The organism is Pseudomonas sp. NKUCC02_KPG, assembly GCF_019345465.1.
In the GTDB taxonomy this organism is placed as follows: domain Bacteria; phylum Pseudomonadota; class Gammaproteobacteria; order Pseudomonadales; family Pseudomonadaceae; genus Aquipseudomonas.
Map to the genome: position 1 here is coordinate 286,638 of NZ_JAHKRC010000006.1, position 46,073 is coordinate 332,710.

Consider the following 46,073-nt stretch of genomic DNA (forward strand, 5'->3'; position numbering starts at 1 on the left):
CCCTGGGCGCGGCGCTCCTTGGGTGGTCGGTGGCCCAGACCGCATCTGGTCTGATCAACAGTTTTTCGTCTTTTATCGGACTGAGGATTTTGCTGGGTATTGGTGAGGCACCGATGTTTCCTTCGGCGGCCAAAGCACTGTCTGAGTGGTTCGAAGCCGAGAAGCGTGGCACACCTACGGGCATCGTGCTGTCGTCGACGTGTATCGGTCCGTGCATCGCGCCGCCACTGTTGACGCTGCTGATGGTCACCTGGGGTTGGCGAGGCATGTTTATCGTCACAGGTGTGTTCGGGATTGTGTTGGCCGCCTGCTGGTTCGCTTTCTACAAAAGCAAGGAACGCTACCTGGCTGAGCTGCCTGCCGAGGAGCGGGAGCGCCTGCTGGCCTTACAACCACAGTCAGCGCCTACGGTCAGGCCAACCATCAAGGAACAACTTCGCGCCTGGACCGAGCTTTTCCGTCACAAGACCACCTGGGGGGCAGTGCTGGGTTTCATGGGCGTGATTTACATGCTGTGGCTGCATCTGACCTGGCTGCCTGGCTACTTCGAACGTGAGCATGGCCTCACTCTTTATCAGACAGCATGGGTCGTTTCTCTGGCTTACGTGTTCGGTGCTCTGGGCACCATTGTGGCGGGCCGTATCTGCGACCGCCTGGTGAAGAACGGCGCCACGATTCTGGGTAGTCGCAAGATCGTCGTGGTGTGCGCGCTGCTCTCGGCAGCAGCCTTCACGGTGCCGCTTTCGTTTGGCAGCGGAATTGTCTTGAGTGTGATCTTGCTTTGCTTCGCGCTCTTTAGCGTGAACATGGCCAGTTCTACTGCCTGGATGATCGTCAATACCGTGGTGGACAGCCGGCGTGTTGCCTCCTTTGGCTCCATCCAGAACTTCGGCGGGTACCTGGCTGGCTCGGTCGCTCCAATTGTCACAGGGTTCAGCATCCAGCAGACGGGCTCATTTGCTTCTGCATTTCTGATCAGTGCCGTCGTGGCATCTGTGGCAGCAATGGCCTACGCACTGCTGTTGAAGCAGCCCATTTCTACGGACAAATAATCAGATTAGTGGAGTACATGTATGCAACTCACTGGCGAACAATTAATTGGCTACCAGATGATTCGTGGCAAAGGGCGTGAGCTTCTGGCCATTAATCCTTGTGACCAACAGGCCATCCGCACTCCGGTCTTCACTTGCGCAACCACGGCGCTTGTCGATCAGGCCTGCGAACTTGCAGAGCAAGCGTTCGATCCATTGCGCGCTACCGATCCCGAGACCCGCGCTCAGTTTCTTGAAGCGATCGCTGACGGGATCATTGAACTGGGTTCAATCCTCATTGAACGAGCGCACCTCGAGACAGGCCTGCCAGTTGCGCGTCTGGAGGGTGAGCGTGGCCGCACGGCAGGTCAACTGCGGCTGTTCGCCACGGTGCTCCGTCAAGGCCGGTGGCAAACCGCTACGTTCGATTCGCCGCTGCCTGAACGCAAGCCCTTGCCACGCCCTGACTTGCGCATGTGCAGAATCCCGCTGGGCCCGGTTGCTGTCTTTGGTGCCAGCAATTTTCCTCTGGCGTTCTCCGTGGCGGGTGGAGATACCGCTTCTGCACTGGCTGCCGGCTGCCCCGTGGTGGTGAAAGCCCACCGTGCTCACCTCGGCACCTCGGAATTGGTAGGTCGGGTGATTCAGGAGGCATCGAGACGACTTGAACTGCCGGAAGGGACATTCTCCCTGTTGGTAGGTGACGGCAGTGATGTCGGCCAGCAACTGGTCTCGCACCCGGCGATCAAGGCGGTCGGTTTCACCGGCTCTCGAGCTGGCGGCCTGGCATTAATGCGCGCTGCTGCAGCAAGGCCTGAGCCGATCCCGGTCTACGCGGAAATGAGCAGCATCAACCCGGTCTTCCTGCTGCCAGGCGCATTGGCCAAACGCGCTGATTCCATGGCTACTGCCTTCGTGGACGCCTTGGTCATGGGGGCAGGCCAGTTTTGCACAAACCCCGGTGTGGTCCTGGCCGTGGAAGGTCCCGACATGGACGCTTTCCTGGCCCGGGCCGGGGCGTACCTTTCTGAGAAAGCGGCTCAGACCATGCTCACTCCCGGCATTCACTCTGCCTATGAACAGGGGGTCAACAGGGTTTCGGGCGAAGCAGGTGTAGAAGCGGTTGCTTCGGGACAAGCTCATTCAGGAATGACTCAGGCGCAAGGGCATCTTTACCAGACCACGTTTACGAAGATATCAGCCAATGCTGGCCTGTTGGAGGAGGTGTTCGGCCCGACCGCTATTGTCATTCGCTGCCAAAACGTCGAAGAGATGCTGGCTTTTGCACAATCCATTGAGGGGCAACTGACAGCGACGCTTCATTTGGAAGACGAAGACCTGTCGATTGCTCAGGGACTGGTCAAGGCACTGGAGAAAAAAGCAGGGCGCATTCTCATCAATGGCTTCCCGACTGGCGTAGAGGTTTGCGATTCCATGGTGCATGGCGGAACCTTCCCGGCCACCTCGGACAGCCGCACGACGTCGGTAGGATCGACGGCAATTGAGCGTTTCCTGCGCCCGGTGTGCTATCAGAACTTCCCGGACGTCTTGCTCCCTGAAGCGCTCAAGCAACAAAACCCGCTGAATGTCTGGCGCCAGGTGGACGGAAAACCTGCTGCTCCCCGTAGCTAGCAGGTAGCTGCACCGGAGCCAGGGCGACAGCCTTGACTCCGGTAAACAGAGCGTCCAGAAGCAGCAACAACCCGATACAAAACCTGATCTCTCAGCACCTCTACGACTGCCCGCTGAACACAGCGGGCAACCCACCACGCAAAGTACTCAGAACCGAGGTTTTAGCGCTTGCCAGTCAGGCTTGTACCGCTGCATTTGTTTCACATCATCGCGCTGTCGAATGCCGCAAGTGAGGTACAGATCATTCAACTTTGCCAATTGCTCATAATCCAGCTCAAGCCCCAGTCCCGGCGCGCGAGTGATTCTCACGCAACCATCAACGATGGGTATCTTTCCGCCTTTGACCACCTCTTCATCAGGCTCTTGCCACGGATAGTGAGTGTCGCAGGCATAGTCCAGGTTGGGCACTGACGCGGCAACATGGGCCATGGCCATCAGGCTGATACCCAGGTGTGAGTTGGAATGCATGGATACGCCAACACCAAATGTCTGGCACATCTTGGCCAGGTGCTGAGTATCCCGCAGGCCGCCCCAGTAATGATGATCGGCCAAAACAATTTGCACGCTGTCGAGGGCAACGCTGCGCCGGAACTCGTCAAAGTCGGTGACGACCATGTTCGTTGCCAACGGCAAACCAGTGAGTCTGTGCAGCTCGGACATACCCTCCAGACCAGGGGTTGGATCTTCGTAATATTGCAGGTCGTCACCCAACAACTGCGCCATCCGGATTGAGGTTTCCAGAGACCAGTTACCATTGGGGTCAATGCGTAACGGGTAGCCCGGGAAGGCTTTCTTCAGGGCTTTGATGCATGACACTTCGTGCTCAGGGGGTAGAGTCCCGGCCTTGAGCTTGATGCTCTTGAAGCCGTAAGCCTCAATCATTCTTCGTGCCTGGGCGACGATCTGTTCCTCGTTCAGCGCCTCGCCCCAAGCGTCAGGTTGGTAAGGCGAATCCACATGCTGCGCGTACTTGAAAAACAGGTAGGCGCTGAACGGGATTTCATCGCGCACTGCGCCACCCAGCAAATCCACCAGGGGTACATTCAAGGAGCGCGCTTGCAGGTCCAGAAACGCGACTTCGAACGCCGAGTAAGCATTGCTGACGGCCTTGCTCGCGTGAGAGCCGGGCGCCAGCTCCGCGCCAGCAATACTCTGCGGTGCGTGGGCTGCCACGGTAGCCCGGACGATTGCCCGCAACTGATTCAGGTTGAACGGGTCAAGGCCTATCAATTGCGCCTGCAACTGCTGCTGGATCGCCAGCGCAGGGGCGTCGCCATAGCTTTCACCGAGGCCGATATAGCCATTGTCGCTCTCTATTTCGATGATGGAGCGCAGGGCATAGGGTTCGTGAATACCGCTGGCATTGAGCAACGGTGGATCACGGAAGGCGATGGGGGTGACGGTCACTCGTGTGATTTTCAAGAAGCGGCTCCCGCAGGGTCGATTTTCAAGGTGTTGTGAGTAGCAGTGGATTGAGCTTGGCCAGCCGGCGTCGTGCGAACAAAAAATATCACCACCGCCGCCAGGAGCGATGTGGCTGCAAGCCCGTACAGACCACCTTCGATAGAGCCCGTGGTTTGCTCCAGAAAGCCGAACGCGGTAGGAGCAACGAACCCGCCAAGATTACCGATGGAGTTGATCAACGCGATGACAGCCGCCGCAATACGTGCGTCCAGATAGCCCTGAGGAATCGGCCAGAACAGCGCTGAAGCTGCCTTGAAACCAATCGCGGCGAAACAGATGGAGATAAAGGCGAACACAGGGCCGCCAGTAGTCGACATGAACATACCGAGCGAGGCAATCACCAGCGTCAGCGCGACCCAAGCCTGCTGGTGTTTCCATTTGCTGGCCATTCCGGCAAAGCCATACATGGCAACAATGGAAATCAACCACGGAATCGAGTTGAACAGCCCAACCTGGAAATCATCAAAACTGCCCATCTTTTTGATCATGCTGGGCAGCCAGAATGTCGCGCCATAAATGGTCAGGGCAATGGAGAAGTAGATAAAGCAAAACAAGGCGATCTGCTTGTCGGCCAGCAGCCTTAACATCGAAGGCTTGACCGTCAGCACCGCCTCACGGGCTTGTTGCTCCAGAGCAATCGCGTTGATCAATGCGCCCTTCTCTTCTTCGCTCAACCATTTCGCATCACGAGGATGGGATTGCAGCCAGAACCAGACGAACGCGCAGAGAACAATCGAGGCAAAACCTTCTATCAGGAACATCCATTGCCAGCCGTGCAGGCTAAAACCACTTACGTGTAACAGGGCACCGGACACCGGGCCGGAGATCACCGAGGCAATCGCCGAGCCGCTGAGGAAGATCGCCATCGCCTTACCCCGCTCAGTCGACGGCAACCACTGAGTGAAGTAGTAGATGATCCCCGGGAAGAAGCCCGCCTCTGCCGCGCCCAGAATAAAGCGCAGCACATAGAAACTGGTTTCACCGCGCACAAAAGCCATCGCCATTGCCGCCGCGCCCCACGTGAACATGATGCGGGTCAACCAGGCTCTTGCACCGTAGCGCTGCAGCAGCATATTGGACGGCACTTCGAAGATCGCGTAACCAATGAAGAACAACCCGGCTCCCAGACCATAAGCGGCGGCGCCAATGCCCAGATCGGTTTCCAAATGACTGCGAACAAAGCCAATATTGACCCGATCGATGTAGTTGACGATGAACATCACCACAAACAAGGGCAGAACATGACGCTTTACCTTGGACGCGGCCCGGGCAAGTACCGTGGCGTCAGGCATCGGGTGAAGGGTATTCAAAGGGGCAACTCCCAATCATTGTTTTTTTAGGGACAGCCCGATGATGGACGCGCACATTGTTCCCGTCTAATCTAACTTGGCATTCGATTGATACCAGGATTAGATCAATGTTCGAACTGACCCAGCTGCGCTGCTTCACCACGGTGGCCACAGAACTCAACTTTCGGCGCGCTGCTGAACGGTTGAACATGACCCAGCCGCCCCTCAGTCGGCAGATTCAATTGCTGGAGCACCACCTGGGCGTGGAACTGTTTACCCGCACCACCCGCAGCGTGGCCCTGACCGCAGCGGGCCGGGCTTTTTTCATCGAAGCACAAAACCTGCTGGAGCGTGCCCAGCAAGCGGCGACCAACGCCCGACGCTTCGCAGAGGGTGATATCGGTTCGGTCAACATCAGTTTTGTAGGCAGCGCGGTGTATGAGTTTTTGCCAAAGGTCATTGCCGAAGCCAGGCTCAAGCAACCCCAGGTCAAAATTGACCTCTCAGAGATGAACACCTACCAACAGCATGAAGCGTTGCGCGCACGCCGAGTCGATCTGGGCATCGCCCGGGCACCGCTGCTGGAGCCCGGTTACGCCACCGAGTGCCTTGTTCGCGAACCCTTTGTGCTGGCGCTGCCCCGGCATCACCCGTTAGCCCAGGCCAGCGATATCTCAGTCAAAGACTTGGATGCCCAGCCCTTCCTGATGTATTCCCACGCAGCGTATCCACCGTTCAACGAACTGCTGACCGGCATGCTGCGATCAGCTCGCGTGGCACCGGAGTACGTGCAATGGCTCGGTTCATCGCTCACCATTCTGGCGCTGGTCAATGCCGGGATGGGCTTGGCCCTGGTGCCGCGCTGTGCAAGCAGTGTGGTGTTCAAGAACGTGATTTTTCGCGATATCGATCTGGGCGAAGGGGTGCAAAGTGAATTGCACCTGATTTGGCGAGAAAATAACGACAACCCCGCGTTTGCCATGTTGCTCGAAGCCATACGCCGGGCAGTGCGCGAAGGTTGGGGTGAGTAGCGCCTTTGGGCGCGAGGTAAATCGCCAGTGCTGCGGTTGATCGCAGCACTGGCGCTTACGTTAAGTGGCAAACGCCACCCGGGTTTGCGTCAATCAGGGCCGTGCGCCGACCTCGCAGGTTTGAGCGGTCCACGGTTTCACCTGCTCGCTCAGCGTCAGCCCCAGGCCCGGGCGGGTCGGTACCATCATCCGGCCGTCGCGGGTTTCCAGGCGTTCGTTGAACAGCGGCTCCAGCCATTCAAAATGTTCCACCCAAGGCTCGGTCGGATAGGCCGCCGCCAGGTGTACATGCAACTCCATGGCGAAGTGCGGTGCCAACATGAGTCCCGCCTGCTCGGCCATTGAAGCAACCTTCAGGTACGGCGTAATACCGCCTACCCGTGGTGCATCGGGCATCAAGAAGTCCGCACCGCGCAGTTTGATGAATTCGGCATGCTCGGCAACGCTGGTGAGCATTTCACCGGTGGCGATCGGCGTATCGAATTGTTGTGCCAACGCGGCATGACCTTCGGCGTCATAGCAGTCCAGCGGTTCTTCGATCCAGATCAGGTTGTACTCTTCAAACTGACGGCACATGCGCTGGGCCGTCGGCCGATCCCATTGCTGGTTGGCATCAACCATCAGGGGGAAATGCTCACCCAGGTGCTTGCGGACCGTACTGACGCGCTTGATGTCGAGCGCACAGTCCGGCTGCCCGACTTTTAGCTTGATCCCGCCGATGCCTTTCTCACGGGACAGGTCGGTGTTCTTCATCAATTGTTCAAGCGGAGTATGAAGAAAACCACCCGAGGTGTTGTAGCAACGCACCGAATCACGTTGGGCGCCAAGCAATCGGGCCAGTGACAGATTGGCGCGCTTGGCTTTCAAATCCCAGAGCGCCACGTCGAAGGCACCAATGGCCTGGGTCGACATGCCGCTGCGCCCGACCGACGCGCCCGCCCAGCACAGCTTGGTCCACAGTTTGGAAATGTCACTCGGGTTCTCGCCAATCAGGGCCGGTGCGATTTCCTTGGCGTGGGCAAACTGGCCTGGCCCCCCTGCCCGTTTGGAGTAACTGAAGCCAAGGCCGCTGTGACCATCGACCGTTTCGATTTCAGCAAACAGGATGGCGATCTCTGTCATCGGCTTTTGCCGACCGGTCAGCACCTTGGCATCACTGATGGGGTTGGCAAGCGGCAGAATGACCGAAGATACCCGAACCCAGGCAATGCGATCATCGTCGGAGGATTTGACTGGATGTGGTTGTGCGAGCATGGCGCTCTCCTTGAGGGTGAAAAGAGATCAGGTACGAAGGTGTGAGGAAGACGTTACTGGCGTGTCATCAACAGCAGTGGCTGGCGATTCCTGACAGTCATCCAGTTGCAGGCGCTTGAGGGGCCCGACGATAAACAGATAGGAAAACGCGCCCAGCAACCCCATGGCCGCGACATACATCAGCGCCACATCGAAAGAGCCCAGCTGGTTGATCATTACCCCGATGGCAATGGGCGTGACGATGCTGGCCAGGTTGCCGCAGAAGTTGAACATCGCGCCGCTGACCCCCATCGCCTTCGCCGGAGAGACGTCTCCAACGATGCACCAGCCCAGGTTGCCCACGCCCTTGGCAAAGAAGGCAACCGACATCACGAGGATGACCAATGTGATCGATTGGGTGTAGTTGGCGACCATGATGCTGCTGGAGAGCAACAGGCCACAGATGATCGGCGTCTTTCGTGCGGCGGTGAGGCTGAAGCCTTTGCGCAACATCCAGTCCGACCACACACCGCCAATCATGCCGCCCAGGCAGCCGGCGATCGGTGGAATGGCCGCGACCAGGCCGACCTTGAGCATGGTCATGCCTTTGGCTTCGATCAGGTAAGTGGGGAACCAGGTCAGGAAGAACCAGGTAATCGATGTCAGGCAAAACTGCCCCAGGTAGATCCCCGCCATCATTCGGTTGCCACCGATGGCCTTCATGCGCTTCCAGCTGAACGGTGTTTTCACGTCACCGATGGTTGGCAAGCCACCCCCGGCTTCGATGTAGTCGATTTCAGCCTGGTTGGCGCGCTTGTCTTTACGCGGCTCCTGAACCATGCGGAACCACAGGAAGCCAATCAGGATACCGGCGCCCCCCGTCACCCAGAACACGTGCTGCCAACCCCAGGTGCTGACCAGCCAGACCATCAATGGCGTGAACACGGCCAGGGCAAAATACTGCGCAGACTGGAACACCGCCGTCGCCAGGCCCCGCTCATTGCGCGGGAACCACATCACGGTCAGACGGTTGTTTGCCGGAAACGCCGGCGCTTCCGCCACGCCCATCATGAAGCGCAATACAAACAGCGCGAGAAACGCCGAACTGAACAGGTCAACGTAGCCTTGCAGGAAGGTGAACAGCGACCAGATGATCAGGCTCAGCCCCAGGACAAGGCGTGAGCCGAACCGGTCGAGGATGATGCCGCCAGGCAGTTGCATCGAGGTATACGCCCAGCCGAAGGCCGAAAAGGCGATACCCATGGTCATGGCATCAAAACCGAGGTCTGCGCGCATGCTTGGGGCCGCGATAGACAGCGTGGCCCGGTCAACATAGTTGAATACGGTGACGATGAAGATCATCACCAGGATGAGATAGCGGACATTTGTCTTCGCTACCGATTGCGTAGGGTTGATCACTATTATTTTCCTTATTGTGAGTACAGCGTTGAATCTGCGTTGCCCTTACAGCTCCTGATAGCGTGGTGATTGAGCAATGATTGCGCAATCATCCATAGACTGGAAAAAGGCCCTGTCCAGTAGGGCCTTGGGCGGATATTACACTGATTGCGCAATCATTCAACAGTGACCTTAATCAAAATATGCACATTCCGGGTTCAGGTGCTGGCGCGATCGATGAGGGTGAAACCGGTATCGATTCGTACGGGGTCATGGCTGCCCAGTGGGTGTTCAAAGCGCTCCAGCAGCGCTTGCGCCACCTGCAGGCCAATCTTCTTGCCATCGACGCTGACGGTCGACAATGCCGGGTAAACCTGAGCCGCACTGCTCAAATCCCCGAAGCCCATGACCGCAAGATCAGCAGGCACCTGCATCCCGCGACTGGCGGCTTCAGCCAGCACCCCTTGCGCAACAGTATCCGAGCTGCACACCACGATATCCGGCTGCACTGGGCGCCCAAGCAGGCGTCGCAGCCCTTCCCTGCCGACTTCAAGTGTGGCGGGTGGCGCCAAGACTTCCATAGGCACTTGTTCAATACCCAGGCGTTTCAGTTCGCCAATCAGACTGTTGCAACGGCGCAGGCCACGGGGGTCACTGATTGTGACCACGGAGAAACGCTTATAGCCCTTCTTGACCAAATGGCGTGCGGTCTCCTCCCCCACCTTTTCGTGGGAGAAACCGATGAGCATGTCCAGAGGATCTTCACTCAGGTCCCACGCCTCAACCAGCGGGATGCCCGCCTGCGCCAGCCGCAAACGGCTGGACTCGGTATGGAGTGTGCCGGTCAGGACAATGCCATCCGGGCGCCGCCCGAGCACCGCTTCGAGCAGCCTTTCTTCTTCTTCGGCAGAGTAGCCCGTCAAACCCAGCAAGGTCTGGTAGCCCGCTTGAGTCAAGCGATCCATCAGTGCCTGCACGGTGTCGGCAAAAATCGAGTTGGCAATGGTCGGCAGGAAAATCGCCACCAGTCGGCTTTTATTGCTCGCCAGCCCACCCGCCAGCATGTTCGAGACGTACCCGGTCTGTCGCACGGCTTCACGCACTTTGTCTCGCGTCTGTTCGGTGACCAATTCCGGTCGATGCAGTGCCCTTGAAACAGTCATGGGCGAAACGCCGGCAACCTTGGCAACATCGATCAAGGTAAGGCTGGCCCCCTTCTTGGGTGCTGTGATCGATCGCTCGGTAGCGGGTGCTGCTGGTTTTTTTGCCATGAAGATTTCCGAATCTGAAGCCCAGAAGAGGATGCTACGTGCGATGCATGCTGTTTGCTGGCCGAATTTACCAAAGGCCGGCACATAATCAATCATTTCATCCTTAAGGGATTAAATGATTGGAATAGAACCTGGATTATCTTCCATTCGAACTCTGTCTAGAGTGGCAGCAATACTGTTTGCCGGTTTGGATGACCCGGCAGGCGCAAACCATTCATTAACGACAGAGGCTTCTGATCATGGACATCTATCTCAAAGAACTGTTAGACCGCGAACAAATCCGCAGCCTTAGAACGCTCTACGCGCACTTGCTCGACGGCAATAACATTGCCGCACTCGACCAGGTCTTCTCCGCAGATGCGGTAGTGGAGGTCACTGTCGGCAAGATGGAGGGTATCGAGGCTATACAGTCAGGTCTCAATGACGCGTTCAAATTGTACGATCGAGATCATCGAGAAAATTATCCCTTCATGCATGCGATCACCAACCACTGGGTCCAGCTCACGGGGCCGGATACCGCACAAGGCCGCTGCTACTTGATCGACTTCGAAACGGCCTCAAAACCTGACCCTAACCCGTTGTTGCTGCTTGGTATCTACGCGGATGAGTACACACGTATCGACGGCGAATGGCGCATTACCCACACCCGCCTGGAAGTCGTCTGGCCGGCAGGCAGCTGACTGCGTTAGCAAAGGCATTATCTGTGTATGATCGGACGATAAAACGGGTTAAATCCCATGTATTACAGAACTGGACTCCATAATGACGGACAACACCTTTGACGGTATTCGGGAGTTCGTAGCCGCCGCACAGCTACTCAGTTTTACAGCCGCCGGGCTTGAACTTGGCGTGACCAGCTCCGCAGTGGGAAAAAGCGTGAGCCGCCTGGAAGCGCGACTGGGGGTCAAGCTGTTGCATCGTACAACCCGCCGTTTGACGCTCACTCAAGAAGGAGAAACCTACCTGGCGAGCTGCTTGCGGGTGATGGACGAACTGGCTGAAACCCAGGGCCTGCTGACTACAGGACAGCAAGAACCCATCGGTCGCCTGCGGGTTGATCTGCCTGCGACCTTTGGCCGACGTCACATCCTGCCTACCCTGATCGATATGTCTGTTCGATACCAAAAGCTCGATCTGTCGGTCAGCTTCAGTGAGCGGCTGGTGGATATCGTCAACGATGGCATCGATCTCGTGGTGAGAATCGGAACCTTGAAAGACGATGGGGACATAGTGGCTCGAAAACTGGGCAGCCAATGCTTGTTGATCTGTGCAACGCCAGACTACCTGGCCAGACACGCAGCACCTCAAAATCGAAACGACCTTCTGCAACATGACTGCATCGTAGGCTGGCGTAACGGCACCCGGAAAACCTGGATGTTGATTGATGAAAATGGCCAGACATTTGAGCAAGAGGTGCGCGTCAAACATGAGATAGGGGACGGTGAGATGATGCTGAAGATCACCCTCGCAGGCGGAGGACTCGCCCAACTCCCCACCTGGCTGGTTCAGGACTCAATCGAACAGGGTGCACTGGTTCCTGTTCTTGAACGTTACGCTGGCGCCGAGATGCCCATCCATGTGATCTGGCCACGAACACGGTACATTCAACCGAAGATCAGAATGATCGTTGATGAACTGTTGGCACTGGCCCAGCGGGATCCAATCATTTTCAGGCCCGACTAGGTGTATCCGATGGAGACACCCTGCCAGATGCGGGGCAACACTTCCCGGATGAAACCCGAGAACTGTTGTCCCGCATGCATCATGAATCGTGACTATTCGACAGATTCATACACTGGGTAATCGACATAGCCTTTTTTACCGCTGTTGCCGTAGAACGTTGATCGATCAGGTGTTGCGAGGGGCCAGCCGTTCTTCATTCGCTCCACCAGGTCGGGGTTTGCAATGAACGGGCGACCGAAAGCGATTAAATCCAGCTCCCCGGATTCAAGGGCACGTTCTGCAGACTCGCGATCAAAGCCGCCAGCAGCGATCAACGTACTCCGGAATGTTTCACGAAAACTCCTCGCAAATCCGTCAGGCATGCCCTCCGCACCAATGGTCAACTGATCGCTCAAATGGACGTAGGCGATATCCCGCTGTTGAACCTCGCGGGCGACTTCAACCCAGGTTTGGGCCTCATCGTCGAACGGAGCCATGTCGAAGAGACGGCCAAATGGAGAAATACGCACACCTACTTTGGCGCGGCCTACCTCCTGGGCAACCGCATCGATGGTTTCCAGCAGCAAACGGATTCTGTTCTGAATCGAACCGCCGTAATGGTCTGTGCGATCGTTGACCGTTGGGTTGATGAACTGTTCGAACAAATACCCGTTAGCGCCATGAATTTCGACGCCATCGAAACCGGCTTCCATCGCTTTGCGAGCAGCCTGGACAAAGTCATTCGTGATGCCCGGGATTTCCTCTGTAGACAGCGCTCGCGGAACACTGGCCTGGATCGGACCTGGCTCATATTCCTCGTTGTAGGCATAGGCCAGGGAGTTGGCCGCGTGTTTATGGCTCGATGAAACAGGCGCCCCGCCGTCTGGCTGTAACGTCGTATGGGACACACGGCCCACGTGCCAGAGTTGGGCGAAAATTTTACCGCCTTCTTCATGGACTGCCCGGGTTACGCGCTTCCATCCCTCAACCTGTTCCTGATTGTAAAGACCGGGGTTGAAGAGATAGCCCCGTCCCTGAATAGAAACAGGAACACCTTCACTGACGATAAGGCCGGCGCCAGCTCGCTGGCGGTAGTAAAGCACTGTCAAGTCATCGGGAATGTCATTTAGCGCACGCGCGCGAGTCATCGGAGCCATGACGACGCGATTTTTCAACGTAAGACCGCAAAGCGTGAAGGGCGAAAAAAGAATACTCATGGAGGCCTCTGAAGTGGAGCGCTTCGAAGCGCCGGGAGGAGCCAATATACTCAGTCTCTCCTGTTCGATAATCCACGTTGAATTCCAATCATTGTGGAATGTGGGTCTGAAATCTAATAGGCGTTACGGCAAGCCCAGCTGACGTGGAACGGTTACTCTGAGCGGGACTGATCAGATGTGAGTTTTCTTTCGTGAAAACCAGCGCTTAGGCTCGTATTGAGTGGGAACACAGCATGTGTGCAGGAAAATACTTACAAATGCGATCCATCCAACTGCATCATTATTTTGAAGGATAGGTTTTAGTGCAGGAAAAATAAGATCATATCCATATTTAACGGTACTCATATGAAATGACCCGAAGAAGATAGTCAGAGATAAGCATATAAAAAACCATCTCCATTTGAACCGTTCGCCAGAATAAAATCTCGATAGAAAATATAAGGAAGTGAGTACCGCCAAAGAGAGCACTAGATACACGACTGACGTTACAGTGCTATTTATCATTAGCCTTGTACTCCATGTACATTGATCTGCCTGTAACGCTATCACTAACCCCTTCAAATGCAAGTGCGCTACTGCCCATTGTCTTATACGCCCTTATATAATCAGTGTTGATATATCTAAACAGGCGCCAAGCATCTGGCTTTAATGCCATTCTCACGACGCCATATGCAGAAAGTCCTAAATCAACAGTGCCATAAGCCATATTTCCTTCAAATGCGCCGCCACCGAGTAGCTCGGCACCCTCCTGATAAACTTTCCTGATAGGACCTCGGGTGTCAGAACGGTTTTTTATAAGGTTACGTCCGTTCTCATAGAGGTTATTAGCGCCATGTGCGATCAAGGGGACACCTACTAATAGGCACAACGTACCGGCTGAACCGTAGCAGATGCCTGCTCCTGTTGCGATTTGAAATGCCCCGGCAATAGCTCCCACGCCTTTTTGAGCAATCTCAAATGACTGGCTCAGCAGGCTACTCTGTTCGTTTTTGAGTTCCAGTAGACCCTGCTCAGGGCTTTTTTTACCCTGTGAAACATCATCAACAATGCTTTTGGCATAATAAGCGACTTCGCGGTTGAATTGTAAACGCAGCGTGCCGTCTTTAATGTGTCTTACGCCTAATGTACTGGCTTGGCTTCCAAGTTTTCCAGCTGCGGCACTGACCATCCAATAGTCACAGCTACCAGGCATGCAACTTTCGGGTGTTGGTTTCATTCGTTATTTCCCCACGTGCTATATCCACTGGTACCAGCAACGTGGTGGATCCACGTGATGTCTCGGTAACGGATTGCTACATGTTCTTGTGGCTCGGCGTCGTGCTCCAAAATAGCGTGGGGCATTTCAAGTGTCAGGTTGGCTATAATTCCGCCTGTGATCGAAACAGAATAGAATTTTTCCTGCAGGCCAAAAGAGGACACTCGATAAAAACTGATTGTGCAGTTTATTTCCTCTCTGGATGAGAGTGCTTGAGCTAACAGTGGAGATGATTTGTCAACATTTTTGGTGATAAGAATTGGGCTGTGTGTTGGCTTATCGATATTTCCAATGTTGATCATGTTGTGGGTGTAAGACAACACCATAATTTCGTCGGCATAACCGGTCTGACATTTATTGCCAATAGATTCCTGGGTTGAACAACCTGCTGAAATAAGTCCTTGAGCCTTGCCGGTGATCGTCATGTAACCATGATTAGCCATATATACCGCTCCTTTTAGTCAGCCGAACATCTTATTGCAAGAGTTTCAGGCGCGCCGTAGGACATTTCTTAAAGTCATATCAGAAATATGCCAAATTCTTACCGGCGGCTTGGCTAAATTCCTGACTAGATAACTCTGCGGGTTCATCGCGAAACCGAGATACGCAATTGTTCTATCCAGGAAAAGTCCAGGAGCAGGGCTATCTGCGCAATTCCAAGTATTCTGAAATGTTGAATCTGAATTACAGGTATGAATCATGGATGCGCCCCGCTGGGAGGCGCATTTTTGGATTGCACTGCCTGCAGTGATCTAAGTAAAACACCCGCGCGCGCGCAAGTAAGCTTCTAGCTCAAGAACCGGCAGTGGCTTGCTGAAAAGATAGCCTTGCACCTGATCGCAGCCGTTTTTCTTCAGAAAATCCAGTTGCTCAGGGGTCTCCACACCTTCGGCAATCACTTGCAGGTTGAGGCTATGGGCCAACTCGATAATGGTCCGGGCAATGGCTGCGTCTTGGGGGTTGGTGGTCACTTCGCGGATGAAGGCGATGTCGATCTTCAGTTTGTCGATCGGGAATCGTCGCAGGTACGCGAGGCTTGAATATCCCGTACCGAAATCGTCTATGGAAACTTTGACTCCCAATTGTTGCAAAGTCTGCAAGCTGGCGATGGTGTGCGAAGTGTTCTCCATGAGCGAGCTTTCCGTCAGTTCGATCTCAAGCCAGTGGGGATCTATCTGATGGTCGATCAGCGCCTGCTGAATGCTCGCAATGAAATCGCTGTCTATGATCTGCTGGCAGGAGACGTTGACCGCCACCTGAATGCCCTCCTCACCTGCCCGTTGCCAATCGGCGATTTGCTTGCACACACGGGTGATCACCCAATTGCCGACCTGGGAAATCAGCCCCAGGTTTTCCAGTATCGGCACGAATACCGCTGGCGAGATATTGCCCTGCCCCGGTTGTTGCCAGCGCAACAGGGCCTCGAGACCACAGACGCTGCCGTCGACCACACTGATCTTGGGTTGATAAAACAGCTCAAATGTCTGCTGTCTCACCGCATCACGCAGGGCGGTTTCAATCGCTTGGCGCGTTGAGGCTTCCTCATTCATTTGCGCCGTGTAGTAACGATAATTATCCCTGCCGAGCTTCTTCGCACGGTGCATGGCGGTATTCGCGTGCCGGATCAACCCATGCGCGTCGTTCCCGTCGCCCGGGTACAGTGCAATGCCAATGCTGGCGGTCATCGCCGTGGACTGATCACCCAACTGAAAAGGCTCGCGCAGGGTTTCGCGCATGCGCTCCACGGTTTGCAGGGGATCTGCCTGACCCTCGCGAATCATCAGGATCAGCGCAAACTCGTCACCGTCCATGCGCCCCACTGTGTCGCTCACATTAAGGCAGTTGGTCAGTCGCTGCCCCACCTGCGCCAACACGCGATCACCCAGTTGGTGGCCCCAGGTTTCGTTGACGCGACTGAAGTCATCCAGATCAACCGTCACCACTGCCAGCTGCCAATGGCTGAGCGACGCTTGGGTCAGCCCCATTTGCAGGGTGGTAAAAAACAGTTTGCGATTGGGCAGCCCGGTCAACGTGTCGTAATGGGCCATTTTCAACATGCGTTGATCGGCGGCCTTGCGCTCAGTGATGTCATGGGCAATGCCGACGATGATCCAGTCATCGCCTGTCTTGTATGCCTGGCGGTGGACTTCTACCGGGAGGAAACTGCCGTCCTTGCAGCGGATTTGTGTTTCCGTGGCTTCGCTTGGGCCCTTGCCCGCGATGATCTGGTCATACAACATTTCCAGGTGTTCGATGGAGTCATCGCTGAGGTCGGCGGGTGTTTTACCCAGCAGCTCTTGCGCGGTAAAGCCCAGTACCTGGCAGGCCCGTCGGTTGAACTCGATCAAGCACATGGTGCTGCGATTGATCAGAAATATGGCATCGCCCGAAGCATCCATCGCCGAGCGAAAGCGCTCAAGGTCGATGGTGCGTTGTTGCAATTGCTCTTCCAGCATCAGGCTGTGGCTTTTCAAATAATCGCCGAACGCCTTGAGCCTCAAAAGGTTGCGCACCCGCAACCACAACTCTGCACTTTCCACGGGTTTGCTGAGGAAGTCTTCGGCGCCTGCTTCCAGGCCGCAAATACGCGCACTGTGCTCACCAAGGGCGGACAGCATGATGATCGGGATATTCGACGTGGCCTTGTTCGTCTTGAGCTGGCGGGCAACGTCGAAACCGTCCATGCCCGGCATCATGATGTCGAGCAGGATCAAGTCGGGTGGCTGTTCCTCGACCATGACAAGGGCCTCTTCTCCCGAACTGGCGGCCAGGGTTTGATACCCCTGATTCTCCAGCAGGATCTTCAGCAGTTTTCGGACATGGGGTTCATCATCGACAATCAATAAGGTAGCGGCAGGGTTGGGCATAGGAAGTGCTCAATGAGAGGGCTGCTGAGGCCGATTGCCTTGCAGCAACGCGTCGATAACCCGGTAAAGTTCCTTGTAGCGCAGAGGTTTGATGATGTAGGCATTACACCCCGCCAGCCGTGTTTTTTCTTCGTCTTCCTTCATGGCCATGGCAGTGAGCGCGATCACCGGGATGGCCGCGGTCAGTGCATCGCTCTTGAGCAACGAGGTGGCTTTGAGGCCATCCATTCCCGGTAACTGGATGTCCATCAGAATCAGCGCAGGCTGCAGCTCTCGCGCCAGCTTCAGCCCGGTTTCCGCATCTGCCGCACAAATCACGCTGTGGCCGGCACTGGTCAGCAGCAACCGGGCCAGCCGCATGTTGGCGGCATTGTCTTCGACGATCAGGATCTCGGCCATGGCGCCTCCACAGGGGTTAAACGACGGATCGGCAGCCAGACCACGAATCGTGCTCCGGCCCCTTCCCTGCTGGTCACCGCGACACTGCCGCCATGCAGCTCGGTCAACTGTTTGACCATGGCCAGGCCCAGGCCGGTGCCCTCGAATTTACGCGCCAGACTGCTGTCGATTTGACTAAAGGCCTTGAACAACTTGTCCATATTGCCCTTGGCGATACCGATGCCGGTGTCACTCACGCTCAACTCCAGGAACACATCGTACTCGCTGTCCTGAACCTCGAAGCCATGCACGGGCCAATCACCCGCCAGTTTCCCCACGTGTTCACGGGTAACCTGGCGTACCGCCAACGTCCCTACGCCCCCTGGCGCGCTGAATTTCACGGCATTGGCCAGCAGGTTGTAGACGATCTGCTTGGTCTTGCGCAGGTCGAGCTCAAAGCTGCCGAGCTCGGCATCGGTAGCGAGTTTCAACTGGATGCGTTGCAGTGCGGCTTTCTCGCGCACGATCAATAAACTGTTGCTCAGCAAGCTCTGCAGTTCGACGGGCTCCAGCTCCAGCGCCATCATCCCGGCTTCGACTTTGGACAGGTCGAGGATGTCATTGATCAGCGACAGCAAGTGTTGGCCGCTGTTGAAAATGTCGGTGATGTACTCGCGCTGGGTCTCGCTCATGTCACCGACCATGCCGTCCTTGAGCGCCTCCGAAAAACCGATGACAGCGTTCAGCGGCGTGCGCAGTTCATGGGACATGGTGGCGAGAAACTCGGACTTCATGTGGCTGGCGTGTTCGAGCTCGATGTTCTTCTCTTCCAGGGTTCGCTCGAAGCGCTTGCGCTCTGTCACATCACGGGCAGCAGCGAACACGCCTTGCAACTTGCGGTCGCGGTCGTGAAAGGTCGCCGCGTTATAGGACACAACGGTTTCAGTACCGTTATAAGCGCGTACCGTCAGTTCATAGTCGCTGACCTTGTTTTCACTGAGCACCCGCTTGATGGCAGCGTCGGCGCGGGCCGGATCGGTGAAAAAGTTTTTGCACGGCGCACCAATCAACTCGTCCCGGGTACGCCCCGTGAGCGCCATCATCTGTTTATTGACGTCGGAAATGATGCCCTGCGGATCCGTCATCATCAGGGCGTCGATGTTCGACTCGATCAACGAGCGCGTATAAAACTGCTGGTCGCGTAAACGCTGATCCAGCAAGGCCTGGGTCGCTTCTTCTTGTTTGCGCGCCGTGTTGTCGGTGCCGATCAGCAAGTAACCGATGATGGTTTCTGCGCTGTCGCGCAATGAGGTGACCGACACCATTGCCGAGAGGCGGCTGCCATCCTTGCGGATATAGGTCAGCTCATAAATGTCCTCAATCCCGCGTGAGGCCTTGAATACCAGCGCTTCGAAGCCAGGAGTGATCGGTGTATTGAGCTCAAGGCTCAAGGCGGCTGCGCGGGCAATCAATTCCGCAGGGTCGGAGATATCTGCCGGAGTGATCCGGTTGACCACGTCTTCGGACTGATAACCGAGCATGCGTTCGGCGCCGACATTGAAGATCTGGATGACGCCTTTTTCATCGGTAGCGATACTGGAAAAGTAGGCACTGTTGAAGATTGCGTCTTGAAGGGCGCCGGTTTTGAGCAGGGTTTTCTGCCGGCGAAACTCGACAAGCTTCTCTGCTCGGGACAGGGGCTCGGTGGGCGGACGGTCTACAGGCGGAGTGTCCATTGATTCGTTTCCCGTTAACTCGCGAACCTGACCGTGATCACGGTGCCGTAAAGCGTGCTTACGGAAATCGCCCAAATGAGCGACTAAAGGCTTTTACACCATAGCAGAGGTGCTGGAGTAAGCGTAAACAGGGCAGCTTTTGTTCACGTGCGGGCGAGTTTTTCAACTGCCTGCACGGGAATGACCCTATTTGCTTTTGTGGTGCTTCAACACAACCCAGACCAACAGGCTCAATGCGCCGACGAGTGCAGCCGCCGTCAGCAAAACCACACTGTGAGAGGCGCTGAAAGCCTTTTGCCCCGCTGCAGCAAGCTGCTGACCTTGAATGCCTCCAAGTGCTTTGGCCGCAATCATCGTTTCACCAATAGACCGCACGGCTGTCTCGGCAATGGCAGATGGAATGCCCTCAGGCAGCTGTATGGATTTTTCATAAGTGGATACCAGAAGAATACCGAAAACGGTAATGCCCAGTCCGGTGCCAAGGTCGTAACTCGTGGCTTCAAGGGCTCCCGCAGAGCCCGCTTTCTCCATTGGAATGCTGTTCATGATCGCCACTGACGAGGCGGTTAAACCAATGCTGAGGGAAAGCCCCAGAGCCACCAGCATCACAATAATGGCCACCCCGCCGCTGCCCAGGTGTATTTGGGCCAACCCGACAAGACTGGCCGCAGACACCAGCAACGAGCAACTCGCAACCCACCTCAGGCCAATCGCCCGAAGGATGACGCCTGCAAGAGGCCCACCGATTGCAGCCGCAATCATGAGCGGCATCATGAAAATACCGGCCTCCAGGGGGGTACGCTCCATGACGAACTGCAGCTCTTGAGCCAGCAGCAATTCGAACCCGGCAAGCGCACCCATGGTGACGAGAGCCATGACGATACCCGTGCTGACCGCCGGAATGGAAAAAAGGCTCAGATCAAGCATCGGGGTCGAGGTATTAAGTTGCTTGCGTACAAACCAGACAAGCATCAGCGCTCCGAATACAAAACAGGCACCGGTAACGAATAGAGAGCTGTTGGTTTTGAAGCCCGACTTGAGGGCGTAAACACTTGCCATGACACCTAGGATCAGAATCACAGACTGTCCGATGGTCCAGTTTCCATCACCGACCACACTTCGTCGCGGTATGTAGGCGATCACTAAGGGGATGACCAGCAGCATCACGGGCACATTGATCAGGAAGACCGATCCCCACCAGAAATGCTCAAGCAGTGCGCCACCCACCAAGGGCCCGATGGCGGCTCCGGTGGAGGCAACCGCGCCCCAGATACCCAACGCCACTGCTTGATCGCTCTGATCTTCAAACGTTTGTCGAATAATCGCGAGGACGCTGGGCATGACCATGGCGCCACCGAATGCCATGAACGCCCGGGCCCCGATCAACGATCCAACGTTCGGAGAAAAGGCGGCCAATACGGAACCGGCGCAGAAGATACCCAGTCCAGCCAGCAGCATTCGGCGATGGCCGACCCTGTCCGCCAGCGTACCCATGGGAATCAGCAGGCTGGCCATCAACAACGGGTAGATGTCGATGATCCACAGAATCTCGGTACCCGTTGCTTGCAACGCAAGGGTCAGTGACGGAACTGCGACATGAAGAATGGTGTAATCCAGGACAATCGGCATGAAAGCCAGAATGACCGACATGAGGACTAACCAACGGTTTGAATTGCCATTAGACACAATAAAGTGACCTTTTTTACCGGGATCCCGGCTTTCAAACGCTTGTCAGCCATTTGAAGCCGTTGTCGTTACCACGCTTGCGCCCCAAGGCTGCGCCGCGATGCTAACCGAAATCCCCCCGCTTTCCCGCCGTGCAAATGTGAAGCTTTGTGAAGTCGCAGGTTTGAACCAGGACGGTCCGTTCCCGCCTTGGAAACCCCGGTCAAATACTGTCGGGGCGAGGACACTCGACGATCCCGCTCTGCACTCAACCGGGTCGTGAAATACCGTGCTGGCGCAGTTTGCGATAGAGCGTATTGCGGCTAATCCCCAGGCGGGCGGCAACATGGGCGATGTGCCAATGTTCTGCCTCGATCAACGCCAGCAGCGTTTGCCGTTCGCAGACTTCCAGCGGGTTTTCGCCCGGCGCGGCCGTGGCGGGCGTTGTTGGCAGTAACTCCTCCAGGTCGTCCAGAGTAATGCGCCCCTCAGACGACAACGCGACCAGTGTGCGCAGACACGTACGCAGTTGCCGCACGTTGCCCGGCCAAGGCTGAGTCAGTAAACGCTCTCTGACACCTGCTTCCAGGCGAACCCTTGCGCCTTTTGCCTCTTCACGCAGCAGAAGGTCGAGCAAACTGCCCTTGTCTGAACGCTCGCGCAGCGGCGGAAGTTGCACGGTAAACCCGGCAACCCGGTAGAAAAGATCTTCGCGAAAGCGCCCTTGCGCCACACAGGCTTGCAGATCCTGGTGGCTGGCACTGACAAGGCGGACATCGAGCGCACGTGCCGTCGCACCACCGAGCGGCACCACCTGACGCTCTTCAAGCACCCGCAGCAGGCGAGTCTGTAACGCCAGTGGCATATCGGCGATTTCATCGAGAAAAAGAATGCCGCCATGGGCCTGCTCCAGCTTGCCGATCATCCCGTCCTTGCGTGCCCCGGTGAAGCTGCCGCCGCGATAGCCAAACAGCTCGCTCTCGATCAGCGTCTCGGGGATGGCCGCGCAGTTGATCGCCACAAACGGCTGGTTCCTTCTGGAGCTGGCTCGATGCAGCGCCGCAGCAAAAGCCTCTTTGCCAGTTCCGGTTTCACCCTGTAAAAAAACCGGCACATCATGCTCTATAACACGCAGCGCGCGAGCAATGCCGCGCTGCAGGCGCGGGTCTTCGAGGCATACATGCACGTCATTGATTGTTTGGGGGGCAGGTGTGACTGAAGGCGCAGGGCGAACAGGTTCTCGCAACTGTACGTAAACCAGGCGCCCGTCCATCAGTCGCAAAGGCCAACAAACACTCGGTTGTGAACTGGCCTGACTGATCACCTGATCGACAGGTGTTTGCAGCAACATCGCCAGAGATTGCCCGACCACCTGGTCCCGGCTCAGGCCCAGAAGATCCAGCGCGCAATGATTGACTGAACAGATAGTCGCACTTTCATCGAAACTGAGCAGGCCTTCACCCAGCAGCCCGACGAAGCCCGCCTCGGGATGGAAGCGCAGCAAATAGCGTTGAGGGTCATGCCCCAGGAAAAAACAGCTCTCGATCAGATTGGCTGACAGTTGGGTCAACGCCATGGCTCTGAAGTAGTGCTGCTGGCTGTGATTATCCCGAATAGAAGAGAGGTTGAGCACGGCCAGCAACTCTCCATTGGCATCAAATATAGGGCTCGCCGAACAGCTCAGACCAACGTGCTTGCTACGAAAATGCTCATCACGACGGATGGTGACCTGTTGTTGCTCGACCAGGCAGGTGCCCACACCGTTGGTGCCTTCGCAATCTTCACTCCAGACCGAGCCGAGCCACAGCCCGGAGCGCTGGAAATCGGCTCGTTCGGACTCGTTGCACACACTGTCGATTGCCACACCGCGAGCATCGGTGAGCAGCACCACGTGGCCATCGCGTCCGAGCTGTTGGTGCAAGTGGTTCATCTGCCAGTGCGCTACAGCGATGATGTGTTCCAGGGGGGCGCGATGATCCTGCAAGCGCGGATGTTCAACCACATGAGGGGCCCGGCGACTGGCGGGATCGAGCTGATACTGATCCAGGCACCGACGCCAGGATCGGGTGATGGCCAGGTCATTAACAGGGGCTTGGTGGGTGTGAGTACCCTGCACGGCTTGAAGCACTAGTTGTGCATGGTCGTTGATCAAGGCCGGCTTCATTATTCTTGTTCTCCCTTACGGTTGGAGCACGGGTCTGTTCGCAGCTTATATGAAAAGAACGCAATGAGCGCTTTATGCACCGAGTGACACTCTGTCATCCACCCTTCACGAATTCGTGACAGATCTGCGAATCAACACTTCAGCAATACCGCAGCAAGAGCTCTGCAATGGGGCTTTTGCGAAGGTGGCCCGAGCCTTGCTCTGGAGCAGGTTGTACAAAAACAACAAGATCGGAGAAGCCCAATGAACATTGCTGTTGAAAAACCGCTGCACACGCCGACTGCTCAGCTCGCGGCCTGGGTCGAAAACCTCGGTGAACGGCTCGCCCGGCGTGATGTGGACGGCGCTCTGGAGCTGTTTGGCGAAGAGTGTCACTGGCGTGACCTGCTACTGTTCAGCTGGAACCTGGTGACCCTGGAAGGCAAGCCGGCCATCCGCGACATGCTCGAAACACGCCTGGAGCAGACGCGTCCTCAACAATTGAAACTGGAAGGTGAGGCGACGCTCAGTAACGGAGTACTCGAAGGCTGGATCAGCCTGGAAACCGATGCGGGACGGGGCAAAGGCTATGTTCGTCTGAAAGAGGGCCTGTGCTGGACGCTGCTGACCACCATGCGCGAGCTCAAGGGTTTTGAAGAACCGAGCGGGCGCCGCCGTCCAAAGGGGGCCAATCATGACCACGACCATCCTGACAAACGCAACTGGCTGGAACGCCGTCGTGATGAAGAGGCCTCGTTAGGCATCACCACCCAACCTTACTGCCTGATCGTGGGCGGCGGTCAGGGCGGGTTGGGACTCGCAGCGCGGCTCAAGCGCATGGGTGTGCCTACTTTGATCGTCGACAAAGCCGAGCGCCCGGGTGATCAGTGGCGCAGTCGCTACAAGTCGCTGTGCCTGCACGACCCTGTCTGGTACGACCACATGCCTTACCTGCCCTTCCCCGACCACTGGCCCGTCTTCACCCCCAAAGACCAGATTGGCGACTGGCTGGAAATGTACACCAAAGTCATGGAACTCAATTATTGGCCGCGCACAGAATGCGAGAGCGCAAGCTTTGACGAGCAAAGCGGTACCTGGACGGTTCAAGTGCTGCGCGACGGCGAGCGCATGACTTTACAGCCTGCCCAGTTGATCCTTGCCACCGGCATGTCTGGCGTGCCCAATGTCCCGCAATACCCGGGTGCCGAAACGTTCCGTGGCCAGCAGCATCATTCCAGCCGACACCCCGGCGCAGACGCCTGGCGCGGCAAGCACGCGGTGGTCATAGGGGCCAACAACTCGGCACACGATATCTGCGCCGACCTGGTGGAGAACGGTGCACAGGTGACCATGGTGCAACGCTCCAGCACCCACATCGTGCGTTCCGACAGTCTGATGGATCTCGTCTTCGGCGGGCTCTACTCCGAAGACGCCCTGGAAACGGGTTTGACCACGGACAAGGCTGATCTGCTGTTCGCTTCGATCCCCTACAAGGTCATGCCGGGCTTTCATAAACCCATCTTCGATGCGATCAAGGAACGTGACAAAGACTTCTACGAGCGCTTGGCCAAAGTCGGTTTCATGCTCGATTTCGGTGACGACGAGTCTGGCCTTTTCATGAAGTATGTTCGCCGTGGTTCTGGTTACTACATCGACGTCGGCGCCTGCGAGTTGATCGCCAATAGCACGATCAAGCTCAAGAGCGCACCCGGCCTGGGTGTCGAGCGTATCGAAGCAGACGCCGTCATCCTCAACGATGGCACCCGGCTACCGGCAGATCTGATCGTTTATGCCACGGGCTATGGCTCAATGAACGGTTGGGCGGCGAAGCTGATTTCCCAGGAAGTCGCTGACAAGGTCGGCCGCTGCTGGGGCTTGGGTTCCGGCACCACGAATGATCCGGGCCCTTACGAGGGTGAACTGCGCAACATGTGGAAGCCGACACAGCAGCAAAACCTCTGGTTTCATGGTGGCAACCTGCATCAGTCACGGCATTATTCGCTGTATCTGGCCCTGCAGTTAAAAGCGCGCTTCGAAGGTATCGACGCATCCGTCTATAACCTTGCCAAGAGCCACCATACTGGCTGAGTCACATGGCGCCTGGCCCTTGGTTGGGCGCCGCAACAGGTCAAATCGGGCTTGCCAGTATCAACCGCCCTACCCTTGGCTCAACACCACATCCAGCGCCATGCGCGCGTCTTCGAGCTGTACCAGCGTGGCCTGGCGCGCGCCCAAAGCGTCGCGGCTTTCGATCGCGGTCAAAATTGCCTTGTGCCGTGGCAGGGCAAGTTCGTGCAGGTTGGGTCGACGGTTGGAGTGCTTCATGGCTTCGCGCAAGGCCAATGACAGCATGTTGCACAAGTTGGCCAGCAAATCGTTGTGAGTTGCGTCGGCAATCCGGCTGTGAAAGTCCAGGTCGGGTTGCAGTAGCTCTTCAGGGCTGGAGGCACTTTCCATGCGTTGGTAGGCTTCTTGAATCGATGCCACATCTTCTGCAGTTGCATGCTGGGCTGCGAGCGCTGCCACGGCGGGCTCGATAATGCTGCGCACGGTGGTCAGCAAGCCAAAAAATTCATTTTGGGGCGAGGCCTGCAGCAACCAGTGCAACACATCCGGATCGAGCATGTGCCACTCGCGGCGCGGTTTGACCACGGTACCCACGCGCGGCCTGGAGTACACCAGGCCTTTGGCAACCAGGACCCGGGTGGCTTCGCGCAAGACCGGACGGCTGACCGCATATTCTGAGCAGAGCAATGCTTCGGCAGGCAGTTTGTCGTCGGATTTGAAGCGCCCGGAGACAATCTGCAGGCCGAGTTCCTGAACGATGCGCGTATGCATGCTTTTGCGGTCGGAGGGCTGACGATAATCCATGGGGCGCGGGGCGATCCTTTCGATTCAAAGCGCGGATCATAGCAGGCGCGGGTTGATTCGCGCCCGCTCTGATTGCCATGGCGGGTTCGCTTTGCCGGTGTCGCCACTTAGTGGGAATGACGGGGTACTTCCGATCCTCGGCAGCCCACCAGGAAATCGAAATCGCAGCCTTGGTCGGCCTGCATGACATGGTCGATGTATAACTGGCGATAGCCGCCAATCAACAGGTTTTTTGGCGGCTCGATATCAGCCAGGCGAGCGGTCAGTTCGGCATCGGAGATATCCAGGTGCAGGCGTCCACTGGCGCAATCCAGTTCAATCCAGTCACCTTCCTGCACGGCCGCCAGTGGTCCGCCGGCTGCGGCTTCCGGAGCCACGTGCAGCACCACCGTGCCGTAAGCCGTTCCGCTCATGCGGGCATCGGAAATGCGCACCATATCGGTTACGCCCTGAGCCAGCAGCTTGGCGGGCAGGCCCATGTTGCCCACTTCGGCCATGCCCGGATAACCCTTTGGCCCACAGTTCTTCATCACCAGAATCGAGTCGGCAGTGACCGCCAGTTCAGGGTCATTGATGCGGGCCTTGTACATGTCGAAGTTCTCGAATACCACGGCCTGTCCGCGATGCTTCATCAGGGCCGGTGTCGCAGCGGATGGCTTGAGTACCGCGCCCAGAGGCGCCAGGTTGCCGCGCAATACGCAGATACCGCCGTCGGCGACCAGCGGGTTATCGATTGCCCGGATAACTTCGTCGTCGCCATAGATCGGTGAGTTTTTAACGTTCTCCCACAGACTCTTGCCGTTGACGGTCAACGCTTGCGGATTCGGGATCAGGCCGTTCTCACCCAGGCGCCGCAGCACGGCCGGCAGGCCTCCGGCATAGTAGAACTCTTCCATCAGGAAGCGGCCCGACGGCTGCAAGTCCACCAGGGTCGGAGTGCCCTGGCCTATGCGGGTCCAGTCATCCAGTTCCAGGTCCACGCCAATCCGCCCGGCGATGGCCTTGAGGTGAATCACGGCGTTGGTCGAACCGCCAATGGCGGCATTGACCCTGATCGCATTTTCAAAGGCTTCCCGGGTCAAAACCTTGGACAGGCGCAAATCCTCGCGGACCATCTCGACGGCGCGCATGCCCGACATATGGGCCAGTACGTAGCGGCGTGAATCCACCGCCGGGATGGCTGCGTTATGGGGCAGCGAGGTCCCCAGCGCTTCTGCCATGCAGGCCATGGTCGAGGCCGTGCCCATGGTGTTGCAGGTGCCCGCCGAGCGCGACATGCCGGCCTCGGCCGAGAGGAATTCGTCGAGGCTGATGGTGCCGGCTTTATAGGACTCGTGCATCTGCCAGACGATGGTGCCGGCGCCGATATCCTTGCCCTTGTGCTTGCCGTTCAGCATCGGGCCACCGGTGACCACAATGGCCGGGACATCGCAGCTGGCCGCGCCCATCAACAGCGCCGGGGTCGTTTTGTCGCAACCGGTCAACAGCACCACCCCATCGATCGGATTACCGCGAATGGCTTCTTCCACATCCATGCTCGCCAGATTGCGCGTCAACATGGCGGTAGGTCGCAGATTGGATTCGCCGTTGGAAAACACCGGGAACTCGACCGGGAAGCCGCCCGCCTCGATGACACCACGTTTGACGTGCTCGGCGATGGTCCGAAAGTGAGCATTGCAAGGTGTCAGTTCCGACCAGGTATTGCAGATACCGATGATCGGCTTGCCCTGGAACTGATGATCGGCAATGCCCTGGTTCTTCATCCAGCTGCGGTACATGAAGCCGTTTTTATCAGCGCTGCCAAACCATTGGGCGGAACGCAAGGGAGGATATTTGTCGGACATGTTGGCGGTCTCTTATTGTATGACTAATTTTTTTTCGTGCCGCTAAATTAGCCTTAAAAAAGCCAATGTGGAAGAGTTGTTGGCTAAATAGTAATACTATATAGTCGTTTTCACTGAGAGCTGATCCTGGCGAAAACCCGCTTGAGGCCACTCCAGAGGTTCCATAACAAAAACAATGGGAGACCGTCTCATGAGCCAGGAACTCCGGCTTATTCGCCGCATTACGCTTAAACTCATTCCGTTTCTGATCCTGCTGTACCTGATTGCTTACGTCGATCGCTCGGCGGTGGGCTTTGCCAAGCTGCACATGGGCGCTGATATCGGCATTGGCGATGCAGCCTATGGCTTGGGCGCGGGCCTGTTTTTCATCGGCTATTTCCTGATGGAAATCCCCAGCAACCTGATGCTCGAGCGTTTCGGCGCTCGGCGCTGGTTTGCCCGGATCATGCTCACCTGGGGCGCCATTACCATTGGCATGGCCTTTGTGCAGGGACCGCACAGCTTCTATGTCATGCGTTTCCTGCTGGGGGTCGCCGAAGCGGGATTCTTTCCTGGCGTGCTGTACTACATCACCCAATGGTTCCCGGTCCGCCATCGCGGCAAGATCCTGGGGCTGTTTATCCTGTCGCAACCTATCGCCATGATGATCACCGGGCCCGTGTCCGGCGGCTTGCTGGGCATGGATGGCATCCTGGGTCTGCAGGGTTGGCAATGGCTGTTCATTGTGATCGGCATGCCCGCCATTCTGTTGACCTGGCCCGTACTGCGTTACTTGCCGGACGGCCCGCAACAGGTCAAGTGGATGGATCAGGGTGAAAAGGACTGGCTGCAAGGCGAGCTGGAAAAGGACTTGCAGGCCTACGGCCAGACCCGTCATGGCAACCCGTTGCACGCGTTGAAAGACAAGCGCGTGTTGCTGCTTGCGCTGTTCTATCTGCCCGTCACCCTGAGCATTTACGGGCTGGGGCTTTGGCTGCCAACGTTGATTAAACAGTTTGGCGGCAGTGACTTGAGCACCGGGTTCGTGTCTTCGGTGCCCTATGTCTTCGGCATTATCGGCTTGCTCATCATTCCTCGCAGTTCCGACCGCCTCAATGATCGCTATGGCCACCTGGCAGTGCTCTATGTGCTGGGCGCCATCGGACTGTTCTTCAGCGCCTGGCTGACGGTCCCGATGCTGCAACTGGCGGCCTTGAGCCTGGTGGCGTTCTCGTTGTTTTCCTGTACCGCCATCTTCTGGACATTGCCGGGACGCTTCTTCGCCGGTGCCAGTGCCGCCGCCGGCATTGCCCTGATCAACTCGGTGGGCAACCTGGGTGGCTACATCGGACCGTTTGTGATCGGCGGGCTCAAGGAATACACCGGCAACCTGGCCTCGGGCTTGTACTTCCTGTCAGGGGTGATGCTGTTCGGGCTATTCCTGACGTTCGTGGTGTATCGCACCCTCGAACGCAAACACGTGCTCCAGCCGAGCGAATTTGCCGCCAGTGCCCGCGCGGCGACTCATCTTTAATCAAGGGACTTCCGTTATGCGTTTAGTACAATTTGAACTCAACACCGGCGAGCGCCGCGTCGGCCTGGTAGACGGTGACCTGGTACGTGAAGTGCTGGGGGCCAACAGCGTGCGTGATTTGGCCCTCGCGGCCATCGAAGCGGGTGTGAGCCTGGCACAGCAGGTCGACCAGCGAGGCCTGGGCATTGCCCATGACTACCCGGCGTTGTTGGCCGAGTTGCGCATCCTCCCCCCTCTGGATCATCCGGACCCGGCCCATATGCTGATCAGCGGTACGGGCCTGACCCACCTGGGCAGCGCATCTGCGCGAGATAAAATGCATCAGCAGGCCGGTGACGAAGCGGCCTTGACCGACACCATGCGCATTTTCAAATGGGGAGTGGAAGGCGGAAAGCCCGCCGCCGGTCAGGCGGGCGTGCAACCGGAATGGTTCTACAAGGGCGATGGCAGCATCGTCGTACGGCCGGGAGCTGCCTTCCCATTGCCACCGTTTGCCGAAGACGCGGGCGAGGAGCCGGAAATCGGCGGCCTGTATGTCATCGGCCACGACGCCAAACCCTATCGACTGGGGTTCGCGGTAGGTAATGAATTCTCCGATCACGTGATGGAACGCAAAAACTACCTGTACCTGGCTCATTCCAAATTGCGCAGCTGCTCCTTTGGGCCGGAACTGCGGGTCGGTGCATTGCCCCAGCATTTGTCGGGCCGCAGCCGAATCCTGCGCGATGGCGAGGTGCTATGGGAAAACGAGTTTCTGAGTGGTGAAGCCAACATGTGCCACAGCCTGGAAAACCTTGAATATCATCACTTCAAGTACAGCCAGTTCCTGCGTCCAGGTGATGTGCATATCCACTTTTTCGGCACGGCGACCTTGTCGTTCGCCGACGGCATTCGCACACAGCCGGGTGATCGCTTCGAAATCAGCCAGGCCGATTTCGGCGCGCCTTTGATCAACGGTATCGCCCCGGTCGATGGGGTGTTCGCGCCCGGCGACATGGGCACACTTTAAAGGAGCGCCCCCGAGGAAAACCCTTGGCCGTAGCTGCGCCGCAGGGCAATCAGGCCTGGGACAGGATGCAATCCAGCAAGCCCGGGAAGCGCTGATTGAGCTCCTGCGCGCGCAGTGAGTTCATGTGCGTGGTGCCGACATTTCGCGTATGAACAAGCCCTGCGTCGCGCAAGACCCGGAAGTGATGGGACATGCTGGACTTGGGCCGACCGCCGTCCAGCTCGCCGCACGAGGCTTCAGCAACGCCCGCAAGGTAGCGGACAATCTCGAAACGGACGGGGTCGCTCAGGGCGTAAAGCAAACGCTCGAGAATGAAGTCAGATGGAACGGGATGTTTGAAGGTACGCATGTGTCGATGATAACGAAGGCTTTTAATGAATGCCATATTTCGATTACTATCGAACAAGCGAATCAATCTGCCGGAGCCTGCACATGTCTGCCCTGTTCGAACCGTACACCTTAAAAGACATCACCTTGAGAAACCGAATTGCCATTCCGCCGATGTGCCAGTACATGGCAGAGAACGGCATGGTCAATGACTGGCATTTGGTCCACCTGGCCGGTCTGGCAAGGGGCGGCGCTGGCCTGGTTGTGGTCGAGGCGACGGCCGTTTCCCCGGAAGGACGTATCACCCCCGGATGCGCAGGCATCTGGAGCGATGCCCATGCCCAGGCTTTTGTGCCTGTGGTAAAGGCGATCAAGGATGCCGGTTCTGTGCCCGGTATTCAGATCGCGCATGCCGGGCGCAAGGCCAGCGCCAACCGGCCCTGGGAAGGCGATGATCACATCCCTGAAGGCAATCCTCAGGGTTGGCAGACTATTGCGCCCTCGCCTGTCGCGTTCGGCGCCAATCTGCCTAAAGTCCCCAAGCAAATGTCCCTTGAAGACATTGCCCGCGTGCGCCAGGACTTCGTGGATGCGGCACGTCGTGCCCGTGATGCCGGTTTTGAATGGATTGAGCTGCACTTTGCGCACGGCTACCTGGGTCAGAGTTTCTTCTCCGAGCACTCCAACCAGCGCACCGATGAGTACGGTGGCAGCTTTGAAAACCGCAGCCGATTCCTGCTTGAGACGCTGGCCGCTGTGCGCGAGGTATGGCCGGAGAATCTTCCGCTTACTGCGCGCTTCGGGGTCATCGAGTACGACGGGCGCGATGAGCAAACCCTGAGTGAATCGATCGAGTTGGCGCGACGTTTCAAGGACGGTGGGCTTGACCTGCTGAGCGTCAGTGTAGGTTTCACCATCCCGCAAACCAATATCCCGTGGGGCCCTGCCTTCCTGGGCCCGATCGCCGAACGGGTGCGTCGTGAGTCGGGCCTGCCAGTGACTTCTGCATGGGGCTTTGGTACCCCGCAGCTGGCAAACGCCGCTATCGAATCTCGCCAGCTGGACCTGGTGTCCGTGGGCCGGGCGCACTTGGCGGATCCGCACTGGCCGTACTTTGCAGCCAAGGAACTGGGGGTTGAAAAGGCCTCGTGGACACTCCCCGCGCCCTACGCTCACTGGCTAGAACGCTACAGATAAGTTCGATTCCAGCCTCTGTGGGAGCGGGCTTGCTCGCGATGGCATCACCGCGACGAGCCTGGCAGACCGCGTCGTCTGCATCGCAGGCAAGCCAGCTCCCACATGCCCCGCCGCAATTCAACTATTCGTCGAGCTCATTCTCAAGCTTCAAAGCTCGCTTCCAGCTGTCCAGTTCCGCCAGTCGTTGCAGGTAAGCCTGCAGATGAGGGTACTGCGCCCCGCACTGCATCTGCTCGACCACCGTGATGGCAACAAAAGCCAGCATGAAGTCAGCCCCTGACAATGTGTCCCCCACAATGAAGGTTCTGTTGGCAAGCGCACTGTCCAGAAACCCCAGGACCTTATCAAACTCAGTCCGGGTATAGCCGTCCAGGAACTTGAGCTGAGTCCCGGCATTGATCTCAAACTGGGTAAACAGCTTGAGTAGCACCGGCACCATCGCCGAGCTTTCCGCAAAGTGAATCCATTGCAGGTACTGAAGATAATCCGGTGAGCTGAACGCAGGTTCCAGCCGGGGCGCAAACCGGCGGATCAGGTATTCGACGATGGAGCCGGATTCAACCAGCACATGCCCGTCGAGCTCAATCACCGGTGACTTGCCCAGCGGGTGAATGTTTTTCAATGAGGCCGGGGCGAGACGAGTGGCTGGATCGCGCTGATAGCGAATCAGGGTGTAAGGCTCTCCCATTTCTTCAAGCAGCCAAAGAATACGCAGCGATCGGGACGCGTTGAGGTGGTGAAGTGTGATCATGAAGACTCTCTCTGATGAGGGGGCACCCGGAGCGTACGAACGTTTCAGCCTGCCCGGGCGCCGGCCGCGGTTACTTCAATTGGGCGACAAGTGCTTTGGCAACGCCTTCGGAACTGGCAGGGTTCTGGCCAGTGACCAGCTTGCCATCTTCGATGACAAAGGGAGCCCAGTCCGGCCCTTTTTCATAAAATCCGCCCAGGCTCTGGAATTCATCTTCGATCAGAAAGGGCACGACATCGGTCAGCTCTACTGCAGCTTCCTCGCCATTGGTGAATCCGGTGACTCGGCGCCCTTTAACCAGCGGTGCGCCGTCAGCGGCCTTGACATGACGCAGGGCCCCGGGCGCGTGACAGACAAAACCAATGGGCTTGCCAGATCGCTCGAAGGACTGGATGAGCTCGATGGACGTCTTCGACTCGGCCAGATCCCACAGCGGTCCATGACCGCCAGGGTAGAACACGGCGTCAAAATCTTTACTGCTGACGGTATCCAGCTTGACGGTGTTCGCCAAAGCCCGCCGGGCATCAGGATCCGCGTTGAAGCGGTGGGTCATGTCCGTCTGAAAATCCGGCAACTCACTCTTTGGGTCCAGGGGTGGCTGACCACCGGCTGGCGACGCCAGAACCACCTCGGCCCCCGCATCCTTGAAGACGTAGTAAGGCGCTGCGAACTCTTCAAGCCAGAATCCTGTTTTCAAGCCCGTATCCCCGAGTTGATCGTGGGACGTTAGAACCATCAGAACTTTCATGTCTTAGCCCTCATTGCTGCGGTTTGGCCTTTGGCAACGTGATCTGCCTCGGGTTTATGCTGGTTGCACTGTCTTGACTATGTACGACCACCGTTTTTTGAATACGTGCAACACGAGAACCGCCACTCAAGTAACGCGAATCAGTGTGCCCCGGCATCACGCAGCAACTGCGCGATAGCGGTCTGACCGCGTTCCTGCGCGTGTTGCAACGGGCTCACGCCCTTGTCGTCAGGCTGGTTCAGGTCTGCGCCGGCCTCGATCAACTGGCTGACAATCTGTTGATGTGCCGGTCCGCCATCAGAAAGCACGATGGCTTCCATCAAACAGGTCCAGCCCAGGCGATTGACATGGTTCATGTCAACGCCTGCCGCGATCAGCAGGCGCACGGTTTCAACATGGCCGCGCTCGCACGCCGGGATCAAGGCGGTGCCGCCATAGCGGTTGGTGCTTTTCAGGTCGGCACCATGGGCCAGGGCAAGCTGGAGAATTTCATTTCGCCCGCTCGCCCCGGCCAACAGATAAGGGCTGTCCTGGATCAGGTTCTTCTGGTTAACGTTGGCACCGGCTTCGATCAGTGCCCTGGCGATCTCTATCTGGTTCTCACGCGTTGCAAGCAGCAGCGCACTGCTGCCATCGAGCGAACGGTCATCGAGCTTCGCACCTTCAGTGATCAGTTGCTGCACCCTGCCCAGCTCACCGTTTCTCACGGCGTCGAGGAGTGTCTTGTCGCTTGCCATCACTACTCCAGTCATCAACAGTGCGACCGTCAACAGGCCGTATTTAATCGTCCGGGAACCCATGTCACGCCCTCCAGAGAATCCATGAGAAACCAGTATGGTCAGGGCGCCAGGTATTCGGAAATTAAATATGCCCATGCTTTTCAGTGACTTTGTGCATGGTCCTGCTGAGGACTAGAAGTTCTGTTTATAGATTTTCCCGCCTTTCATGATCATGCTGATATTGATCTGCGGGTCCTCCAGAAATGCCAGGCTTACCGTGGGGTCGCCTTCGACAACCAGCAGATCTGCCAATGCACCGGCCTCTATCCGGCCAACTTTACCGGGATAAGGATTGCGCGCTCCCGACAGCCCCAAAAGCTCTCCATTGATCTTTGTCGCCATGTTCGCAACGTCGTGCGCGGCGTAAAACCGGGTCAACTTCGCCAGTTGTCTTCCCTGAGTCGGTGTCTTTAGCGGATTGAATAAAATATCAGTCCCCCAGGCCGTTTTGATATTGAAGCGCTGGGCAAACTCATAGGCTTTCGCGGTGCCCTCGGCCACCACGCGCTGACGCTCTCGGCGCACAGGATCAGGATAAACATTGGCATCTTCATCCTGCAGAAACGGCTGAAGGCTCCACCAGATATCGTTGTCTGCCATCATGCGCACGGTTTCTTCATCAGCCAGTTGGCCGTGTTCGATCGATTTCACACCGGCTCGAATGGCACGCTGAATACTTCTGGGCGTGTACGCATGCACCATCACATAGGTGCCCCAATCGGCAGCCGCTTCAACCGCCATTCTTAATTCTGACTCCAGAAACTGGGTGCTATCGAGATGATCATAAGCAGAAGCCACGCCGCCACCGGCCATCAACTTTAACTGTGAGGCACCGAGCATGAGCTGCTCTCTTGCCCGCCTGAGCACTTCGGCTTCGCCATCGGCGATGGCGGCAGCACCCAGTTGTTCGGTAACGCTCAGTGACCTGAGAGAGCTGCGGGGAATCTCGGATCGCATCCTGAAATCACCGTGGCCCGAAGTCTGTGAAATCATGGCGCCGGATGGATAAATACGTGGCCCCGGGATAACGCCCTCATCAATTGCACGCTTCAAGGCAAACGAAGGTCCACCAGGATCGCGCACCGTCGTAAAGCCGCGCATCAAGGTGCTTTCTGCTTCGCGGGCGGCGACTAAATGGATATAGCCCGGGTCTGCACTCATCGCGTCAAGTTGCGTGATGCCCGCCAACGTAGTGTGCCAATGGGCATCAATCAGTCCCGGCATCACCACCCTTCGCCCGCAATCGATAACCACTGCCCCTTCGACATCCGTATTGGCGGGTAGCAGGGAGTCGATCACGCCAGCCTTGATCAGGATGCAGACGTTATCGTCAAGCACAACGCTTCCGTTGAATAAACGAAGATTCTTGAGCAATACAGTGCTCACGCCGGACTCAGCGTTCGTGCCTTGTCCTGAAGTACTTGAGGTGCGCACTTCTGACAGCGGTGAGCCTTTGGGCTTGATCCCGCTATAGACGTCACATCGAGACAGATCGAGCATCATCCTGGCGTGAAAATCCTGTATATCCGGCGAGCTACAGGTGCACAGGTCATGGGCTTCAAGCTCAACACGATGACTGGGTGTAAAGCGCGAACAAGCCGTTGCAGATTTAGGCCTCATAGCGAGCGTTCCGTAAGCATTTTCAGGAACAGAGACTATAGATCGGATTAAAAACGCTGATCGAAAAACGGCGGGCACACTGAAAATCCTTGGCGACGTGGCCCAAGGATTGGGTTCGGTGAAGGGGGAGCACGTTTTCCCTTAGAGTGATATCAGGTGTTTGAGCGGGTGGTAGTCCGTTTTCAGGGTGGCCGCGACGTCGAGAATCGCCTTCTCGATGCCATTTAAATGAATGCACGTCAGCTCGATCGCGGCGCCCTGGTTGCCAGCCTCGATGAACTCGATCAGGCGCAAATGCTCATCGTCGCGACAGGCTTCGTGGCTGTCATCATCGAGCGCGGCGGCATACAGCGAGGCGCGGGAAATCAGCTTCTGGAACCAGTCCAGCAACACCGGGTTGTTCAGGCTACGGGCAAGCTTGATGTGGAACTCGCCGAGCAAATGTATCAACCGTTCGTGGTCGCCATTTCGGTGCGCCTCATCCTCCAGCAACAGGTGATCGCGCAAGTCGCGGGTCACGGCTGTGTCGCGCCGGCGACAGAGTTCGCTGACGATACCGATCTCGACCAGGCGCCGGGTTTCGAACAGCGAACGGATCTCTTCGTCACTCGGTAGAGATACGGATGCACCTTTATTGGGCTCTGTGGTGACCAGTCCATCGGCCTCCAATTGCTTGAGCGCGGCACGAACCGACGTTCGGCTCACGTTAAAAAGTTCGGCCAGGGAGGCCTCGCCCAGCTTCATCCCCGGTCGCAACGAGCGCTTGCTGATTGCCTCGTAAACCCCTTGATAGACGCGGTCGACCGTGGTTTCGAGTTTCTTCTCGGTCATCTCAACACTCCTTTAGCGCAAAACAACCGGCCCCAGGCGATGAGCAGCCTTAAAAAAAGGGGGTTGCACGGGCAGATTAATCCGGTTATCACTAGATTGCATCCAGACATTGCATACAATAATTAGAGGAATGCACCATTATGGGTCATCCAGTCGCAATTGAAGTGCGTAACGTCTCCAAACGGTATTCCGACGATCCGGGGCTGGCTCCAGCCCTCGACAACGTTTCAGTCGACATTGCCGACAATGAGTTCTTTACCCTGTTGGGACCTTCGGGCTGTGGCAAAACCACCTTGCTGCGCACCATCGCCGGTTTCGAGCATGTGAGCGAAGGGGAGATCCGTCTCGCGGGCGAACCGGTCAATGACTTGCCGCCGTTCAAGCGCCGGGTCAACACGGTCTTCCAGAGCTACGCGCTGTTTCCCCACATGAGTGTCGCGCAGAATATAGCCTTCGGCCTTGAGATGCAGGGCCTTGATCATAAACTCATTCCCAAGCGTGTCGATGAGATGCTCGCGCTGGTGCAAATGCAGCACCTGGCCAAGCGCAAACCTGCCGAGTTGTCCGGCGGGCAACAGCAGCGGGTCGCCCTTGCCCGGGCCCTGGCCCCCAAACCCAAAGTACTGCTGCTGGACGAACCGTTGTCGGCGCTGGACCTCAAGCTGCGCAAGGAGATGCAGGTCGAACTCAAGCGCGTGCAGAAGGAAGCCGGGATCACTTTTATCTTCGTGACCCACGATCAGGAAGAAGCCCTGACCCTGTCTGACCGGATTGCCGTGATGTCCGCTGGCAAGATCCTGCAGATCGGTACGCCCAATGACATCTACGAGCGGCCGCAGCACCAGTTCGTCGCCCAGTTCATCGGCGATATCAATTTCCTGCCGGGGCATCTGAAACGTGGCCAGCAGAACGAAAACCTATTTGTGCCAACCGGCATGCCGGTGGAAATCCCCTGCCCGGCCCAAGGCTTTGATGGCGCAAGAGTGCAACTGGCGTTCCGCCCGGAGCGCTCGCAACTGGTCGATCCGCAGCAGCCCCATCATTTGCGCGGCGTGATCGAAGCCGTCCTGTATGTCGGCACCGCGACGCTCTATCAGTGCCGGTTGAACAACGACATCAAGGTCATGCTGCGCGAAAACAACGAAGGCCTGAACCGTGGGCGTGTGGTCGGTGATCGCGTTGCGGTCAACCTGCCACCCCATGCCTGCCTGTTGATGGAGGCTTGAGATGAGCGTCAGCAGCACTTCCCCCGCTCTCAACCGTGCGCTGTTGCTCAGCCCGGTGGTTCTGACGTTACTGGCACTGATCGCCATTCCGCTCGGCATCATGGGCTACATCAGCCTGCTGCCACGCAACGTGTACGGCGGCGTCGACTGGCAGGCCAACTGGCAATTGCAAAGCTACGTGCAGCTGTTTTTCCAGGAAGGTTTCGACGGTGAAAAGGAGCTCAACTGGGTGTACGCCCAGGCGCTGCTGCGCTCGGTGTTCCAGGCCGGCGGCACCACGTTGTTGTGTTTTCTGTTCGGCTTCCCGGTGGCGCTGTGGATGTCCAGCCTGACCCCGCGTCGGCGCAACCTCATGGTCTTGCTGATCACCATTCCGTTCTGGACCAACCTGCTGATCCGCAACTACGCGTGGCTGATCATTCTGCGCGAGCACGGGTGGGTCGCCCAGAGCCTCAATGCCCTGTTCCCCCAGGCTGGCGGCATCACCCTCCTCTACAACGACTTCGCCGTCAGCGTCGGGCTGGTCTACAGCTTTCTGCCGTTCATGATTCTGCCGATCTACTCGACCCTGGAAAAACTCGACTGGCGCCTGGTAGAAGCGGCCTACGACCTCGGAGCCAACCGCTGGCACGCGCTCAAGCGGATCATTCTGCCGCTGTCGATGCCCGGCGTGATTGCCGGTGCACTGCTGGTGTTTGTGCCGAGCCTCGGTGCATTCATCACCCCGGCGATTCTCGGTGGTGGCAAGACGTTGATGATTGGCAACCTGATCCAGCAACAGTTCGGCACCGCCCGTAACTGGCCGCTGGGCAGTTCACTGTCGTTCCTGTTGCTGGGGATCCTGCTGCTGTCGCTGATGCTCTACGCCCTCTATACCCGCAGCACCGCCAAAACTCTACGTCGGGGAGCCACCGCATGATCGCCCTGCACCTGAAAAAACTGCCGCTGACCCGCGAAGTCAGTCTGTTGATCCTTGCTTACCTGTACGTGCCGATCTTTGTGCTGATCGCGTACAGCTTCAATGCCAACCGCTCCGCAACGGTCTGGACCGAGTTTTCGTTCGCCTGGTACGGACGAATTCTGGCCAACCCGTCAATTCAGACCGCGGCACTGAACTCGATCATCGTTGCGAGCATTGCCACGGTCTGCGCCACAGCCATTGCGCTGCTCGCCGCGCTGGCGACGTATCGGCCGTTCTACGGGCAGAAAGTGGTCGAGGGCGGGATCAACCTGCCGCTCATCCTGCCGGAGATCGTTACCGCGGTCGCCACGTTGCTGCTGTTCATGGCGCTAGGGATCAAGCTCGGTTTGCTGACCGTGATCGTGGCGCACATCGGCTTCTGCATCCCATTTGCCTACCTGCCGATTCGCGCTCGCTTGAATGACCTGGACAAAAGCCTGCTGGAAGCGGCCAACGACTTGTACGCCAACCCGTGGCAGGTGTTTCGCCGGGTGACCTTGCCGCTGCTGTGGCCGGCGGTGTTGTCCGGGTCGGTACTGGCATTCGTGGTCAGCCTCGACGATTTCATCATGACGTTCTTCGTGGCAGGGCCTGGTTCGACGACCTTGCCGGTGTACATCTTCTCGGCGATCAAGGCCGGCGTGACGCCGGAGATCAACGCAATCTCGACCCTGATGCTGGTGATTTCCATCGTGCTGGTGGTGCTGGCCTTCTGGCTGGGACAACGCGGCAAACAACAATGAGTCTGGAGCCTGCTGTCATGAATAAGAAGAGCATGAAATTGAAACGTCTTGGTTACGGCGTCGCCGGCCTGGCCCTCAGTTGCTTCACCGTTTTTGCCGCACAGGCCGATGAGCCCAAGGAGTTGTTTTTCTACAACTGGACCGATTACTACCCGGTCGACCTGCTGGCCAAATTCGAAAAGGAGACCGGCATCAAGGTCACCATGGACGGCTACGACAGCAACGAAACCCTGCTGGCCAAGTTGCAGGCCGGTGGCGCGGCGTATGACGTGATCGTGCCGTCGCAATCGATCATGCGTACCCTGATCAACCAGGACTTGCTGCTGGAAATCGACACCCCGACCCTGCCCAACTTCCAGTACGTCAAACCGGCGTTCCGCGACCCGAGCTTCGACCCTGGTCGCAAATTTTCGGCGCCTTACTTGTGGGGCACCACGGGGTTTTCCTATGACAGCGCGCGGGTCCCCGGCGGCAAACTGGACGACTCATGGAAAGAATTTTTCGAACCGCGCAAGGAACTCCAGGGCCAACTCGCCGCCCTCGACACCTCCAGCAGCGTGATCAATGCAGCCAGCCATTACCTGGGCGTCGACGAATGCACCGAAAACCCCCAGGACGCCAAGCGCATCCTGGAATTGCTGCAAAAACAGAAACCGTTCCTGAAGATGTACAGCTCGGACAACACCGTGGACCGCATGGCCTCCGGTGAAGTGATCATGATGCAAAACTGGAACGGTTCCACCGCCCGCGCCACGTTGCAGAAGAGCAGCATCAGGTACGTGTATCCCCGTGAAGGCCTGGCGATGTTCCAGGACAACTTCGCCGTACCAAAAAGCGCGCCACACCCCGGCAATGCCAAGATCTTCATCGACTGGATGATGAAGCCGGAAAACGCCGCTGCCGTGTCCAATGCCATCGCCTATGACAACGGAATTCAGAGCGAAAACCTGATCGACGCCAAATGGCGAGTGATGGATGCCATCAACATGCCCGAAGAGTTCGCCTCGCGCCTGCGCCCTGAAAAGGAATGCAGCAACAAGGCGCGGGAGTTGCAAGACCGGATCTGGTCCAAGCTCAAGGGCTGATCCAGAACCAGGGGGCCGCCTTCGCATGCAAGACCGCGAAGAGGCCCCGTCAAACACCCTAGAAATCCAAGAGGTTTGCCATGAACCAACCCCGCTGGCTGCGCAACGTGCGGCCCTACGGCCTTGCTGCCCAAGACCTGCTTCTGGAGAACGGCCTGTTCAAGCAGCGGCGTCCAGCCTCCAGCACAGCGCTGACCGCCACCGATATTGACGGCCAACACCAGCTCCTCACCCCGGCCCTGGTCGAAAGCCACGTTCATCTCGACAAAACCCTATGGGGCCAGCCCTGGCACTCAAACAGCGCCGGGCCGACGCTCAAGGATTACATCACCAACGAACGCCGCGTACTGCGCGAAGTCCAGAGCCCCATCGCCGAACGCGCCGGTGCGCTCCTGGAAAACTGCATTGCCCGTGGGTCGCTGACCATGCGCTGCCACGTCGACATCGACCCGGATTTCGGCCTGCGTCATGTAGAAGCCATGCAACAACTGCGCGAACGCTACCGTGACCTGATCGACCTGCAACTGGTGGTGTTCCCGCAAACCGGCCTGATCAGCCGCCCCGGCACCGCCGAACTGATGCGCGAAGCCATGGCGCTGGGCGTGGAAAACGTCGGTGGGCTCGACCCTTGCGGTATCGATAACGACCCCCTCGCCCAGCTCGACTTCGTGTTCAAGCTGGCCAGCGAATTCGACCGTGGGGTCGACATTCACCTGCATGACAAAGGTGAACTGGGCCTGTGGCAGATCGCGCTGATCGCCGATTACACCGAGCGCTACGGGCGTCAGGGCCGGGTGATGATCAGCCACGCCTATTGCCTGGGCATGTTGCCCTGGAGTCAGGTCCGGCCGGTGGCCGATCGTCTGTCCAGGCTGGGCATTTCGCTGATGAGTTCGGCCCCGGCCGATTGCGCGGTCCCGCCGTTCCTCGCGTTGCGCGAAGCCGGCGTCAACGTGTGCCTGGGTTCGGATGGTATTCGCGACGCTTGGTCGCCCATGGGCAACGGCGACATGCTGGAACGGGCGATGCTCCTGGCGTTCCGCTTTGACATGAACAAGGACGAGGAACTGGCAGCGGCCTTTGCCGCCGCCACAGTCAATGGAGCGCAAGCGCTGGGCTGTGTCGATTACGGGCTGGAGATCGGGCAACGGGCCGACTTCCTGTTGATGCCGGTGCAAACCCTTGGTGAAGCGGTGGTGGCGCGTCCGGTACGCCAGGTCTATCGCGGCGGCGAGTTGATCGCCTCGGGCGGTCGATTGCTGGACAGCCGTCTGTGAAGCGCGGGCCACGTGCAACGGTCGGCCTCAAAAGCAGCTGCGTGGTCGGCTTTGACGGCACACAGCACGTGCTGTGGCGCGACGGCGAAGTGGTGTTCGAAGGCGCGCGCATCGTGTTTGTCGGGCGCGGTTATGCAGGTCCCGTGGATCAGTGGATCGACTATGGCAATGCGTTGATCGGCCCGGGCTTCATCGACCTGGATGCCCTCGGGGACCTGGACTCCACCGTGCTGACCCTGGACAACGGCGATGAGTGCGATATGGGCCGGATGTGGTCCGAGGACTATCTGGCGAGCGGTCCGCGGGAGAGTTACAGCCCGGACGAAGAGGTTTTCAAGTACCGCTACGCCTTCACTCAGTTGATTCGCAACGGCATCACCACGGCCATGCCGATCACCTCGATGTATTACCGCCAGTGGGCCGAGACCTACGATGAAATGGCTGCGGTGGCGGGTGTGGCCGCTGAGCTGGGCCTGCGCACGTACCTCGGGCCTTGCTACATGAGCGGCATGAGTTACTGGCGCGCCGATGGAACCCTGGCCCATCACTGGGATGAAGCCCGAGGCCTGGCCGGGCTCGATGGGGCCGTGCGCTTTTTCGAGGATTTCGACGGGGCACAGGACGGTTTGATTCGCGGGGCGCTGCTGCCTGATCGCATTCAAACCTGCACGCCCGCGCTGCTGCAACGGACCGCCGACCTGAGCCGGGAGCTGAACGCGCCCATGCGGCTGCACTGCTGCCAGGGGCTCGGCGAAGTCGAGATGGTCAAACAACTGCGCGGAGTTTCGCCGTTGGCCTGGCTGGAGCAACTGGGGCTGTTGACCCCGCGCAGTCTGCTGCCCCACGGCATTTACACCGAGGGTGATGACGACCTGCAACGGCTGGTGGACGGCGGTACCAGCCTGGTGCATTGCCCGGTGGTGTTTGCCCGGGATGGCGAGGCGTTGAACTCGTTTGGCCGTTACCGGGCCAAGGGGATCAACTTAGCCCTGGGCACCGACACCTGGCCGGCGGATTTGCTGGAGAACATGCGCCAGGGACTCAACATTGCCCGCCTGATGGAAGGCGGTGCATCGTTGACCAGCACGCTGGACCTTTATAACGCCGCCACGCTGGGGGGCGCCAAGGCTTTGGGGCGTGACGACATCGGCCGTCTGGCCCCGGGGGCAAAGGCCGATATCACCGTGTTCAGCCTGCGTGGCCTGCACCTCGGGCCGCTGTTCGACCCGCTGAAAAATCTGGTGCTGGCCGGTCGCGGTGATGACTGCATTGCCAGTTACATCGACGGGCGCTGCGTGATGCATGACGGTCAGGTTCAAGGGGTCGACTACCCTGCCCTGCAACGCCAGGCCCAACGACAATTCGAAACACTGATGCGCAGCCACAGCCCTCGGGCCTTTGGCCAGCCGGACTGGAACACCCTGTTCAAACCGTCCATCCCCTACGCCGACAACTACAGCGCACATGCCCCGCTCAGCGCGATCGATCCTCTTCTCTAGAGATTTGTGCCTATGCAAAGCTTCGACTTCAGCACCCTGAGTGCCCGCGACAAGTACAAGATCCTGATTGGCAGCGTGGTGCCTCGACCGATTGCGCTGGTGACGACCGTTGATGGCGAAGGACGTATCAATGCAGCCCCCTTCAGCTTCTTCAACGCGCTGTCCGCCGACCCGCCGATTCTGGCGCTGGGCGTGGAGAACTACGGCGACCTCAGCCCCAAGGACACCACGCGCAATATCCAGCTCAACCAGGAATTCACCGTCAACATTGTCAGCGATGCGTTGGTGGAAGCGATGAATGTCTGCGCCGTGCCCTTCGCCCCCGGTTTCGACGAACTGACCGCCGCCGGCCTCACGGCGATTGCCGGGACCACCGTCAAATGCCCGCGTATAGGCGAAGCTCCGGTGGCGCTGGAGTGTCGCCGGATGATGGCGCTGTCCATTGGGCAATCGCGGGAAATCATCTTTGGCGAAGTCCTGATGGCCCATGTACGGGACGAACTGATTGACCCGCACACCCTGTACATCGACCAGTTGGGGCTTGATGCGATCGGGCGGATGGGCGGGCATGGGTATGCCCGTACCCGGGACTATTTCGACTTGCCGACGCGTTCGTTACAGGCCTGGACAGAGGCGCCGGGCGGTGGCGTGCGGTTTTGGCCACAGGCCAAATAGGTCTGTGAGGGTCAAAGGACGCTATAGATCCCGGCAACCACCTGCATCGTAGCGTCTTCGATCGATCCTTCGTTACGGCATAACACCCAGCCCTGATCTGCCGCCGCCTGCTCGAATGCTTTCGTGCTCGCGACATGCTCTTGCAGCGCGTGCATCACCGTACTCCCCAGCCCGCGGGACCGTGCCGCCGCCCTCGCCCATGACATTTCAGGGGCGGTGACGACCCCGACATGCAGGTCTGGCACTCGCACGTTTCGATCCATGTTCAACTGCAGGATTTCTGCAAACGGGACTATCCGGCGAAACGCCGCATCAGACGGGTACCAGCGATCGATCAGGATGATGCAGTCTGGCGGCTGTTTGGTCAGCACGTGCCGGGTCATCCAGGCTCGGCTGTCAGCGAGGCGCTCACACACGGCCAGCTCCAGATCCCGGCACGGATCTCTGGCGAGCCTGTTCACGAGGGCCATTGTTTCACCCCGGTAGGGATCGCTTTTTTTCTCGCACAGCCGGATCACCTTTTTGCTGTCTGCCCTCAGTACTTTCGTGATGGCTTCCAGCAGTGTGGTTTTGCCGGTCCCCTTGGGCCCATCCAAAGCAACAAACAGCGGACGATTCATGTTCAGGCAACGATTGATGTACGTTTCAGTCTGCCCGTCCCGTTCGCCGGCAACGCTTGGCGCCACCAGGCGAATCGAGTGCAGGGCCCGTGCAGGTTTTCACTCAACACTGGCGTGTTGCCAGGTCACTTCAGGCTACGTTTGAGCTCGGCAATATGCTGCGGGCCGATACCACAGCATCCGCCGATCATGCTTGCCCCTCTGTGTTGCCAATCCTTGGCCCACTCCAGGTAGCCCAGGGGATCGAGGTCTTCGCGCAGCTCGTCCAGGCCGTCATTCGCCGTCGCTTCCTTCGGTTGCGGCGGGAAGGCATTGGCGTAGACACCAATGGCGATGTCGGCACCCAAACGCTCGGTAATGGCTCGCGCCACATCCACGGCAGCACCGATCACTTCCGGCTGGCTGCAGTTGAACAACACCGCGGCAACTCCCATTCCTGCAACCGCTTCGATGGCGTCGGCCACGGGTTCGCCTGAACGCAGGCGAGGCACACCGTCAGTCTCTTCATCCTGAAGGGTGAAGGATACCCAGAATGGCTTGCCGTCTGACGGCAGATGAGCGTGGATCGCCTGCACTTCGGCCAGTGAGCTCTGGGTCTCTGCCAACCACAGGTCCACATGCGCGCCCAAGCCTTGAAGCAGAGGCGTGAGCACTTCAGTCACCCGCTCAGGCTGGAACAGATCAGGCCTGTAGGAGCCGAACAACGGCGGCAGAGAACCCGCGACCTTGACCGGTCGGGCACTGGCGTCAGCCGCTTTGCGTGCCAGTCGGCCTGCAATCGAGGCGAGTTCCAGCCCCTCACTGGCAAAGCGTTCCTCACCTATATGGAAGGGAACCACTGCATAACTGTTGCTGGTAATGACTTGAGCACCGGCTTCTATGAACGCGGCATGAACGGCCACCACGACTTCCGGGGCTTCGCTCAATGCAAGTGCCGACCACTCAGGCTGCCTGAAAGGTGCGCCACAACGTTGCAACTCCCGGCCCATGCCACCATCAAGAATAACCATTGATCGTTCCTTCATGTCTTGTCTCTGAATGTGTGAAATTGGGCTGAACCTGTTGATGACTGACACCCACGGGTTCGTAAATAAGCAGGCTCAGCGCTGCTGTGTGAACCCTTTGCCGTAGTGGCGCTCGAGGCGGTTCTGCACCAGTTCGAGCCCGATCGACATCAACCAATAGATAACGGCGGCGGTGGTGAGCATTTCGATGTAGCGATACG

General features: G+C 57.8%; 39 protein-coding genes and 1 pseudogene (1 of these 40 only partly in view). 16 read left to right on the forward strand and 24 right to left on the reverse strand.

What is annotated here, in order from left to right; translation table 11 throughout:
• Both KO536_RS10830 and KO536_RS10835 read left to right on the forward strand, forming a co-directional pair.
• Window positions 1-1,052, forward strand: partial view of an MFS transporter gene (locus KO536_RS10830; protein WP_219261912.1) — the 3' portion only. The gene continues 286 nt to the left of window position 1, outside the view; the window shows 1,052 of its 1,338 coding nt (coding positions 287-1,338); its start codon lies off the left edge, out of view; it ends in the stop codon at window positions 1,050-1,052.
• Window positions 1,053-1,073: 21 nt separating this feature from the next.
• Window positions 1,074-2,663, forward strand: a complete 1,590-nt coding sequence (locus tag KO536_RS10835) for an aldehyde dehydrogenase (NADP(+)) (RefSeq protein WP_219261913.1) — start codon at window positions 1,074-1,076, stop codon at window positions 2,661-2,663.
• Between the two features lie 147 nt (window positions 2,664-2,810).
• On the opposite strand, the gene KO536_RS10840 is transcribed toward KO536_RS10835, so the two are convergent.
• Window positions 2,811-4,085, reverse strand: coding sequence for a glucarate dehydratase family protein (locus KO536_RS10840; RefSeq protein ID WP_219261914.1), 1,275 nt, complete (start codon window positions 4,083-4,085; stop codon window positions 2,811-2,813).
• Window positions 4,082-5,437 (reverse strand): MFS transporter, encoded by a 1,356-nt coding sequence (locus tag KO536_RS10845; protein WP_019822572.1) that lies wholly within the window; start codon window positions 5,435-5,437, stop codon window positions 4,082-4,084. The genes KO536_RS10840 and KO536_RS10845 overlap by 4 nt, the downstream gene beginning before the upstream one ends.
• Window positions 5,438-5,544: 107 nt before the next feature.
• On the opposite strand from KO536_RS10845, the gene KO536_RS10850 reads away from it, so the two are divergent.
• Window positions 5,545-6,447 carry a LysR family transcriptional regulator gene (locus KO536_RS10850; protein WP_019822571.1) on the forward strand — a complete coding sequence of 301 codons (903 nt, stop codon included), beginning with the start codon at window positions 5,545-5,547 and terminating at the stop codon, window positions 6,445-6,447.
• A 93-nt stretch (window positions 6,448-6,540) separates the two neighbouring features.
• Here KO536_RS10850 and KO536_RS10855 read toward each other — a convergent pair whose 3' ends face one another.
• From KO536_RS10855 to KO536_RS10865, 3 genes are all read right to left on the reverse strand, one after another.
• On the reverse strand, window positions 6,541-7,701 hold the full coding sequence (locus KO536_RS10855; RefSeq protein ID WP_133079475.1) for a mandelate racemase/muconate lactonizing enzyme family protein: 1,161 nt from the start codon (window positions 7,699-7,701) through the stop codon (window positions 6,541-6,543).
• A 27-nt stretch (window positions 7,702-7,728) separates the two neighbouring features.
• A complete protein-coding gene (locus KO536_RS10860; protein ID WP_133079492.1) occupies window positions 7,729-9,042 on the reverse strand; it encodes an MFS transporter in 1,314 nt (437 codons plus the stop codon).
• Window positions 9,043-9,296: 254 nt separating this feature from the next.
• The gene (locus KO536_RS10865; RefSeq protein WP_219261916.1) at window positions 9,297-10,349 is read right to left on the reverse strand and encodes a LacI family DNA-binding transcriptional regulator; all 1,053 of its coding nucleotides are present in this window, start codon (window positions 10,347-10,349) and stop codon (window positions 9,297-9,299) included.
• A gap of 239 nt (window positions 10,350-10,588) precedes the next feature.
• Here KO536_RS10865 and KO536_RS10870 point away from each other — a divergent pair, with 239 nt between their 5' ends.
• Together KO536_RS10870 and KO536_RS10875 are read left to right on the forward strand one after the other, a co-directional pair.
• Window positions 10,589-11,029, forward strand: coding sequence for a nuclear transport factor 2 family protein (locus KO536_RS10870; RefSeq protein ID WP_133079474.1), 441 nt, complete (start codon window positions 10,589-10,591; stop codon window positions 11,027-11,029).
• 82 nt (window positions 11,030-11,111) lie between these two features.
• On the forward strand, window positions 11,112-12,032 hold the full coding sequence (locus KO536_RS10875; RefSeq protein ID WP_219261917.1) for a LysR family transcriptional regulator: 921 nt from the start codon (window positions 11,112-11,114) through the stop codon (window positions 12,030-12,032).
• Window positions 12,033-12,124: 92 nt separating this feature from the next.
• Here KO536_RS10875 and KO536_RS10880 read toward each other — a convergent pair whose 3' ends face one another.
• From KO536_RS10880 to KO536_RS10915, 8 genes are all read right to left on the reverse strand, one after another.
• Window positions 12,125-13,228 (reverse strand): alkene reductase, encoded by a 1,104-nt coding sequence (locus KO536_RS10880; RefSeq protein ID WP_219261918.1) that lies wholly within the window; start codon window positions 13,226-13,228, stop codon window positions 12,125-12,127.
• Window positions 13,229-13,721: 493 nt separating this feature from the next.
• Window positions 13,722-14,444, reverse strand: coding sequence for a DUF4225 domain-containing protein (locus KO536_RS10885; protein WP_257622881.1), 723 nt, complete (start codon window positions 14,442-14,444; stop codon window positions 13,722-13,724).
• Entirely contained in the window at window positions 14,441-14,926 is a 486-nt protein-coding gene (locus KO536_RS10890) for an Hcp family type VI secretion system effector (protein WP_019822546.1), read from the reverse strand. The genes KO536_RS10885 and KO536_RS10890 overlap by 4 nt, the downstream gene beginning before the upstream one ends.
• 309 nt (window positions 14,927-15,235) lie before the next feature.
• Window positions 15,236-17,350 carry an EAL domain-containing protein gene (locus KO536_RS10895; RefSeq protein WP_219261919.1) on the reverse strand — a complete coding sequence of 705 codons (2,115 nt, stop codon included), beginning with the start codon at window positions 17,348-17,350 and terminating at the stop codon, window positions 15,236-15,238.
• Between the two features lie 9 nt (window positions 17,351-17,359).
• A complete protein-coding gene (locus KO536_RS10900; protein ID WP_133079469.1) occupies window positions 17,360-17,749 on the reverse strand; it encodes a response regulator in 390 nt (129 codons plus the stop codon).
• Window positions 17,734-19,464, reverse strand: coding sequence for a PAS domain-containing sensor histidine kinase (locus KO536_RS10905; RefSeq protein ID WP_219261920.1), 1,731 nt, complete (start codon window positions 19,462-19,464; stop codon window positions 17,734-17,736). The genes KO536_RS10900 and KO536_RS10905 overlap by 16 nt, the downstream gene beginning before the upstream one ends.
• 186 nt (window positions 19,465-19,650) lie before the next feature.
• The gene (locus KO536_RS10910; protein ID WP_219261921.1) at window positions 19,651-21,114 is read right to left on the reverse strand and encodes an MFS transporter; all 1,464 of its coding nucleotides are present in this window, start codon (window positions 21,112-21,114) and stop codon (window positions 19,651-19,653) included.
• Window positions 21,115-21,397: 283 nt separating this feature from the next.
• A complete protein-coding gene (locus tag KO536_RS10915) occupies window positions 21,398-23,293 on the reverse strand; it encodes a sigma-54-dependent Fis family transcriptional regulator (protein ID WP_219261922.1) in 1,896 nt (631 codons plus the stop codon).
• Window positions 23,294-23,536: 243 nt separating this feature from the next.
• Here KO536_RS10915 and KO536_RS10920 point away from each other — a divergent pair, with 243 nt between their 5' ends.
• On the forward strand, window positions 23,537-25,360 hold the full coding sequence (locus KO536_RS10920) for an NAD(P)/FAD-dependent oxidoreductase (RefSeq protein ID WP_219261923.1): 1,824 nt from the start codon (window positions 23,537-23,539) through the stop codon (window positions 25,358-25,360).
• 69 nt (window positions 25,361-25,429) lie between these two features.
• Here KO536_RS10920 and KO536_RS10925 read toward each other — a convergent pair whose 3' ends face one another.
• Complete coding sequence (locus tag KO536_RS10925; RefSeq protein WP_219261924.1) at window positions 25,430-26,143, reverse strand: FadR/GntR family transcriptional regulator; 714 nt, start codon at window positions 26,141-26,143, stop codon at window positions 25,430-25,432.
• Between the two features lie 107 nt (window positions 26,144-26,250).
• Window positions 26,251-27,987 carry an IlvD/Edd family dehydratase gene (locus KO536_RS10930; protein ID WP_219261925.1) on the reverse strand — a complete coding sequence of 579 codons (1,737 nt, stop codon included), beginning with the start codon at window positions 27,985-27,987 and terminating at the stop codon, window positions 26,251-26,253.
• A gap of 190 nt (window positions 27,988-28,177) precedes the next feature.
• Between KO536_RS10930 and KO536_RS10935 the strand changes: the two genes are divergently transcribed.
• Both KO536_RS10935 and araD1 read left to right on the forward strand, forming a co-directional pair.
• The gene (locus KO536_RS10935) at window positions 28,178-29,500 is read left to right on the forward strand and encodes an MFS transporter (RefSeq protein ID WP_219261926.1); all 1,323 of its coding nucleotides are present in this window, start codon (window positions 28,178-28,180) and stop codon (window positions 29,498-29,500) included.
• Window positions 29,501-29,516: 16 nt separating this feature from the next.
• A complete protein-coding gene (araD1, locus tag KO536_RS10940) occupies window positions 29,517-30,509 on the forward strand; it encodes an AraD1 family protein (RefSeq protein ID WP_219261927.1) in 993 nt (330 codons plus the stop codon).
• 49 nt (window positions 30,510-30,558) lie between these two features.
• Here the strand turns inward: araD1 and KO536_RS10945 are convergent, their stop codons facing one another.
• The gene (locus tag KO536_RS10945; protein WP_133079460.1) at window positions 30,559-30,858 is read right to left on the reverse strand and encodes a helix-turn-helix transcriptional regulator; all 300 of its coding nucleotides are present in this window, start codon (window positions 30,856-30,858) and stop codon (window positions 30,559-30,561) included.
• 83 nt (window positions 30,859-30,941) lie between these two features.
• On the opposite strand from KO536_RS10945, the gene KO536_RS10950 reads away from it, so the two are divergent.
• Window positions 30,942-32,033 (forward strand): NADH:flavin oxidoreductase/NADH oxidase, encoded by a 1,092-nt coding sequence (locus tag KO536_RS10950; RefSeq protein WP_219261928.1) that lies wholly within the window; start codon window positions 30,942-30,944, stop codon window positions 32,031-32,033.
• Between the two features lie 121 nt (window positions 32,034-32,154).
• Here KO536_RS10950 and KO536_RS10955 read toward each other — a convergent pair whose 3' ends face one another.
• The 5 genes from KO536_RS10955 to KO536_RS10975 form a co-directional block, all read right to left on the reverse strand.
• Window positions 32,155-32,784: a glutathione S-transferase family protein gene (locus KO536_RS10955; RefSeq protein WP_219261929.1), complete on the reverse strand. Its 630-nt coding sequence runs from the start codon at window positions 32,782-32,784 to the stop codon at window positions 32,155-32,157.
• Window positions 32,785-32,854: 70 nt separating this feature from the next.
• Window positions 32,855-33,532 (reverse strand): type 1 glutamine amidotransferase domain-containing protein, encoded by a 678-nt coding sequence (locus KO536_RS10960; protein ID WP_219261930.1) that lies wholly within the window; start codon window positions 33,530-33,532, stop codon window positions 32,855-32,857.
• Window positions 33,533-33,672: 140 nt separating this feature from the next.
• A complete protein-coding gene (locus tag KO536_RS10965; protein ID WP_219261931.1) occupies window positions 33,673-34,332 on the reverse strand; it encodes an ankyrin repeat domain-containing protein in 660 nt (219 codons plus the stop codon).
• A 111-nt stretch (window positions 34,333-34,443) separates the two neighbouring features.
• The gene (locus KO536_RS10970; RefSeq protein WP_219261932.1) at window positions 34,444-35,814 is read right to left on the reverse strand and encodes an amidohydrolase family protein; all 1,371 of its coding nucleotides are present in this window, start codon (window positions 35,812-35,814) and stop codon (window positions 34,444-34,446) included.
• A gap of 258 nt (window positions 35,815-36,072) precedes the next feature.
• Complete coding sequence (locus KO536_RS10975) at window positions 36,073-36,762, reverse strand: GntR family transcriptional regulator (RefSeq protein WP_219261933.1); 690 nt, start codon at window positions 36,760-36,762, stop codon at window positions 36,073-36,075.
• Window positions 36,763-36,902: 140 nt separating this feature from the next.
• Here KO536_RS10975 and KO536_RS10980 point away from each other — a divergent pair, with 140 nt between their 5' ends.
• From KO536_RS10980 to KO536_RS11010, 7 genes are all read left to right on the forward strand, one after another.
• The gene (locus KO536_RS10980; RefSeq protein WP_219261934.1) at window positions 36,903-37,988 is read left to right on the forward strand and encodes an ABC transporter ATP-binding protein; all 1,086 of its coding nucleotides are present in this window, start codon (window positions 36,903-36,905) and stop codon (window positions 37,986-37,988) included.
• 1 nt (window position 37,989) lies between these two features.
• Window positions 37,990-38,907 (forward strand): ABC transporter permease, encoded by a 918-nt coding sequence (locus tag KO536_RS10985; RefSeq protein ID WP_133079745.1) that lies wholly within the window; start codon window positions 37,990-37,992, stop codon window positions 38,905-38,907.
• Window positions 38,904-39,692 (forward strand): ABC transporter permease, encoded by a 789-nt coding sequence (locus KO536_RS10990; RefSeq protein WP_133079744.1) that lies wholly within the window; start codon window positions 38,904-38,906, stop codon window positions 39,690-39,692. Before KO536_RS10985 ends, KO536_RS10990 begins: the two co-directional genes overlap by 4 nt.
• Window positions 39,693-39,724: 32 nt before the next feature.
• Window positions 39,725-40,777 (forward strand): extracellular solute-binding protein, encoded by a 1,053-nt coding sequence (locus KO536_RS10995; RefSeq protein WP_219261953.1) that lies wholly within the window; start codon window positions 39,725-39,727, stop codon window positions 40,775-40,777.
• Window positions 40,778-40,857: 80 nt separating this feature from the next.
• Window positions 40,858-42,054, forward strand: a complete 1,197-nt coding sequence (locus KO536_RS11000) for an amidohydrolase family protein (protein ID WP_133079743.1) — start codon at window positions 40,858-40,860, stop codon at window positions 42,052-42,054.
• Window positions 42,051-43,553 carry an amidohydrolase family protein gene (locus KO536_RS11005; RefSeq protein ID WP_133079742.1) on the forward strand — a complete coding sequence of 501 codons (1,503 nt, stop codon included), beginning with the start codon at window positions 42,051-42,053 and terminating at the stop codon, window positions 43,551-43,553. The genes KO536_RS11000 and KO536_RS11005 overlap by 4 nt, the downstream gene beginning before the upstream one ends.
• Before the next feature lie 12 nt (window positions 43,554-43,565).
• The gene (locus tag KO536_RS11010) at window positions 43,566-44,228 is read left to right on the forward strand and encodes a flavin reductase family protein (protein WP_219261935.1); all 663 of its coding nucleotides are present in this window, start codon (window positions 43,566-43,568) and stop codon (window positions 44,226-44,228) included.
• Between the two features lie 11 nt (window positions 44,229-44,239).
• On the opposite strand, the gene KO536_RS11015 is transcribed toward KO536_RS11010, so the two are convergent.
• The 3 genes and pseudogenes from KO536_RS11015 to KO536_RS11025 form a co-directional block, all read right to left on the reverse strand.
• The gene (locus KO536_RS11015; protein WP_219261936.1) at window positions 44,240-44,848 is read right to left on the reverse strand and encodes a dTMP kinase; all 609 of its coding nucleotides are present in this window, start codon (window positions 44,846-44,848) and stop codon (window positions 44,240-44,242) included.
• Window positions 44,849-44,973: 125 nt separating this feature from the next.
• A complete protein-coding gene (locus KO536_RS11020; RefSeq protein WP_219261937.1) occupies window positions 44,974-45,858 on the reverse strand; it encodes a homocysteine S-methyltransferase family protein in 885 nt (294 codons plus the stop codon).
• A gap of 90 nt (window positions 45,859-45,948) precedes the next feature.
• Window positions 45,949-46,073, reverse strand: a pseudogene (locus KO536_RS11025) (amino acid ABC transporter permease); the annotation flags it as partial.

Coding starts and splice junctions, on each gene's coding strand:
- KO536_RS10835 (WP_219261913.1), top strand. CDS start 1,074: ATGCAACTCACTGGCGAACAATTAATTGGCTACCAGATGATTCGTGGC.
- KO536_RS10850 (WP_019822571.1), top strand. CDS start 5,545: ATGTTCGAACTGACCCAGCTGCGCTGCTTCACCACGGTGGCCACAGAA.
- KO536_RS10855 (WP_133079475.1), bottom strand. CDS start 7,701: ATGCTCGCACAACCACATCCAGTCAAATCCTCCGACGATGATCGCATT.
- KO536_RS10860 (WP_133079492.1), bottom strand. CDS start 9,042: ATGATCTTCATCGTCACCGTATTCAACTATGTTGACCGGGCCACGCTG.
- KO536_RS10865 (WP_219261916.1), bottom strand. CDS start 10,349: ATGGCAAAAAAACCAGCAGCACCCGCTACCGAGCGATCGATCACAGCA.
- KO536_RS10870 (WP_133079474.1), top strand. CDS start 10,589: ATGGACATCTATCTCAAAGAACTGTTAGACCGCGAACAAATCCGCAGC.
- KO536_RS10875 (WP_219261917.1), top strand. CDS start 11,112: ATGACGGACAACACCTTTGACGGTATTCGGGAGTTCGTAGCCGCCGCA.
- KO536_RS10880 (WP_219261918.1), bottom strand. CDS start 13,228: ATGAGTATTCTTTTTTCGCCCTTCACGCTTTGCGGTCTTACGTTGAAA.
- KO536_RS10885 (WP_257622881.1), bottom strand. CDS start 14,444: ATGAAACCAACACCCGAAAGTTGCATGCCTGGTAGCTGTGACTATTGG.
- KO536_RS10890 (WP_019822546.1), bottom strand. CDS start 14,926: ATGGCTAATCATGGTTACATGACGATCACCGGCAAGGCTCAAGGACTT.
- KO536_RS10895 (WP_219261919.1), bottom strand. CDS start 17,350: ATGCCCAACCCTGCCGCTACCTTATTGATTGTCGATGATGAACCCCAT.
- KO536_RS10900 (WP_133079469.1), bottom strand. CDS start 17,749: ATGGCCGAGATCCTGATCGTCGAAGACAATGCCGCCAACATGCGGCTG.
- KO536_RS10905 (WP_219261920.1), bottom strand. CDS start 19,464: ATGGACACTCCGCCTGTAGACCGTCCGCCCACCGAGCCCCTGTCCCGA.
- KO536_RS10910 (WP_219261921.1), bottom strand. CDS start 21,114: ATGTCGGTCATTCTGGCTTTCATGCCGATTGTCCTGGATTACACCATT.
- KO536_RS10915 (WP_219261922.1), bottom strand. CDS start 23,293: ATGAAGCCGGCCTTGATCAACGACCATGCACAACTAGTGCTTCAAGCC.
- KO536_RS10920 (WP_219261923.1), top strand. CDS start 23,537: ATGAACATTGCTGTTGAAAAACCGCTGCACACGCCGACTGCTCAGCTC.
- KO536_RS10925 (WP_219261924.1), bottom strand. CDS start 26,143: ATGGATTATCGTCAGCCCTCCGACCGCAAAAGCATGCATACGCGCATC.
- KO536_RS10930 (WP_219261925.1), bottom strand. CDS start 27,987: ATGTCCGACAAATATCCTCCCTTGCGTTCCGCCCAATGGTTTGGCAGC.
- KO536_RS10935 (WP_219261926.1), top strand. CDS start 28,178: ATGAGCCAGGAACTCCGGCTTATTCGCCGCATTACGCTTAAACTCATT.
- araD1 (WP_219261927.1), top strand. CDS start 29,517: ATGCGTTTAGTACAATTTGAACTCAACACCGGCGAGCGCCGCGTCGGC.
- KO536_RS10945 (WP_133079460.1), bottom strand. CDS start 30,858: ATGCGTACCTTCAAACATCCCGTTCCATCTGACTTCATTCTCGAGCGT.
- KO536_RS10950 (WP_219261928.1), top strand. CDS start 30,942: ATGTCTGCCCTGTTCGAACCGTACACCTTAAAAGACATCACCTTGAGA.
- KO536_RS10955 (WP_219261929.1), bottom strand. CDS start 32,784: ATGATCACACTTCACCACCTCAACGCGTCCCGATCGCTGCGTATTCTT.
- KO536_RS10960 (WP_219261930.1), bottom strand. CDS start 33,532: ATGAAAGTTCTGATGGTTCTAACGTCCCACGATCAACTCGGGGATACG.
- KO536_RS10965 (WP_219261931.1), bottom strand. CDS start 34,332: ATGGGTTCCCGGACGATTAAATACGGCCTGTTGACGGTCGCACTGTTG.
- KO536_RS10970 (WP_219261932.1), bottom strand. CDS start 35,814: ATGATGCTCGATCTGTCTCGATGTGACGTCTATAGCGGGATCAAGCCC.
- KO536_RS10975 (WP_219261933.1), bottom strand. CDS start 36,762: ATGACCGAGAAGAAACTCGAAACCACGGTCGACCGCGTCTATCAAGGG.
- KO536_RS10980 (WP_219261934.1), top strand. CDS start 36,903: ATGGGTCATCCAGTCGCAATTGAAGTGCGTAACGTCTCCAAACGGTAT.
- KO536_RS10985 (WP_133079745.1), top strand. CDS start 37,990: ATGAGCGTCAGCAGCACTTCCCCCGCTCTCAACCGTGCGCTGTTGCTC.
- KO536_RS10990 (WP_133079744.1), top strand. CDS start 38,904: ATGATCGCCCTGCACCTGAAAAAACTGCCGCTGACCCGCGAAGTCAGT.
- KO536_RS10995 (WP_219261953.1), top strand. CDS start 39,725: ATGAAATTGAAACGTCTTGGTTACGGCGTCGCCGGCCTGGCCCTCAGT.
- KO536_RS11000 (WP_133079743.1), top strand. CDS start 40,858: ATGAACCAACCCCGCTGGCTGCGCAACGTGCGGCCCTACGGCCTTGCT.
- KO536_RS11010 (WP_219261935.1), top strand. CDS start 43,566: ATGCAAAGCTTCGACTTCAGCACCCTGAGTGCCCGCGACAAGTACAAG.
- KO536_RS11015 (WP_219261936.1), bottom strand. CDS start 44,848: ATGAATCGTCCGCTGTTTGTTGCTTTGGATGGGCCCAAGGGGACCGGC.
- KO536_RS11020 (WP_219261937.1), bottom strand. CDS start 45,858: ATGGTTATTCTTGATGGTGGCATGGGCCGGGAGTTGCAACGTTGTGGC.